We start from the raw sequence: 57,671 nt of genomic DNA, 5'->3' as shown, positions 1-57,671 counted from the left end.
CGGGAGGCTCAAGTGAGTCACATTCTGCGGAAGGTGGCGTACAAGCCGGTCGGCCTGCTGCTCGGCGTCGCCGCCGGCGCGGTGGCGGGCTTCGTCTTCAAGGAGGTCTGGCGACTGGCCTCCGGCGACGACGACGCACCGAACGCCACGGACGAGGATCGGGGCTGGGGCGAGGTCGTCGCCGCGGCGGCCCTGCAGGGTGCGATCTTCGCGACGGTAAAGGCGCTCGTCGATCGCGGCGGCGCGGCCGGCATCCGTCGCATCACCGGCGAGTGGCCGGACTGACGTACCGACTCGCATAGACCGTGGCCGGGCTGACGTCCGCACACCGCATAGACCTCGGTCAAGGCTTCCGGCGCCCGTCTGAGCGCTGCCGGAGGCCTTTTCCGGCTTTGCCGGGACCGACTCGATTCGTCCAAGGGGCAGCCTTCGGACTGCTTCTTCGGGTACAGTGTGGCCAGTTTTTGTGTAAGTGGTTCAGGGGCTCGTCCTTCTGAAAAGCCGCCCCCTCGCGGTGCCGCTGCTCGAAAACGACCATCGGCCCCGCATCACCGGGCCGGCATTTTCAGAAGGAGAGTTCAGCATGGCGCAAGGAACCGTGAAGTGGTTCAACGCAGACAAGGGCTTCGGCTTCATCACCGTCGACGGCGGGGGTGCTGACGTGTTCGTCCACTTCTCGGCCATCCAGACGAGCGGCTACCGCACTCTGGAAGAGAACCAGCGGGTCGAGTTCGAGATCGCCCAGGGCCAGAAGGGCCCGCAGGCGGAGCAGGTTCGCCCGCTCTGAGACCAACCTGCCGGCGGCGACGCCGGCTGTCGATCGCCTGGCGGAGATCGGCTTGAGTGACCCCGCATCCCTGTCCTGGGGATGCGGGGTTTTTCTGTACCCGCCCTAGGGTTGCTGCTTGCTCCGCGCGCGGACCCGGACGCCGATGACGATCATCGCGAACCCGGCGGCGACGACTATCGGCCCGATGACGGCCCAGGCCGTGACGCCGCTCATCACGCTGCCGCCGAGCAGGTCGAGGCCCTGAGCCGTCCAGAGCCCGCCCACCACGACGCAGAGCAGGCCCGCGGTGAGCCAGGACCAACCCTTCATCGGCACTCCCTCACCAGCGGTCATGGACCTGCGGCCTGATCAACTCGTCGTAGACCGCCCGGACCGCCTCGTGCGCCTCGGTGCCCAGCGGCGCAAGCGCGGCGGCGGACGCGTTGCCGCGCGCCTGTTCCGGGTTGCGCGCGCCGGGGATGACCACCGTGACCCCGTCCTGGTCGGCGATCCAGCGGAGGGCGAACTGCGCCATGGTCGCGCCCGCCGGCACGTGCGGCCGCAGCCGGCGTACGGCCTCGAGCCCGGTGCCGAAGTCCACGCCGGAGAAGGTCTCGCCGACGTCGAAGGCCTCGCCGTGCCGGTTGTAGTTGCGGTGGTCGTCGGCGCCGAAGGTGGTCCGCTCGTCGTAGCGGCCGGAGAGCAGGCCACTGGCCAGCGGCACCCGGGCGATGATGCCGACGCCGGCCGCCGCGGCGGCCGGCAGCACCCGCTCGAGGGGCTTGAGCCGCAGCGCGTTCAGGATGATCTGGACGCTCGCGGTGCCGGGGCGGGCGATCGCCGCGAGGGCCTCGTCGACCCTCTCCACGCTCACGCCGTAGGCCGCGATGCGCTTCTCCTGCACCAGCGTGTCCAGGGCGTCGTAGACCGCGCCGGTGGAGAAGACCGGGGTCGGCGGGCAGTGCAGCTGCACCAGGTCGAGGGTGTCGACGCCGAGGTTTCCGCGGGACCGGTCGGTCCAGGCCCGGAAGTTGTCGAGCGAGTAGTTCTCCGGCTCCTGCGGCACCCGGCGGCCCATCTTGGTCGCCACGGTCAGCTGTGGCCGGCCCTTGATGAACTCGCCGATGACCTGCTCGCTGCGGCCGTCGCCGTAGACGTCGGCGGTGTCGATGAAGGTGACGCCGGCGTCCACCGCCGCGGCGAGCGTCGCATGTGCGTCGTCCTCGCTGACGGTGCCCCAGTCGGCGCCGAGTTGCCAGGCGCCGAGCCCGATCACGCCGACGGTGCGGCCCATCCGGCCGAAGGTGCGTTTCTCCACCTCGTGACCCTATCCGTCCGGTGGTACCGTGCAAAAAAGACGTACGTACGGTTTGGAGACGCTCATGTGGGATCCCGCCGTCTATCACCGCTTCGGCAACGAGCGCTCGCGCCCGTTCTTCGACCTCCTGGCCCGGGTCGGCGCCGAGAGGCCACGGGCCGTCACCGACCTCGGCTGCGGATCCGGCGAGCTCACCGCCACCCTCGCGGCACGGTGGCCGGGCGCCCGGATCACCGGCCTGGACTCGTCGCCCGAGATGATAGAGAAGGCCCGGGGCCTGGATGCCCCGGTGGAGTTCGCCGTCTCCGATCTGCGCGACTGGCGGCCCGGCGCGGACACCGACGTGGTCGTCAGTAACGCCGCGCTCCAGTGGGTGCCCGAGCATCGCGACCTGATCGGCCGGTGGGCCGCGGCGCTGCCGCCCGGCGCCCGGTTCGCCATGCAGGTGCCCGGCAACTTCGGCGCCCCGTCGCACCGCGCCCTGCAGGAGATCGCCCGCAGCCAGGAGTACCGGGCGGCGATCGGCGAGATCGTGCGGGAGGCGCCGGTGGACGATCCGAGCGGCTACGCCGCGCTGCTGACCGGCGTGGGCGCGGCCGTCGACGCCTGGGAGACCACCTACGTGCACCTGCTGCCGGAGACGGGCGCGGACCACCCGGTCCTGCGCTGGATGGAGGGCACCGCGCTGCGGCCGGTGAAGGCCGCGCTGGACGACACGCGGTGGCGTGATCTCCGTGCCGCGCTCGGCGCCCGGCTGGCGGCCGAATACCCTGCGCAGAACGGGCTTGTGGCGTTCCCGTTCCGCCGGATCTTCGTGGTGGCGACCATCGCCTAGGACAGTGAGACTTTTGGGGGAGAAGTTGACCGATCTGACCTCGTTCATCGCCGGGCTGCCCAAGGCCGAGCTGCACGTGCACCACGTCGGATCCGCCTCGCCGCGCATCGTCGCCGAGCTGGCGGCCCGGCACGAGGGTGCCAGCCCGGTCCCGGCCGACCCGGCGGCGCTCGCCGACTACTTCGCGTTCCGCGACTTCGGCCACTTCATCGAGGTCTACCTCAGCGTGGTCGATCTGATCCGCGACGACGAGGACGTCCGGACGCTGACCTACGAGGTGGCCCGGGAGCTGGCCCGTCAGCAGGTCAGGTACGCCGAACTGACCATCACGCCGTACTCGCACGTGCGGCGGGGGATCCCGGCGGCGGAGTTCTGCGCGGCCATCGAGGACGCCCGCACGAGCGCCGCCGCCGACTTCGGTATCGACCTGCGCTGGTGCTTCGACATCCCGGGCGAGGCGGGGCTGCCGGCCGCCGAGGAGACGCTGCGGATCGCGCTCGAGGAACGGCCCGACGGGCTGATCAGCTTCGGGCTCGGCGGGCCGGAGGTCGGCGTGCCGCGGCCGCAGTTCAAGCCGTACTTCGACAAGGCCCGCGCGGCCGGGCTGCACAGCGTCCCGCACGCGGGGGAGACCACCGGGCCGGAGACGATCTGGTCCGCGCTGCGCGACCTCGGCGCCGAGCGCATCGGGCACGGCATCTCCGCCGCGGCCGACCCGGAGCTGATGGCCTACCTGGCCGACAACCAGGTGCCGCTGGAGGTCTGCCCGACCTCCAACGTGCGGACCCGGGCCGTGCCGAGCCTCGACGAGCATCCCTTGCCGGCCCTGGTCGCCGCGGGGGTCCCGGTGACGATCAACTCCGACGACCCGCCGATGTTCGGCACCACCCTCGAGGAGGAGTACGCGGTCGCCGCCCGGCTGCTGGGCCTCGACACGGCCGGGGTCGCCGGGCTGGCCCGGGCGGCCGTGCAGGCGTCCTTCCTCCCGGCCGGCGGCAAGTCCGCCCTGCTGGCCGAGATCGACGGCTACGCCGGCTCGGTCTAGAAGTCGGCGTAGAGCGGGTCCTGCCAGATCGCCAGCACCGCGAGGATGCCCAGCGTCAGGATGGTGACCACCCGCACGACCCGGCGCCGGTTGAACCGGCCCGGGTCGTCCTCCGGCTCGAGTTCCGGGTCGCTCCGTACGTCCGTGTCCAGCATCGTCACTCCCCTCGCCCGGACCTCAGCCGGGAACCGCCGTCCAACTCTGGTGCCGGGCCTTGTCCGGCTGCTGCAGGACGAGCAGCCGGGCGGCGCCGAAGCGCTGGCTGCCCACGCCGGCGACCAGGTCACCGACGGTGGTACGCAGGCTGAATCCGTGGTCCGTGGCGAACAGCGACCACCGGCCGCTGTCGGCGCTCGCGCAGTCGCCCTGCACGAGCGGCGCACCCACCACCGGGTTGCCGTCCAGCGGCACCACGCACTTGCCAGTGGCCCGCGACTGCAGGGAGTAGCCGCCCCCGCCGGCCGGTACGAGCCGCCACTGCTGCTGTGAGTCGCCGTCCACCCCGCCGAGCGCCACCGGGGTGCCGTTCGCGGTCCGGGCGGCGTAAAGGTCGGCGGCGCCGCCGGTCAGCGAGTTCGTCAGCACGAACCACGCGTTCGCCGCCGGCCGGGCCGCGGGCGCCGACTGCGCCGTGCCCTTGGCGGTGTAGCCGTTCGCCGTGCTGCGGATGGTCACCTGGTACTTGGAGTCCGGCCGCAGCCCGATCAGCCGGGCCCGGGTGGCGACCGTGGTCGCGATCTTCACACCGTCGACCTCCACCTCGTACGTCGCCTTCGGTGCGGCGGCGCCCCAGATGAGCCGGACGGAGGTGCTGGTCGGCTCGCGTACCTCCAGGAACGCCTGCGCCGGTGCGGCGGCCGGGTCCGTGGCGACGACCACCGGGGGCGGGCCGGTCGTTGCGTCGGCGGGCGCGCCCGTCGTCGGCGCCGGCAGGCCGGGGCCCGGGGCCGCCGGGCCGCCGGGCGGGGCGTCGCCGCCGCCGTCGGACGCGTCGCCGCCGCTCGCGCCCGGCACGGGCACTCCCGGGGCCGGCGCGTGCGTCGCACCGGTGTGCGGCGTGGCACGCGGGGTCGCGGCCGGCTTCGCGGGCGGTGCCTTCGCCTCGGCGGGGGCGTCGTCGCCGCCGTCGCCGGCCAGCAGGAACTCGCTCTGCGCGACGTTCCAGTTCTTCGCCAGGTAGCTGCCCGGCGCCGGGTCGGTGCTGAAGTAGTCGTCGTGACCGCAGTCGAGGCGGTTCTCGTGCTTCTTCGGGCAGACCGTGCGCACCGCGGTGCCCGAGCGGTCGCCGGCGCAGAGCAGGTCGTGGTCGTCGGTGCAGCTGCCGGCGCCGGTGGAGTTCGGCGAGTCCTGCAGCAGGGCGCCCAGCATCTGGGTCGTCTGCTGTGCGGCCACCACAGAGCTCCAGCAGCCCGAGTCGACCCGGCCGTACGACGGCCCGCCGTTGTTGCGGTTGCCCAGCCCCGGGCGCTTGTCGGCGACGAACGTGCCGATGCCGCAGTACACGTTGGTGTCCGCGAAGATCAGGTACTTGCGGTCGGTCCGGTTGTAGCCGAGCGTCTGCAGCGCGGAGATGTTGCCGGTGAACGACTCGAGCGCCGCCTCCGGCAGCTGCACCTCGGCGACGTCGACCCGGCACTGCGGTGTCGTCACGAAGCGGACGTGCCGGGAGCCGCCGGTCTCGGCCGCGCTCGCGTCGAAGATCTGGTCGACGCCCGCGGACCAGGTGCGCATCGAGCCGAGGAAGTCGGTGTAGCGGCTCGGCGTCCCGAACTCGTGCAGGTAGAGCACCTGCACCCGCTTGCCGGTCCGGCCGTCGCCCTCGCAGGCGACGTCGTGCGTGCCCATGATGAAGTCCGCCTCGCCGGGCGCGGCGTCCGGGATCAGCGCCGGCGCGCCGGGCGACAGGGAGCTGCCGCCCTGGTCGCGGACGATCTCGGCGTCCGGCGGCACCGCCGCGGCCTCGCGCTTCGGCTCCTCCGGCTCCGGCGCCTTCACGGTCACCGGCGGCACGTCCCGGCTCACCGCGAGCCCGGCCGGTGCCGCGTCGGGGCCGTGCGTGCAGGTCTCCTCGTCGAGTTCGTACATGCCCGCGCAGAGCGAGTCGGCGCCGGCGGGCACCAGGCCGTCGTAGACCAGGCCCTGTCCGGGGTCGTCGTCCGGCAGGGACGCGTAGGTGATCCGCTCGCGGTCGCCGCCGCCGTCCGGGCTCCAGCCGCCGCCGACGACGCTCGGCCCGACCACCCCGCCGATGCCCAGCACCGCGACGCCGAGCAGCACCGGCAGCAGCCGGTGCGGGCGGGGTGTCGCGCGCCGCCGTCCGTGCTCGGGGACCGGACGCCGGCGGCCCGGCGGCGTCTCCCCATGCAGCGCGGACTGTCGGTGGCTGGACAAACCATCTCCTCGTGCTGCGGGGGCGCGGTGGGAGGGGGTTATGGGGTGACCACCTCCCACCGCTGGGTGGCCCTTCCGGCCCAGGGTGTGGGGTCGTGCCGTGGGATGCGGACCGGAAAGCCGGATGGGACCGGGACCGAGCGTGCCAGCCCTGGGGCGCCAGGGGAACGCCTTTAATACAGATCTAAGCATTTGTTGTACCGTCCGGGGTGTTTCGCGTGGGCGGTGCGTCGCGGCCGTTTCTCACGTCTCGTCCGTGCGTTGATGCGGCCACTTACGCTTCACCGGATCGCGTTCCCGGGCCAGCCGCCCGACCAGCCCGAAGCGGCTCGCCTGCTTCGGCGAGGCCTCTGCGTCGGCCAGCAGCATCACGACGCTGGCCCCGCCCATCGCGGCCCGGTCGAGGCTCACCGAGCCGCCGGTCGCCTGCGCCGCCCGCCGCGCGATGTCCAGGCCGAGGCCGGTCGAGCCCTGGTCGCTCTCGCCGCGACGCAGGGCCTTCTCCGGGTCGTCGATGCCCGGCCCCGCGTCGTCCACCCGGACCGCCACCCATCCGTCACGACGGGAGATGCCCACCTCGAAGGCCGTGCCCTGCGGGGTGTAACGGAACACGTTGCCGAGGACGGCGTCGAGCGCCGCGGCCAGTTCCGCCCGCGCCACCGGCACCGGGATGCGCAGGTGGGCGCCGACCACCCGGTACTGGCGGTCCTGATCGCCGGCGAGCGCCGACCAGAAGACCATCCGGTCGCGGACCACCTCGCTCGCGTCGCAGACGCCCTCCTCGGGCGCGGCGAGCTGGGCGGCGACGGCCTGCCGGGTGGTGTTGATCAGCTGGTCGACCTCGGCCTCGAGGGTGACGATGGCCTGCCGGATCCGCCGTATCCCGCGCCGGCGGTCCAGCTCGGCCGCGGAGTACTCGCCGATGTGGGTGTCGTCGGGGTCCAGCGCCTCGGCGTCCAGGCGCAGCACCGTCAGCGGCGTCCGCAGCCGGTGCGAGAGGTCGGCGACCAGCTCCCGCTCGCTGGTGCGCGACGTGACCAGCCGGTCGGCCATTCGGTTGAACGCGTACCCGGCCTCGGCCAGCTCGCGCGGGCCGGACGGGTGGATGCGCACGCCCAGGTCACCGCCGCCGACGGCCATCGCCGCCTGGACCAGGTTGCGCACCGACGCGACCGCGCCCCGGGCGAGCCGGTCGACCACTATCACCGAGCCGATGACCAGGCCGAACATGATGCCGAGCAGGATCCACAGGTCGCGGGCGGTGCCCGCGCTCAGCTCGTCGTCGCTGACGAAGACCTCGACGACCGACGTCTTCTCGCCGACCCGGGCGGGCTCGAGCACCACCAGGCCGCCGTCCACGTCGATCACGAGGGGTTCGGTGCCCTTGGCCGCGTCGAGGACGTCGTCGGCGCCGGCGCGGGTGTTACCGGTGGCGCCCGGCGCGTGCACGATGAGCCCGCCGCCCGCGCCCGCTACGGCGGCGTCGAGCGCCTTCTTGTTCGCGCCGGAGACGACCGCGCCCGCGACCTTGGCGCTGCGCTGCTCGGCGGCGGAGATGGCCTGGTCACGGTGGTCCTGACGCAGCTCCCAGCCCAGCGGGACGAGGAACGCGAGTGCGGCGATGGTGGTGGTGGCGGCGCTGACGTAGGCCAGCCGCGCCCTCAGTCCGGCGCCACCAACCGGAATCCGACCCCCCGCACGGTGCGCAGGTAGCGAGGCTTCGCCGCGGACTCGCCCAGTTTCCGACGTAGCCAGTACAGATGCACGTCGATCGTCTGGTCCTCGCCGACTGACGGCTGTCGCCATACCTCCTCCAACAGCTCACGACGCGAGACGACCCGGCCCGGTCGGGCGGCCAGGTAAGCCAGCAGGTCGAACTCCTTGCGGGTCAGTGCCAGCGGCTGCTCCGCCAGGCTGGCGCTGCGTTCGCCGATGTCCACCCGCAGCTCGCCGACCTCGTGCACGGCGGGCTGGGTGGTCCGGCTGGCCCGGCCGACGCGGCGCAGCACCGTGGTGATGCGCGCGTCCAGGTGTGCGCCGGTGAACGGCTTGACCATGTAGTCGTCGGCGCCGGCCCGGAGCAGGCGTACGACCGTCTGCTCGTCGTCACGCGCCGTAGCGATGATGATCGGGATGTCGGTGATGCCGCGCAGCATCCGCAGCGCGTCCGAGCCGTCCAGGTCGGGCAGGCCCAGGTCGAGCACCACCAGGTCCGGGGTCTCCGCGGCGACCCGGCGCAGGGCGTCGAGAGCCGTGCCGACGGCGTGCACGGCGTGCCCCCGATCGGCGAGCGATCGGAGCATTGCACCGCGCACGACGTGGTCGTCCTCGACGAGCAACACCGTGGCCATGCGAAGAAGGTACTGCCCTTGGCAAGCCACGCCGAATTCGTCATTGAGGGGCAGCGATCAAGCACGGAGAGTAGTCATTTCCGGGGGCATGCCCGCGCCGCCGTGGCCCCGGACCGACGACACCGAGGAAGCCTGCTGCCTCGTCGCCGTCCTGACCGACAGTGACGATCTCGACCTCGACCGGGACCGCTTCGCCGGCCTGCTCGGTACCCGTTTCGACGCATACCGCGGCTACGGCCCGGGCGCCGTGGTCATGCTCCGGCGGATCCGCGGGGGCACACCGTGGCGGGTCGCCGCCGCGGCCGCCTTCGACGGGCAGGGATCGGCCGGCAACGGCGCCGCCATGCGGGCCTGCGCAACCGGCGGCGGGGACGTCGACACGACCGCCGCCATGGCCGGTGGCGTCGTGGCCGCGTACGCGGGTGTCGATGGGATTCCGGTGGACTGGCCGGCCGCACGCGAGCCGCTGCCGAAATGGGTGGCCGCGTCGCGCGAAGGGTGAGCAAATGGACCTACTAGCATCGTTGTCGACCCCGCATTTCCAATGAATGGAGAATCACCGTGTCTGCACCCCGTACCCATGCCGTGGCCGACGCCCTAGTCGTCCCGGCCGGGACCACGGCGGCCGACGCGGTGGCCGCCGCCGGCCTGCCCGCCGCGGGCCCGAAGGCGATCGTCGTCGTGCGCGATCCCGCCGGCCGGCTCCGCGACCTGAACTGGGTGCCGGAGCTGGACACCGAGGTCACCCCGGTGCCGCTCGACTCGCCCGACGGGCTCAACGTGCTGCGCCACTCGACCGCGCACGTGCTCGCGCAGGCCGTGCAGGACGTCTTCCCGGAGGCGAAGCTCGGCATCGGACCGCCGATCGAGAACGGCTTCTACTACGACTTCGACGTGGCCAAGCCGTTCGTGCCCGAGGACCTGGCGAAGCTTGAGAAGCGGATGCAGGAGATCGTCAAGTCCGGCCAGACCTTCCGCCGCCGCGAGTACGGCTCGCTGGACGAGGCCAAGATGGAACTGGCGAACGAGCCGTTCAAGCTGGAGCTCGTCGACATCAAGGGCGAGGTGGACGACGCCGAGGTGATGGAGGTCGGCGGCGGCGAGCTGACCCACTACGACAACATCGACAAGGACGGCAAGCGCGTCTGGGGCGACCTGTGCCGCGGCCCGCACCTGCCCAGCACCCGGCTGATCGGCGCGTTCAAGCTGATGCGCAGCGCGGCCGCGTACTGGCGGGGCAGTGAGAAGAACCCGCAGCTGCAGCGGATCTACGGCACCGCGTGGCCGACCCGCGACGAGCTGAAGGCGTACCAGAAGCTGCTCGAGGAGGCCGCCCGCCGCGACCACCGCAAGCTCGGCGCCGACCTCGACCTGTTCTCCTTCCCCGAGGAGCTGGGTTCCGGCCTGCCGGTGTTCCACCCGAAGGGCGGCATCATCCGCCGCGAGATGGAGAACTACTCGCGGCGCAAGCACGAGGAGGCCGGCTACTCCTTCGTGAACACCCCGCACATCACCAAGGGGCACCTCTTCGAGACCTCCGGGCACCTCGACTGGTACGCGGACGGCATGTTCCCGCCCATGGAGATGGAGGGCGCGAACTACTACCTCAAGCCGATGAACTGCCCGTTCCACGACCTGATCTTCCGGTCCCGGGGCCGGTCCTACCGCGAGCTGCCGCTGCGCATGTTCGAGTTCGGCACCGTCTACCGCTACGAGAAGTCCGGCGTCGTGCACGGTCTCACCCGGGTGCGCGGCATGACCCAGGACGACGCGCACATCTTCTGCGGTGAGGATCAGCTGGAGGCCGAGCTGACCTCCCTGCTCACCTTCGTGCTGCAGCTGCTCAAGGACTACGGCCTGGACGACTTCTACCTGGAGCTGTCCACCCGCAACCCGGAGAAGTCGGTCGGCACCGAGGAGAACTGGGAGATCGCCACCGAGACCCTGCGCCGGGTCGCCACCGAGTCCGGCCTGGACCTGGTGCCGGACCCGGGCGGCGCGGCGTTCTACGGCCCGAAGATCAGCGTGCAGGCCAAGGACGCGATCGGCCGGACCTGGCAGATGTCGACAATCCAGCTCGACTTCAACCTGCCGGAGCGCTTCGAGCTCGAGTACTCGGCGGCGGACGGCACCCGCAAGCGGCCCATCATGATCCACCGGGCGCTGTTCGGCTCGATCGAGCGCTTCTTCGGCGTGCTCACCGAGCACTACGCGGGTGCGTTCCCGGCCTGGCTGGCGCCGGTCCAGGTGGTCGGCATCCCGATCCGCGACGACCACGCCGACTACCTGGGCGAGTTCGTGGCCCGGCTCCGCAAGGAGGGCATCCGCGCGGAGGTCGACTACTCCGACGACCGGATGCAGAAGAAGATCCGCACCGCGCAGCAGCAGAAGATCCCGTTCATGGCGATCGCCGGCGACGACGACGTGAACGGCGGGACCGTCTCGTTCCGCTACCGCGACGGTTCGCAGCGCAACGGGGTGCCGCTGGACGAGGCCGTGGCGCACGTCGTCGAGGTCGTGAGCTCGCGGGTCAACACCGGGCCGTCCGCGGCCTGACAGACCGCAGCGACCGGGGGTACGGGCGCAGCGCCCGTGCCCCCGTCAGCTCAGCGGTGGGATCCAGGAGTCCGGGTCGGCGCAGTCCCCGATGGTCATCTGCTCGACGAGCCGGTCCAGTTCCGCGCGCGGCAGGGTCGCCTCGATCGTGACGACGCAGCGTTCCGCCTGGACGGTGAGCCGCCTGCCCTCGTCGTACCAGGCTTCGAGGCCGCCGCTGCGGGTCGCACCCGTCAGCGTGGCGCGGCGCCGGTCCCATTCGGCGTCGCGGGGTGCGATGAGGACGGTGAGGTCCAGCCCCTGCGGCACCTGGGCGTATACGCCCGCGCCGGTCGGCCTGCGGGTGGGCGCGCTCAGGCCGATCGCGGACGGCCGCCGGTCGATCTGGTGGTCGGGGGAGCGCACATAGGTCAGCTGCAGTCCCGCCGGTAGCCCGGCGCCGAGGCGCACCGGCATCCGCAGGTCGCGGGGCGGCCCGATGCGGGCGGCCGAGGCCAGCCGGAGCAGGCCGGCGCGGTCGACGGCCGCGCCGGCGGTGGCGAGGGCCGGGTCGGCGTAGACGACCACCCAGAGGCCGGACGGGTCCGGCCGGCCCACCGCCGGTGTGCGCCACGGCTTCGCGTCGCCGGCGGTGTGCTCGGGGAAGACGAAGCCCGGCAGATAGAACGCGCCGTTTACCCGTTCGCCGGCGCTGAACTGGCCCTCGTCGAGGGTGCCCGGCGGGAACGCGGTCACCTCACCGCCGTAGACGCCGTCCTGCCTGCCGCTGAAGGCCAGGTCCTGCACGGTCAGGCTCTGCCGCCGGCCGTCGCTGACCCCGGAGGTCACCAGGTATCCGGCCGTCGGGTCGAGGTCGAGCGTCAGCTGCCAGGGCCGCCGCCCGGCGTCGGCGACGGCCGGGCGTGCCGGTGCCTCGTCGTCGTCGCGCATCCGGATCACGCCGATCGCCACCGCCGCGGCGCAGGCGACGAGCGCCACCACCGCGAGCGTCGTCGGCGAGACGTCCCGCCGTCCCTGAGTATGCGTTCCACGCATGGTCGTCCACCTCGCATAGATCGCCGCCACTCTATGACGCATGTCGATGTCTCGCGCACGCGGGCGGCGCCGGCGGGACAGGCCTTAGGGTGGGAGGGTGAGCGACGGTGGGGAACGTGCTGGGGAGCCGGACGGCCTCGACCGTCTCTGGACGCCGCACCGGATGGCCTACATCACGGGTGAGGGCCGCCCCGAGGGCGGCTACGAGAAGCCGGCGGGCTGCCCGTTCTGCGTCGCGCCGGGCCTGCCCGAGGGCGAGAGCCTGGTGGTGGCCCGCGGCGAGTTGGTCTACGCGGTGCTCAACCTCTACCCGTACAACCCCGGGCACCTGCTGATCTGCCCGTACCGGCACGTCGCCGACTACACCGAGCTGACCGGGGCGGAGTCCGCCGAGGTGGCCGCGTTCACCCGGCGGGCGATGCTGGTGATCCGGCACGCGAGCAGCCCGCACGGCTTCAACCTCGGCATGAACCAGGGCTCGGTGGCCGGCGCCGGCATCGCCGCGCACCTGCACCAGCACGTGGTGCCGCGCTGGGGCGGCGACGGCAACTTCATGCCGGTCATCGGGCGGACCAAGGTGCTGCCGCAGCTGCTCGGCGACACCCGGGCGCTGCTCGTCAAGTCCTGGGCCGAGGCCGCCGACTAGCCCGGGCCCGGGGTTCCGGCCGGTGCGCCGGACAGCGCGCGGACCCCGGCGGCGATCTGCACGAGGCGGCCAACGCCATCGAGCTGCCTTCCCACCCGATGGCGCCGGCCGTCCGAGCTACCTTGCGGCGTGCTCCTTGCGTACCGCGTCGGCCAGGTGTGCGGGCATCGGCTCGTGCCGGGCGTACGCCCGGGTGAAGGTGCCCGAGCCGGAGGTCAGGGCCCGCAGCTCGACGGCGTAGCGGACCAACTCGGTGGCGGGCACCTCGGCCCGGACCAGGCTGTGCTCGCCGTTCTCCTCGGCCTCGGTGCCCAGCGGGCGCCCGCGGCGGCCGGACAGGTCGCTCATCACGGCGCCGACGTAGGTGTCCGGCACCCGCACCACGATCTCGTCCACCGGCTCGAGCAGCGTGACCTGGCCCTGCTCGGCCGCGGTGCGCAGGGCCAGCGCGCCGGCGGTCTGGAACGCCGCGTCGGAGGAGTCGACGCTGTGCGCCTTGCCGTCCACCAGCGTCACCCGCAGGTCGACAACGGGGTAGCCGGCCACGATGCCCCGCTCGAGCTGCGCCCGTACCCCCTTCTCCACCGACGGGATGTAGTTGTGCGGCACCGCGCCGCCAACCACCCGGTCCACGAACTCGAAGCCGGCGCCGCGGGGCAGCGGCTCGACCTCGATGGAGCAGACCGCGTACTGGCCGTGGCCGCCGGACTGCTTGACGTGCCGGCCGTGGCCCTTCGCCGCCGCGCCGAAGGTCTCGCGCAGCGAGACCTTCACCGGCTCGGTATCCAGCTCGACGCCGCCCGAGCGGAGCCGGTCCAGGACGACGTCGGCGTGCGACTCGCCCATGCACCAGAGCACCAGCTGATGGGTGTCCTGGTTGCGTTCCAGGCGCAGCGTCGGGTCGCCGGCGACGAGCCGGGCGAGGTTTCTGGCCAGGGCGTCCTCGTCCGAGCGGGACTTCGCCACGACCGCGATCGGCAGCAGCGGCTCGGGCATCGTCCAGGGCTCCATCAGCAGCGGCTTGTCCTTGCCGGAGATGGTGTCGCCGGTCTCGGCGCTGCCGGACTTGGTGATCGCGCAGATGTCGCCGGCCACGCAGGACGCCACCTCGCGCAGCTGGGAGCCGAGCGGGGAGTAGACGTGCGCGATGCGTTCGTCGGCGTCGTGGTCGGCGTGGCCGCGCTCGGCCAGCCCGTGCCCGGAGACGTGCACGGTCAGCTCGGGGTGCAGCGTGCCGGAGAAGACCCGGACGAGCGAGACCCGGCCGACGTGCCGGTCGATTGTCGTCTTGACCACCTCGGCCACCAGCGGGCCGTCCGGGTCGCAGGTGAGCGGCGGTCGCGGGGTGCCGTCGACGCCGGTGACCACGGGCAACTCGTGCTCGAGCGGCGTGGGCGCGCTGCTGACCAGGCCGTCCAACAGGGCGTCGAGCCCGACCCCGGTCGCGGCGCAGACCGGGATGACCGGGTAGAAGTTGCCCCGGGCCACGGCCTTCTCGAGGTCGGGGACGAGCGTGTCGGTGCTGATCAGCTCGCCCGCCACGTACCGGTCCATCAGGGTCTCGTCCTCGCTCTCGGCGATGATCCCCTCGATGAGCAGGTCGCGGTCGTCCTTGATCGGGTTGAGGTGCTCGGGCTCGGCCTCGCGGGCCTGCGGCGGATAGCCGGCCGAGTAGTCGAGCACCCGCAGGGTGACCAGCCCGAGCAGGCCCACGACGGACTGGCCGTCGTCGCCGAGCATGGGCTGGTAGATGGGCATGACGTTCTCGCCGAACGCCTCCTGGCAGTCCTGCAGGGTGCCCTCGTAGTCGGCGCGCGGGTGGTCCAGCCGGGTGATCGTCACCGCCCGGGGCATGCCGATCGCCGCGCACTCCTCCCAGAGCACGACCGTGGCCTCGTCCACGCCGTCGACCGCCGACACCACGAAGACGGCGGCGTCCGCCGCGCGCAGGCCGGCCCGCAGCTCCCCGACGAAGTCGGCGTAGCCGGGCGTGTCGAGCAGATTGATCTTCACTCCGTCGTGCACCAGCGGCGCGCACGAGAGCGAGACCGACCGCTGCTGGCGTACGGCGGCCGGATCGTGGTCGGTCACCGTGGTGCCGTCCACCACCGTGCCCGCGCGCGAGATGGTGCCGGTCGCGGCGAGCAGTGCCTCGATCAGCGTCGTCTTGCCCGCGCCGGAGTGGCCTACCAGCACCACGTTGCGTACCCTGCCGGGCTCTGTCACCACCGCCGCGGTGAGCCCTTTCTCCTGGATCTTCTGCGTCATCTGCGACGCCCTCCTGTCGGCAGCCGGTCGGCGCCCATTCTCCCGGAACCCGGCACTCGGCCGGACCCGGGCGGGCAGCCCTCAGTGTTCCCTGGCTGTTGCGTCCCCGTCCTTGGATCTGACACCCAGCGCAGTCACCGCCGCAACCCTTTGTAGTCCTGAACCGGCCTTTGTGACGATCCGGCGACGCGTGACGCAGGCCGTACCCCTTGCGGTCGGGCGCCGTTATGGTGGGACGGCCATGGCAAAGATCGTCAGCGTGCCCGCGCGCGCCCTCGTGTCGTACGTCCTCAACCCCGCCGCCCGCTTCCTGCTCCGCATCGGCGTCACCCCCAACGTGGTCACCGTCGCCGGCACCGTCGGCGTACTGATCGGCGCGCTGGGCTTCGGCGCGCGCGGCGAGCTCTTCTGGGGCACGGTGATCGTCACCGCGTTCGCACTCACCGACGCCCTCGACGGGACGATGGCCCGCATGCGCGGCCCGTCCGGCAAGTTCGGTGCCCTGCTCGACTCGTCGATGGACCGGCTCGCCGACGCCGCCGTGTTCGGCGCCGTCGCCTACTACCTGGCCGGCCTGGGCAATCCGTACGGTGGCCTGGTCGCCGCGCTGATCTGTCTCGCCGCCGGCCAGGTGGTCTCCTATGTCAAGGCCCGGGCGCAGAGCCTCGGGCTGGACGCGGACGTCGGCATCGCCGAGCGCCTCGAGCGGCTGCTCATCGTCGGCGTCGGCGGCCTCCTGGGCGCCGCCGGCCTGGAGTGGGGCCTGCCGGCCACGCTATGGTTCCTGGCCGTGCTCTCACTCATCACGGTCCTCCAGCGCCTGGTACACGCCGCGAAATCGGACAAGGCCCCCGTCACGGGTGAGCCGGCGTGACCTCCCGGCGCGATCGGCTGACCGAGCTGGGCTACGCCGCCGGCTGGCGCCTCGTCCGGATGCTGCCGTTGCCCGCGGCCCGGGCCCTGTTCAACGCCGGAGCCGACCGGGCGGCCCGGGGCAACGGCCCGGGCACCCAGCGGCTGCGCCGCAACCTGCGCACCGTCTGCGGCCCCGACCTGCCGGAGGCCGAGCTGGACGAGCTGGTGCGGGCGGGCCTGCGCTCGTACGCGCGGTACTGGATGGAGGCCTTCCGGCTGCCCTCGCAGCGCAGGGAGGACTTCCTCACCGACTTCCACCTGCAGGACGCCGACGAGTTCAACGCCGTGCTGAAGGAGGGCAACGGGGTCGTACTCGCCCTGCCGCACGTCGGCAACTGGGACGCCGCGGCCGCGTGGGTCGTCTCGAACGGCTGGAACCTGATCACCGTCGCCGAGCGGCTCAAGCCCGAGGGCGTGTTCGAGCGCTTCGTCGCGTACCGCGAGAAGCTCGGCATGGAGGTGGTCCCGCTCACCGGCGGCGAGCGCCCGCCGCTCGACGTGCTCGCGGAGAAGGCCACCCAGGGGTACGCGGTCGCGCTGCTCGCCGATCGCGACCTGTCCGCGCGCGGCGTCGAGGTGCGGTTCTTCGGCGGGCGCACCCGGATGCCGGTCGGGCCGGCCCTGGTGGCGCTGCGGACCGGCGCGCCGCTCTACGCGGTCGACCTGTGGTTCACCCCGACCCAGACGGTCGGGAAGATACGCCGCATCGAGCTGCCGGACCCGGCCGAGGGCGCGCTCGACCACCGGGTACGGGTGACCACCCAGCGGCTGGCCGACGCGTTCGAGCTCGGCATCGCGGCGCATCCGCAGGACTGGCACATGCTGCAGAAGATGTGGCTCGACCAGAACACCCGGGGCTGAGGGGCGGGGCCGGCGTGCGGATCGGGATCGTCTCGCCGTACTCGTTCGACGTGCCGGGCGGCGTGCAGAACCACATCGTCGACCTGGCCGAGGCCCTGATCGGTCTCGGGCACGAGGTGAGCGTGCTGGCGCCCGCCGACGAGGACGCCGACCTGCCGCCGTACGTGGTGGCCGCCGGACGGGCGCTGCCGCTGCCCTACAACGGCTCGGTGGCCCGGGTCTCGTTCGGGCCCCTCTCCACCGCCCGGGTCCGCCGCTGGCTGGCCCGCGGCAGGTTCGACGTGCTGCACGTGCACGAGCCGCTGACGCCGAGCATCGCCCTGCTCGCGGTGCTCTCCGCCCGCGGCCCGGTCGTGGCGACCTTCCACACGGCGATGATCCGCTCCCGCGCGCTGTCGGCGGCGCAGGGCATGCTCCAGCTGGTGGTCGAGAAGATCACCGCCCGCATCGCGGTCAGCGAGCTGGCCCGCAAGGTGCAGGTCGAGCACCTCGGCGGCGGAGCGGTGGAGATACCGAACGGCGTCGCGGTGGCGAAGTTCGTCGCGGCGCAGCCGCTGCCGGGATGGCCCGGAGCGGGCGGGACGCTGGGCTTCCTGGGCCGCTTCACCGAGCCGCGCAAGGGCTTCGACCTGCTGCGTACGGCGTTCGTCTCGCTCGCACGCGAACGGGCCGGCCTGCGGCTGCTCGTGGCCGGGCCGGGCGAGCGCGCCGAGCTCTTCGACGGCATCCCACCGGACCTGCACGACCGGGTCGAGTTCCTGGGCCTGGTCAGCGAGGCGGACAAGGCCAGGATGCTGCGCAGCGTCGACATCTACGTGGCGCCGAACACGGGCGGCGAGAGCTTCGGCATGATCCTCACGGAGGCGATGGCGGCCGGCGCGGCGATCGTGGCGAGCGACCTGGACGCCTTCCGCCGGGTACTCGACGGCGGCCGCGCCGGCGCACTCTTCCCGACCGGCGACGCGGCGGCGCTGACGGCCCTGCTCGCCGGGCTGCTGGACGATCCGGACCGCCGGGCGGCCCTGGCGGCGGCCGCCGGCGTCGCGGTCGAGGCGTTCGACTGGCCGAGCGTGGCCGACCGCATTCTCGAGGTCTATGCCGCGGCGATCGAGGCCACCGACGGACGGGTCTTCGACGAGGAGTGGGCCGGGCCACGGGCCGGGGCGTAAGCCCGGCGAAACGGATCGTCGCTACGATGCCCGCATGTGGTGGGTCTTGGGTGTGCTCGCGGTGGCGGCCGCTCTGTCGGCGTACCTGGCCTGGACCGCACACCGGGTGGAGCGGGTACACGTCCGCGCGGCCTCGGCCGGCCGGGCCCTGGACGCACACCTGCTGCGCCGCGCCGCGGCGGCCGCGGTGGTGGCGGAGCACACGGGTTTCGTCGAGCTCTACGCGGCGGCCCGGCTCGCGCTGGACGCCGAGCAGGACGAACGCGAGGTCGCGGAGAACGACCTGACCCGGCAGCTGCAGTCGGTCCGGTCGACGGCGACGGACGCGGCGACGCACACGCTGGTTGCGACGAGCAGGCGGGTGGCGCTGGCCCGGCAGGTGCACACCGACCTGGTCCGCGACGCGCTGACCGCCCGGCGGCGCCCGCTGGTCCGGCTGCTGCGGATGGCGCGCGGCTACGAGCGGCCCCGCTACTTCGAGATCGCGGACCCGACCCTGGCGGAGCCCGCGGCGGCGATGCGCGGCCCGATCCCGGAACCGCCGGTCCCGGTCGAGGCGGCCTGAGGACGACACCCCGGCGGTCGTCCGGGAATGTCGCGTTACCGCATGATCGTCGGATTTCCGCGGCCGGGTAAGCAGGCCACCGTGGGGTTGATTGGCCATCGGCGGCCCGCGTGGACGCGCCTAAAATCGGGGCAGTCCACCCACCTTGAGGAGTTTCGCTGTGTCCAGCTCGGAGAGCGCGCCCACGTCCGTCACCGGTACCGCCCGCGTCAAGCGGGGGATGGCCGAGATGCTCAAGGGCGGTGTGATCATGGATGTGGTCAACGCGGAGCAGGCCAAGATCGCCGAAGATGCCGGCGCCGTGGCCGTCATGGCGCTCGAGCGGGTGCCCGCCGACATCCGGGCGCAGGGCGGCGTCTCGCGGATGAGCGACCCCGACATGATCGACGGCATCATCAACGCCGTCTCGATCCCGGTGATGGCCAAGGCCCGGATCGGGCACTTCGTCGAGGCGCAGGTGCTGCAGTCGCTCGGCGTCGACTACATCGACGAGTCCGAGGTGCTGACCCCGGCCGACTACGCCAACCACATCGACAAGTGGGCCTTCACGGTCCCGTTCGTCTGCGGTGCGACCAACCTCGGCGAGGCGCTGCGCCGGATCACCGAGGGCGCCGCCATGATCCGGTCGAAGGGCGAGGCGGGCACCGGCGACGTCTCCAACGCCACCACGCACATGCGGACCATCCGGGGCGAGCTCCGCCGGCTGACCTCGCTGCCCGAGGACGAGCTGTTCGTCGCGGCCAAGGAGCTGCAGGCGCCGTACGAGCTGGTCAAGGAGGTGGCCGCCGCCGGGAAGCTGCCGGTGGTCATGTTCACCGCGGGCGGCATCGCCACCCCGGCCGACGCCGCCATGATGATGCAGCTCGGCGCCGAGGGCGTGTTCGTCGGCTCCGGCATCTTCAAGTCCGGCAACCCCGCGCAGCGCGCCGCCGCGATCGTCAAGGCCGTCACGTTCCACGACGACCCCGACGTGATCGCCAAGGTGTCGCGCGGCCTGGGCGAGGCAATGGTCGGCATCAACGTCGACGAGATCCCGCAGCCGCACCGGCTCGCCGAGCGTGGTTGGTAAGTCACCAAAAGATCAAATTCGGCTGTCGTGCCTGGTTGCATGGTGCTGACCGTCGCTCCCGCCGAGGCCGGGCGCAGGGCCCCATGGAGCTGTCGCTCCAGAACGGGACCCTGCGCCCTTCCTGCTGCGTGAGTGGCGAAAACCTTTTGAGGGGTTCATGAACATCGGAGTGCTCGCCCTCCAGGGCGACGTGCGGGAACACCTGTCCGCCCTCGCGGAGAGCGACGCCCTGGCCCGGCCGGTGCGCCGGCCCGAGGAGCTCGAGGAGGTCGACGCCCTCGTCATCCCCGGCGGGGAGTCCACCACGATGAGCAATCTGGCCATCACGTTCGGGCTGCTGGAGCCGATCCGCAAGCGGATCGCCGGCGGTATGCCCGTCTACGGCTCCTGCGCGGGCATGATCATGCTCGCCACGACGGTGCTGGACGGCCGGCCCGATCAGGAGTCGTTCGCCGGCATCGACATGACCGTGCGGCGCAACGCGTTCGGGCGCCAGGTCGACTCGTTCGAGGCAGCGGTCCGGATCGAGGACGTGCCCGGCGACGATTTCCACGCCGTCTTCATCCGCGCGCCGTGGGTCGAGGAGGTGGGCGAGGACGTACGCGTAATGGGCCGCGTCACGTCCGGACCAGCCGCCGGTAGGATTGTCGCCGTTCGGCAGGGGAACCTGCTCGCCACGGCTTTCCACCCGGAGTTGACCGGCGACCTCCGCGTCCACCGGTACTTCGTCGAGCTGGTCCGCCGGGCCGCAGACGACGCTCGTTGACGCGGTAGACCACGGAGGTTTCGCATGTCCGGCCACTCCAAGTGGGCGACGACCAAGCACAAGAAGGCCGTCATCGACGCCAAGCGCGGCAAGATGTTCGCCAAGCTGATCAAGAACGTCGAGGTCGCGGCGCGCATCGGCGGTGGAGACCCGACCGGCAACCCCACCCTCTACGACGCCATCCAGAAGGCGAAGAAGAGCTCCGTACCGAACGACAACATCGACCGGGCGGTCAAGCGCGGCTCCGGCCTCGAGGCGGGCGGCGCCGACTGGCAGACGATCATGTATGAGGCATACGGCCCGAACGGCGTCGCCATGCTGATCGAGTGCCTCACCGACAACCGCAACCGCGCGGCGACCGAGGTACGCACGGCGCTGACCCGCAACGGCGGCGCGTTCGCCGGCGCCGGCTCGGTGAACTACATGTTCTCCCGCAAGGGCGTCGTGATCGTGCAGAAGACCGACGGCGTCAGCGAGGACGACCTCATGCTGGCCGTCCTGGACGCGGGCGCCGAGGAGATCAACGACCTCGGCGAGTCGTTCGAGATCGTCAGCGAGCCGACCGACCTGGTCGCGGTCCGCACGGCCCTGCAGGACGCCGGCCTCGACTACGAGTCGGCCGAGTCCCCGCTGGTGCCGAGCATGACGGTGCCGGTCGACGAGGAGGCGGCGCGCAAGGTGTTCAAGCTGATCGACGTCCTCGAGGACTGCGACGACGTGCAGAACATCTACGCCAACTTCGACGTCTCGGACGAGACGCTCGCGCTGCTCGAGCTGTAGCCCGTGCCGTGCCGCCGCGTCCGGGACGCGGCGGCACGGTGCCGGTCAGGCGCCGGCGCTCCGGCGCCGACGGTTGGGCGCCGCCGGTCCGGCGCCGACGTAGTCCGCCAGGTGCTGGCCGGTGAGGGTCGAGCGGTCGGCGACCAGGTCGGCGGGGGTGCCTTCGAAGACGATCCGGCCGCCGTCGTGGCCGGCGCCCGGCCCGAGGTCGATGATCCAGTCGGCGTGCGCCATGACCGCCTGGTGGTGCTCGATGACGATCACCGACTTGCCGGAGTCGACCAGCCGGTCGAGCAGGCCGAGCAGGTTCTCGACGTCGGCGAGGTGCAGGCCGGTGGTCGGCTCGTCGAGGATGTAGACGCCGCCCTTCTCGCCCATGCGGCTGGCCAGCTTGACCCGCTGCCGCTCGCCGCCGGACAGCGTGGTGAGCGGCTGGCCGAGGGTGAGGTAGCCGAGCCCGACGTCGGCGAGCCGGGCGAGGATGGCGTGCGCGGCCGGCGTCCGGGCGTCACCGGCGCCGAAGAACTCCTCGGCCTCGGTCACCGGCATCGACAGCACCTCGCTGATGTCCTTGCCGCCGAGGGTGTACTCGAGGACCTCGGCCATGAACCGCTTGCCCTCGCACACCTCGCAGACGGTGGCGACCGTCGCCATCACCCCCAGGTCGGTGTAGACCACGCCGGCGCCGTTGCAGTTGGGGCAGGCGCCCTCGGAGTTGGCGCTGAACAGCGCCGGCTTCACGCCGTTGGCCTTCGCGAAGGCCTTGCGGATCGGCTCGAGCAGCCCGGTGTAGGTCGCCGGGTTGCTGCGCCGCGAGCCCTTGATCCCGCTCTGGTCGACCGTCACGACGCCGTCCCGGGCGGCGACCGAGCCCTGGATCAGGGAGCTCTTGCCCGACCCGGCCACGCCGGTCAGGACCATCAGCACGCCGAGCGGGATGTCGACGTCGACGTCCTGCAGGTTGTTGGTGTCGGCGCCGCGCACCTGGAGCACCCCCGACGGCTTGCGCACCGACGGCTTCAGGCGGGCGCGGTCGTCCAGGTGCCGCCCGGTCAGCGTGCCGCTGGCCCGCAGCCCGTCGACGGTGCCCTCGAACACCACCTCGCCGCCCTCGGTCCCGGCGTGCGGGCCGAGGTCGACCACGTGGTCGGCGATCGCGATCGCCTCCGGCTTGTGCTCCACGACCAGCACGGTGTTGCCCTTGTCGCGCAGCTGCAGCAGCAGGTTGTTCATCCGCTGGATGTCGTGGGGGTGCAGCCCGATGGTCGGCTCGTCGAAGACGTAGGTGACGTCGGTGAGCGACGAGCCGAGGTGGCGGATCATCTTGATGCGCTGCGCCTCCCCGCCCGAGAGCGTGCCCGAGGGGCGCTCGAGCGAGAGGTAGCCCAGGCCGATCTCGACGAACGAGTCGAGGGTGTGCCGCAGCGAGGCGAGCAGCGGCGCGACGGACGGTTCCTTCAGGCCCCGCAGCCAGTCGGCGAGGTCGCTGATCTGCATCGCGCAGGCGTCGGCGATGCTGATCCCCTTGATCTTCGACGACCGGGCCGCCTCGGACAGCCGGGTCCCCTCGCAGTCGGGGCAGGTCGTGAACGTCACCGCGCGCTCCACGAAGGCGCGGATGTGCGGCTGCAGCGAGTCGACGTCCTTGGAGAGCATCGACTTCTGGATCTTCGGGATCAGCCCCTCGTAGGTCAGGTTGATGCCCTCGACCTTGATCTTGGTCGGCTCCTTGTACAGCAGGTCGTTGAGCTCCCGCTTGGTGTACCTGCGGATCGGCTTGTCCGGGTCGAAGAAGCCGCAGCCGGTGAAGATGCGGCCGTACCAGCCGTCCATGGTGTAGCCGGGGATGGTGAACGGGCCCTCGTTGAGGGACTTGCTGTCGTCGTAGAGCGCGGTCAGGTCGATGTCGGTGACGGAGCCCCGGCCCTCGCAGCGCGGGCACATTCCGCCGGTGATGCTGAAGCTGCGGCGCTCCTTGACGGTCTGCCCGCCGCGCTCGATGGAGACCGCGCCGGCCCCGCTGATCGAGGCGACGTTGAACGAATAGGCCTGCGGCGAGCCGATGTGCGGCTTGCCGAGCCGGCTGAAGAGGATGCGCAGCATCGCGTTGGCGTCGGTGGCGGTGCCGACCGTCGAGCGGACGTTGGCGCCCATCCGCTCCTGGTCGATGATGATCGCGGTGGTCAGCCCGTCGAGTACGTCGACCTCCGGCCGCGCCAGCGTCGGCATGAAGCCCTGCAGGAAGGAGCTGTAGGTCTCGTTGATCATCCGCTGGGACTCCGCGGCGATCGTGTCGAAGACCAGCGAGCTCTTGCCCGAGCCGGAGACGCCGGTGAACACCGTCAGCCGGCGCTTCGGCAGCTCGACGCTGACGTCCTTCAGGTTGTTCACGCGCGCGCCCTGCACGCGGATCAGATCGTGGCTGTCGGCGACGTGCGGTGCAGCCGACTGCGGGTCCGCCCTCGTGGCCTTGCTCATCGTCTCTCCATCTGTTGGCCCTGACTTGATCTAACCAGCTTCAAGCGGCGCTCCCGGTTCTCGTCCGCGAGCGCTCGAGCCGGAGGTCGGTGAGCGGTGATGCCCATGGCGGCTACGCTACGTGCGGCCTCGGACCGGTGCTTCTCGATTCCTGATCAGTCCGCGGCGCGGCGCCGTCAGCCCGGCGCCGACACCTGGGACATGAACTGGACCAGGTAGCCGATCAGCAGGACGATCCCGCCGCACAGCCGGGCGTACCGCCGCCAGACGTAGCGCCGGTAGGCGTGCACCCACGCGATACCCGCCTCAGCCACCACCTGCGCCTCGGCCCGGGCGGTCGTCGGCAGCAGCGGCGCAAGGCGGCGTGCGACCGTCTCCGCCGGCGGTGCGGCCCGGCGGACCGGCGCGGCGGTGCCGGCCGGGGGCGCCGGCCCGGGGTCCTGCCGGACGACGCTCACCTCGACCGGGTAGATCTGGTCCTCGCGCCACTGCCGGGTGCGGGTGACGAGGCGGCGGTCCAGGTAGTCGGTCCGGGCGTCCCGGTGGCTGATGCGGTTGCGCCAGCACAGGCGGCGCCAGTGGCCGGCGAGGTCGGTCAGTACCTCCGAGTAGACCTCGGGCGCGAAGCGTTCGCCGCCGACCAGGCGGGCCGTCTCGCTGCGCAGGGAGGCCAGCCGCCCCGCCACGAACGCGATGAACTCAGCGGGCGGTTCGTCGTCCATCGGCGGGATGAGGTGTGCCATGGAGACCTCCCGCACCCATGGTCGGCGCCGCCGGCGCCCCCGCGCAAGGAACCGGCCGGTACTCGGAGAGTTTGATCTTCGTCTTGGTCGTGTGTCGGTTGAGGCGGCTCGGACTCCAGGTAATAGGGTGTCGAACACACGTCCGAGTAGAGGGGGCTTGCTTTGCGGGTGCTTGGCATCGACCCCGGCCTGACCCGGTGCGGGGTGGGCGTGGTCGAGGGTGTCCCCGGCCGGCCCGGCAAGCTGATCGGCTACTACGTCGTCTACTCGGAGCCCGACGAGGACATCGCCCTGCGCCTGCTGCATCTCGACTCCTCGCTCGGCGAACTGGTCGCGGAGCACAAGCCGGACAGCGTCGCCGTCGAGCGGGTCTTCAGCCAGCACAACACCCGCACCGTCATGGGCACCGCCCAGGCCAGCGCCATCGCCATCCTGGCCGGGTCGCGGGCCGGGCTGCCCGTGCAGACCTACACGCCCAGCGAGGTCAAGGCCGCCGTCACCGGGTCGGGCACCGCCGGAAAGGCGCAGGTCACCAGCATGGTCACCCGGTTGCTCGGTCTCGATGCGCCGCCGCGGCCTGCCGACGCCGCGGACGCGCTCGCCCTGGCCATCTGTCACATCTGGCGCGGTGGAACCCGCGCCCGCATCCAGGCTGCCGCCGCTTCGGCTCGCAGGGGAGGAGTCCGACGATGATCGCCAGCGTGCGCGGCCTGGTGGCCGCGATCGCCCCGGACAGCGCCGTCATCGAGGTCGGCGGTGTCGGCCTGCAGGTGCAGTGCGCGCCCGCGACGCTCGCCGGGCTCAAGGCCGGCGCCGAGGCCCGGCTGTCGACCAGCATGGTCGTGCGCGAGGACTCGCTCACCCTGTACGGCTTCGCCGACGACGACGAGAAGCACCTGTTCGAGCTGCTGCAGACCGCCAGCGGGGTCGGCCCGCGGCTGGCGCAGGCGGTGCTCGCCGTGCACCAGCCCGAGGTCGTGCGCCGCGCGATCTCCAGCGGCGACATCGCCGCGCTGACCCGGGTGCCCGGAATCGGCAAGAAGGGCGCCGAGCGCCTGGTCCTGGAGCTGCGCGACCGCATCGGCGCCGTCTCGACCGGCGCCGACGGCGTGGCCGGCGCGCTCAGCGGCGGCTGGCAGGACCAGGTACGCCAGGGCGTCGTCGCGCTCGGCTGGTCCGCGCAGCAGGCCGACCAGGCGGTGGCCGCCGTCGCCGAGTCGATCGACGGCGAGGTCCCGGCCGTGCCGGTGCTGCTGCGCCAGGCCATCCGGCTGCTGGGCCGCACCCGATGACCGACGATCCCGGCGACCTGGTCTCCCCGTTCGCGGGCGACGAGGAGCTGGACGCCGAGGCGAGCGTCCGGCCCCGCCGGCTGGCCGACTTCATCGCGCAGCACCGGGTCCGCGACCAGCTGGAACTGCTGCTCAGGGGTGCCATGGGCCGGGGGACGCCGCCCGATCACATCCTGCTCTCCGGCCCGCCCGGGCTGGGGAAGACGACGCTGGCCAACATCGTGGCGGCGGAGCTCGGCACCGGGATCCGGACCACCAGCGGGCCGGTCATCGAGCGTTCCGGCGATCTCGCCGCGATCCTCACCGGGCTCGCCGAGGGCGACGTGCTGTTCATCGACGAGATCCACCGCATCGCCAAGCCGGCCGAGGAGCTGCTGTACAGCGCGATGGAGGACTTCCGGGTCGACGTGATCGTCGGCAAGGGGCCCGGTGCCACCGCCATCCCGCTCGATGTCGAGCCGTTCACGCTTGTCGGCGCCACCACCCGGGCCGGCCTGCTCTCCGGACCCATGCGCGACCGCTTCGGGTTCGTCGCGCACCTGGACTTCTACTCGCCCGCCGACCTCGACGCGCTGCTGCACCGCTCCGCCCGCATCCTCGGGGTGCCGATCACGCCCGAGGGCGCCGCGGAGATCGCCGGCCGGTCGCGCGGCACGCCGCGCATCGCCAACCGGCTGCTGCGCCGGGTCCGCGACTACGCCGAGGTCCGCGGCGACGGCGTCGTCGACGAGGCCACCGCCAAGGCGGCGCTCACCGTCTACGACGTCGATCAGCTGGGGCTCGACCGGCTGGACCGGGCGGTGCTCCGGGCGCTCATCGAGTCGTTCCGGGGCGGTCCGGTGGGCCTCTCCACGCTCGCGGTCGCCGTGGGGGAGCAGTCCGACACCGTCGAGGAGATGTGCGAGCCGTTCCTGGTCCGGGCCGGCCTGCTCGCGCGGACGCCGCGGGGCCGGGTCGCCACCGAGGCCGGCTGGCGGCACCTGGGCCGCAAGCCCCCCGAGGGCAGGGGTGTGCTGCCGAATCAGCCTGACCTGTTCGCCCGGGATGCGGAAACCACGACGTAATGTGAACGTGACGCGTGCCGCCTACGGAGTTCCCAGGTAAAGGGATTAGACTCCCCGCCGTTCGAGCGGGATTGTGTATATCGCCCCGTCGTGTGCCCTGAGCCGCGTCGGAGGCCCCATGGAAGGTCTTCTTCGTGTTTATCGCAGAACCACCAGCGGGGGGCGGCGGCAGCTTCACGCCTCTGCTTCTGATCGCCCTGCTCTTCGGCGTCATGTACTTCATGATGATCCGTCCGCAGCAGAAGCGCCGCCGTGAGGCCCAGCAGATGCAGTCCGCGCTCGGCCCCGGCGACGAGATCGTGACCATCGGCGGCCTGCACGCGACCGTCGTCTCCGTCGACGACGACGTCGTCACGGTGGAGATCTCCCCGGGTGTCGACGTGCGCTTCGCCCGCCCGGCCATCGCCCGGGTCGTGAAGTCGGCGTCCGACGTCGTCCCGGAGCCGGTCGAGGAGGCCTCCGACGAGGAGGCCCCGGTCGAGCAGGCCCCGGTCGAGCAGGCCCCGATCGAGAGCCCGGTCGTCGAGACCCGTAAGTCCAAGGACTGACCATCCGACGTGCGCGGCCCGCCGCTACGGGCGGGCCGTGAACACGGAAACCACAACAGGCCGCGGGGCGGGGCAGCCGTGCGGCCTGTAGTTGTGAATAATCGTCGCCGGGCAAATCGGCCGGAAACTCATTTCCGGTTCAAGACCGCCCGACCCGCACAATCCCCAGCGCCGCGCGCTCCCGCCGGCCGAAAAGCACGAGGAGATCGACAGTCGTGGCACGACCACCACAGGGACAGATGCATCCCGGGCGGCAGCTTGCCGTGCTGGGTCTCCTCTTCGTGATCCTCTATTCGCTGGTCTTCTTCGGGCCGGGCGCCTCAGGCAGCTTTACTGACCGGCTGCAGCCGAAGCTCGGGCTGGACCTGATCGGTGGCACCCAGGCCACCTATGTCGCCGCACTCGACGCCGACGGGAAGCCACCGACGAAGACCGCGATGGAGGAGGCCCGCAAGATCATTGACCAGCGGGTCAACGCGCTCGGCGTGTCCGAGGCCGAGGTCGTCATCGAGGGCGATCGCAACATCATCGTCTCCGTCGCCGGCGAGAACAACGATCAGCTGAAGAACGTCGGCCAGGCCGCCGAGATGCGCTTCCGTAAGGTGCTCAAGGCGACCGGCGACAACGCCGCGGTGGCGGTCAGCCCGCCGACGGCCGACCCCAGCGCCAGCGCCGTGCCGAAGCCGAGCGGCAGCGCCGCGCCGAAGCCGGGCGCCGGCGCCGGTCCGAAGGTCAGCGCCAAGCCGTCGGGTGCCGCCGGTGGCCAGGGCGGCGGCGAGCGGGCACCGAGCCCGAGCGCCAGCGCGTCCGCCCCCGCGGCGGCCCCGAAGCCGTCCGCCTCCGCGCCGGCACCGGCACCGACCCCGGGCTTCCAGACGAAGGAACAGCAGCGCGTCGCGGTCGAGAAGAAGGTCGGCCCGCAGGCCTGGGCGGCGGCCGAGAAGCTGACCGCGCCGGTGGACCTGCAGACCGACCCGACCGCCGGCCTGCCGTTCAAGGCGTTCAGCACGCTCAACGGCGACGAGGTCAACGCGCTCACGCCGGAGATGCAGTTCAACGTGCCGACGATCAGCTGCGCGCAGCTCGCCGAGAGGCCCAACGGCGCCATCAGCGCGGTCGGCGAGCAGGTCGTCGCGTGCCAGAGCGGCGCCAAGATGTTCCTCGACGTCGCGAAGGTCGTCGGCACCGACATCGACAGCGCGACCCCGCAGCTGGACCAGCAGCAGGGCCAGTGGGTCGTCTCGCTCGACTTCACGGCCGAGGGCCAGGAGAAGTGGACCGCGCTCACCCGCGAGGCGTTCCAGCCGGCGGCGGACGACCCGTGCCTGTCCGCCGCGCAGGCGCTGTCGACCGGTGCGACGCACTGCCTCGTCGCGGTCGTGCTCGACAAGGAGGTCATCTCGGCCCCCGAGATCCAGGGCGTGCTGACCGGCCAGTCGCAGATCACCGGCCAGTTCGACGCGGCGAGCGCGAAGGAGCTCGCCGACCAGATCACCTACGGCGCGCTGCCGGTCACCTTCAAGGTCGACGCGGCACAGTCAATCTCGGCGACGCTCGGCAAGAAGCAGCTCGAGGCCGGTCTGCTCGCCGCCGCGATCGGCATGGGCCTGGTCGCGATCTACGCGTTCTTCTACTACCGCCTGCTGGGCTCGGTCATCTTCCTGAGCCTGCTCCTGTCCGGCCTGCTGACCTTCGGTGCCCTGGTGGTGCTGGGCCGCACCACGGGCTTCACCCTGACCCTGGCGGGCATCGCCGGCTTCATCGTCTCGCTGGGCGTCGCGGCGGACTCGTTCGTGATCTACTTCGAGCGGCTCAAGGACGAGATCCACGAGGGCCGCAGCCCGCGTGCCGCCGTACCCCGGGCCTGGATCCGCGCGCGGCGTACCATCATCTCGGCCAACACGATCACGATCATGGCCGCGGTGGTGCTCTACATCGTGTCGATCGGCGCGGTGAAGGGCTTCGCCTTCGCGCTCGGCCTGTCGACGGTCCTCGACCTCGTCGTGGTGTTCCTGTTCCGGCACCCGATCATGACGATGTTCGCCAACACGAAGGCGTTCATGTCGCCGCGGGTCAGCGGCCTCGGCCGCGCGATGAAGCAGCAGCGTGTCTCGACCGACGTCAAGGAGGCCTGACATGGCCAGCAAGGGTCTCGGCGCCCGCCTTTATCTCGGCGAGGCGAACCTCAACATCGTCGGCCGCCGCAAGATGTGGTTCGGGATCTTCGCGGCGCTGATCCTCGTCGCCCTCGGCAGCTTCGTCCTTCGCGGGTTCCACCTCGGCATCGAGTTCGCCGGCGGCACGCAGTTCGTGATCCCGGCGACCACGGGCACCCAGGCCGAGGCGCAGAACGCGGTGGCACAGGCGGTCGAGACCACCGGTGTCGCCGAGGCGGCGGAGATCGAGCCCGCGCAGAAGGTCGGCAACGGGCCTGACGCCGTCTACACCGTCCGCACGGCCGCGATGAGCCAGGAGGAGTCGACGGCGGTGAAGAACGCCGTTGCCGCCGACCTGAACGTGCCGCCGGGCGACATCAGCGACGACCGGGTCTCCGCGGCCTGGGGCGATCAGGTGACCAAGCAGGCGCTTCTCGGTCTCGGCATCTTCCTGGTGCTGGTGCTCGGCTATCTGGTGGTGCGCTTCGAGTGGCGGATGGCGGTCGCGGCGGTGATGTCGCTGCTGATCGACCTGGTGCTGACGGCCGGCGTGTATTCGCTTGTCGGCTTCGAGGTGACTCCGTCGACCGTGATCGGCTTCCTGACCATTCTCGGCTTCTCGCTCTACGACGTGGTCGTGGTGTTCGACAAGGTCCAGGAGAACACCCGCGGCATCACCGGCGGCACCACACAGACCTACGCCGAGGCGACCAACCTCGCGGTCAACCAGACGCTGATGCGCTCGATCAACACCGGTCTGGTGGCGCTGCTGCCGGTCGGCGGTCTGCTCTTCATCGGCGCCGGTCTGCTCGGCGCCGGCTCGCTGAAGGACCTCGGCCTGGTGCTCTTCGTCGGCATGGGCCTCGGCGTCGCCTCCTCGATCCTGTTCGCGGCGCCGATGCTGGTGGCGCTCAAGAACCAGGACCCGCGGATCAAGTCGCACAACGCCCGGGTCCTGGCCCGGCGCACCGCGGCCCGCTCCGGCGACGTGGCCCGCGGCGAGCGCGCCCGCTCCGGCCAGGCCGACGCCGCCGACGAGGCGCCGGCGCTGGCCGGTACCACGCCGAGGCCCGGCGCGCGGCCGGCCGCCAAGCGCACCGGCACCCGCGGCGGCGGCGCGGGCAACCGCCCCAGCGGCGGCCAGAAGCGCCGCTGATCCATCGAGGTCGAGGACGGCCCGCCACCGCGTCGGTGGCGGGCCGTCGGCCTGTCTAGGCTGTGGCGCGTGACTGAGACTCGAGAGGTACGCGGAGACAGCGGCCCCCGGGCCGCCGCTCTCGTGGCGAGCCGGGTGGTGGACGTGCCCGACTTCCCCAAGCCCGGCATCGTCTTCAAGGACCTGATGCCGCTGTTCGCCGACGGAGCGGTCTTCCGGCAGGTCATCGACGAGATCGTCGCCTACCACGGCCCGGACTCGTTCGACGTGGTCGCGGGCGTGGAGGCGCGCGGCTTCGTGGTCGCCGCCGCGGTCGCGTACGCGACCGGCAAGGGCGTCGTGCCCGTGCGCAAGGCCGGCAAGCTGCCCCGCAGGACCCACTCGATCTCCTACGCACTGGAGTACGGCGAGGCGACCCTCGAGGTGCACGAGGACGCGTTCGTGGCCGGCCAGCGGGTGCTGGTGGTGGACGACGTCCTGGCCACCGGTGGCACGGCCGTGGCGGCCCTGGAGCTGGTCGAGCTGGCCGGCGGCGCCGTCGCGGGTTTCACGGTCCTGATGGAGCTGAGCTTCCTGGACGGGCGGGCACGGCTGGCCCCGCGTGCGGTCCATACGCTGTTGACCGTTTGATCCGTATACGCCCCTTACGGCGGCACTCTTTCGGAGGTTCGGGCCAGGCCATGGGGGTAGTGGGGGCGGGTAGGATGGCGTTTTCAACCAGGTGAGCAACGGTTACGGACCGGAGCGGTCCCAGGCGATGGTGTGAGGAGGCCGGTGTCCAGCGACGTCGCCCCGCAGGCGGAGGGCACGGTGCAACCGACCGGCGAAAGCGCCTCGGCGCAGGCCACCAGGCCCGAGGCGCCGGCCGGGGAGACGCACGACATCGAGACCACCCAGCCGCTCTCTCCCGGGGACGAGCCCAGCGGCGGCTTCGGCCTGGCCAGCGCGCCCACCGGCCGCCGGGTCCGGGCCCGGCTGGCGCGCTTCAACGCGCCCTGGCAGAGCACCCAGGTCAGCGAGGTCCTCGAGCCCCTGATCGCGACCCACCGGGCGAGCCACCCCAAGGCCGACGGCCGGGCGCTGCAGCGCGCCTTCGACGTGGCGGCGCGCTGGCACTCGGGGCAGTACCGCAAGTCCGGCGACCCCTACATCACCCACCCGCTCGCGGTCGCCACGATCCTGGCGAACCTGGGCATGGACACCACCACGCTGGTGGCCGCCCTGCTGCACGACACGATCGAGGACACCGACTACGGGCTCGAGCAGATGCGGGCCGACTTCGGCGGCGAGGTCGCGCTGCTGGTCGACGGCGTGACGAAGCTCGACCGGGTCAAGCTCGGCGACGCCGCCAAGGCCGAGACGATCCGCAAGATGGTCGTCGCGATGGCCAAGGACCCCCGGGTGCTGGTCATCAAGCTGGCCGACCGGCTGCACAACATGCGCACCCTGACCTTCCTGCCCCGGCCCAAGCAGGAGCAGAAGGCCAAGGAGACGCTGGAGATCCTCGCGCCGCTGGCACACCGCCTCGGTATGAACACGATCAAGTGGGAGCTCGAGGACCTGGCCTTCGGCACGCTGTTCCCGAAGCGGTTCGAGGAGATCAACCGGCTGATCGGCGAGCACCAGCCGCAGCGCGAGGCGCTGCTGCGCCAGGTGACCCAGCGGGTCCAGCTCGACCTCAAGTCGGCGAAGATCAAGGCGGAGACCACCGGCCGCCCGAAGCACCTTTACTCGATCTACCAGAAGATGATCGTCCGGGGCCGCGACTTCAACGACATCTACGACCTGGTCGGCGTGCGCATCCTGGTCGACACGGTCCGCGACTGCTACGCCGCGCTGGGCGTCATCCACGCGAACTGGCAGCCGGTGCCGGGCCGGTTCAAGGACTACATCGCGATGCCGAAGTTCAACATGTACCAGTCGTTGCACACGACGGTCATCGGCCCGACCGGCAAGCCGGTCGAGATGCAGATCCGGACTTTCGCGATGCACCGGACGGCGGAGTTCGGCATCGCCGCGCACTGGAAGTACAAGGAGCAGAAGGGCGCCACGATCGTGGGCCCGCCCGCGCACATCGACGAGATGACGTGGCTGCGGCAGCTGCTGGACTGGCAGCGCGAGGCGAGCGACCCGAGCGAGTTCCTGGACGCGCTGCGCTTCGACCTGTCCAGCCAGGAGGTGTACGTCTTCACCCCCAAGGGCGACGTCATCCCGCTGCCGACCGGTTCGACGCCGGTGGACTTCGCGTACGCGGTGCACACCGAGGTCGGTCACAAGACCATCGGCGCCCGGGTCAACGGCAAGCTGGTGCCGCTCGAGTCGACGCTGTCCAACGGCGACGTCATCGAGATCTTCACGTCGAAATCGGCGACGGCCGGCCCGACCCAGGACTGGCTGGGCTTCGTCAAGAGCCCGCGCGCCCGTACCAAGATCCGGCAGTACTTCAACAAGGAACGCCGCGAGGAAGCGATCGAGGACGGCAAGGAGGCGATCGTCAAGGCGATGCGCAAGCAGGGTCTGCCCCTGCAGCGCATGCTGACGAGCGACAACCTGACGACCATCGCCCGCGACCTGCACCTGGCCGACGTCGCCTCGCTGTACGCGGCGGTCGGCGAGAGCGCGGTTTCCGCCCAGTCGGTCGTGCAGAAGCTCGTCGCCGGGTTCGGCGGCGAGGAGGGCGCGGTCGAGGACATCGCCGAGACCGCGGTCGCGACCCGGCCGCCGCGCAACCGCAGCACCGCTCAGGACCCCGGCGTGGTGGTCAAGGACGTCAGCGACGTCTGGGTGAAGCTCGCCCGCTGCTGCACCCCGGTGCCGGGCGATGCAGTCTTCGGCTTCGTGACCCGCTCCGGCGGCGTCAGCGTGCACCGTGAGGACTGCGCGAACGCGGAGGACCTACGGGAGCAGAGCGAGCGGGTCGTCGAGGTCAGCTGGAAGCCGACGTCCGCGTCGACGTTCCTGGTCGCCATCCAGGTGGAGGCACTGGACCGGCACAAGCTGCTCGCCGACGTGACCCGGGTGCTCTCCGAGGAGCGGGTCAACATCCTCTCCGCGACGGTCACCACCACCCGGGACCGGGTGGCGGTCAGCCGCTTCACCTTCGAGATGGCCGACCCGAAACACCTGGGCCACCTGGTCGCCGCGGTGCGCAAGGTGGATGGTGTCTTCGACGCGTACCGGGTCACCTCAGGGGCATGAGAAAGGGCGGGCCGTCACCGGCCCGCCCTCTCGTTCCGCTCTGATCAGGCCGCGGCCATCGTCAGCGAGTCGATGGTGATCTCCTTCTTGGGATGACCGTCGCCCTGGCCGTTGGAGTTGTCACTGCCCGCCTTGGCCACGCCCTCGACGATGTCGAGGCCCTTGGTGATGGTGCCCAGGACGGTGTAGTCGGGCGGCAGGTCGGTGTCCTCGTAGACGATGAAGAACTGGCTGCCCGTGCTGCTGGGCGCCGAGGTCTTGGCCATCGCGATGGTGCCCTTGGGGTACGCCGGCTTGGCGTTGACCGGGAGGTTCTCCTCCGCGTAGCGGAAGCTCGGACCGCCGGAGCCGTCGCTCTTGCGCCAGCCCTTGCCGGTCGCGGTCGGGTCGCCGCACTGCAGCACCTTGATGCCCTCGGTGGTGAGCCGGTGGCACTTGGTGTTGTCCCAGAACTGCTTGCTCGCCAGGTGGGTGAAGGCGCCGGCGGTGCAGGGCGCCTTGGACTGGTCGACCTCGGCGGTGATCACGCCCAGGTTGGTGTTCATGGTCATCGTGGCCTTGCCGACGTTCGGGACGTTCGGCGGGGGAGTGCCGGCGTCCTTGACCTTGGCCCCGCTGCTGCCGTCCTCCGGGATCCAGGTGCACGCGACGGTGCCGGCGGGGGGTGCCGCCGCGGTGTCGGTCGACTTGTCATCGTCGTTGCCGAGCGCGGCGACGATCCACCAGGCGGCGCCCGCGATCACGACAACCGCGAGAGCCGAGCCGATAATGGCCTGACGCTGCCGGCGCTTGCGCGCGGCACTGGCGCGCTCGGCCATCTCCTTCTCCAGCCGGGCCCGCGCCGCCGCGCGCTGCCGGTCCTTGATCGACGACACGGTGTTCCTCCTGTATGCCTCGGTGCGGTGAGGGGATATGTCGGGACGGGTCTGATCCGGAACTCAGGACTGGGGGGACGCCGAGGGGGCGGCCGACGGGACAGCGGCGGGCTCGGCACTGGGCTCGCCGACGGTGATGCTCTGAACTGTGATCTTGTCCTTCGGTGTGACCTTGTCGCCCGCGCTGTTCGCCACGGTGGGGATCTTGCTCAACTTGGTGACGGTCGCCATGCCCCCGGTGACCGTTCCGACGATCGGGTACTGCGGTTCCGCCTTCGGGGTGAAATCCTTGTAGAAGATCAGGAACTGGCTGCCGTTGGCGCCCGGCGGATTGCCGATCAGCGCCACGGTGCCCTTGGGGTAGAGCGGCGCGGCCGGCTTCGCCGCGGTGCCCGGGGAGGCGCTCGGCGCGGGCGCCGGAGCCACCGGCATGTTCTCGTCGTAGACCGTGTACGACGGCCCGCCCTGGCCGGTGCCGCTGGGGTCGCCGCAGCGGATCGCGCCCTCGGCCGTGATCTCGTGGCAGGTGGTGTTGTCGTAGAACTGCTTGGACGCCAGGTAGCTCAGGCTCGCCGCGCTGCAGGTCGCGTTCGCCAGGTCCAGGCCGACCACGATCGGCTCGCCCTTGTCGGTGGTGATCGTCATCGGCCGGGTGCCGGTGGTCGGAAGGCCCGACTTCGGCGGCTGGCCCACGTCCTTGAGCTCCGGGTTCGACCCGGTGTTCTGCGGGGTCCAGGCGCACTGATCGGTGGCGGTGGTGTCGACGGGCTCGTCGCTGTCGAACGCGCCACCCAGCCACGCCACGCCACCCACGATCAGGACGAGCGCCAGGGCGGCGCCGAGCCCGGCCTGGATCTGCCGGCGCCGGCGCTGCTTGCCCGCCCGGCGTGCCAGCTGCCGGTCGAGCTTCTCCCGCGCCAGTTTCCGCGCCCTGTCCCTGCTGGAAGCCACCGAGTGCTCCCCTTCCTTAAACTCTTGTCCAGTGCGCCACGCCACACGCCCGCAAGAGTGTACGGGTAGCCGCTGGGAATGTGGTGTGCGAGGTTCCGTGGCGGTGTGTACGGTGCGTCCCACTAGGCTTGCGGGTGAAGATGGACCGCTAGAGAGGGGTGCGGAGTGCTCGTCACCGGCTTTCCGGCCGAGGCCTTCGGCACCAACTGCTACGTGGTGGCCGCGGGCCCCGGCGAGCAGTGCCTGGTGGTCGACCCGGGCATCGGGGTGCTCGACCGCCTCGACGAGGTGCTGGCCAAGCACCGCCTGCACCCGGCCGCGGTCCTGCTGACGCACGGCCACCTCGACCACACGTTCTCGGTCGCGCCCGTCTGCGGCGCCCGCGGGATCACCGCGTACGTGCACCCCGCCGACCGGGAGATGCTCGCCGACCCCGCCAAGGGGCTGAGCATGGACCTGAGCGCGCTGTTCGGCGGGCGGCTGCCGTACACCGAGCCCGACGACGTCGCCGAGCTGACCGACGGCGCCACGCTGACCCTCGCCGGCCTGGAGATCACCGTCGACCACGCGCCCGGCCATACCGGCGGGTCGGTGCTCTTCCGGCTGCCCGGCGCGGGCTCGTCGTGGGAGGCGGAGCAGATCTGCCTCTCCGGCGACGTGCTCTTCGCCGGCTCCATCGGGCGCACCGACCTGCCGGGCGGCAGCACCGAGACGATGCTGGCCAGCCTGCGGGACAAGATCCTGCCGCTGGCCGACGACACGGTCGTCCTGCCCGGCCACGGACCCGAAACCACCATCGGCCGTGAGCGCGTGGCGAACCCGTACCTGCGGGAACTGACCGCCGCGCCCGGCCGGGGCCTCTGAGACCTTCCCGGCGAGGAGAACGAGCACCATGAGCAAGCCCACGCCCATCTCCGGCTTCCCGGAGTGGCTGCCCGCGCAGCGGATGATCGAGCAGAACGTCATCGAGCGGATCCGCGCGACCTTCGAGCTCTACGGCTTCGCGCCGCTGGAGACCCGCGCCGTCGAGCCGTTGGACCAGTTGCTGCGCAAGGGTGAGACCTCCAAGGAGGTCTACGTCCTGCGCCGCCTGCAGGAGGACCCGGGAGCGCAGCGCGACGACTCCCTCGGCCTGCACTTCGACCTGACCGTGCCGTTCGCCCGCTTCGTGCTGGAGAACTCCGGCCGGCTGCAGTTCCCGTTCCGGCGCTACCAGATCCAGAAGGTCTGGCGCGGCGAGCGACCGCAGGAGGGCCGCTACCGCGAGTTCGTGCAGGCGGACATCGACGTAGTCGACCGCGACAACCTGCCGTTCCACTACGACACCGAGATGCCGCTGGTGATCGGCGACGCCTTCGCGTCCCTGCCCATCCCGCCGGTGACGATTCAGGTCAACAACCGCAAGGTCTGCGAGGGCTTCTACCGCGGCCTGGGCCTGGAGGACCCCGACCAGGTGCTGCGGACGATCGACAAGCTCGACAAGATCGGCCCGGAGAAGGTGGCGGCGCTGCTGGTGGAGACCGCGGGGGCGAGCGACGCTCAGGCGGCCGCGTGCCTGCGGCTGGCGGCGATCTCCACGGACGATACGTCCTTCGTGGACGCGGTACGCGCTCTCGGCGTCGACAACCCGTTGCTGGACGAGGGCCTGGCCGAGCTGGCGGGGGTGGTCGAGGCGGCGAGCGAGCACGCGCCCGGGCTGGTCCGGGCGGAGCTGAAGATCGCCCGGGGGCTGGACTACTACACCGGCACGGTCTACGAGACCCAGCTGCGGGGGTACGAGCGGTTCGGCTCGATCTGCTCGGGCGGGCGCTACGAGAACCTGGCTACGTCGGGCAACGAGCGCTTCCCGGGCGTCGGCATCTCGATCGGGGTGACCCGGCTGCTCGGCCTGCTCTTCGGCAGGAACGCCCTCGGCGCCTCGCGCAGCGTGCCGACCTGCGTGGTGGTGGCGTTGCCGGCCGAGGAGCTGCGCCCGGTCTGCGACCGGATCGCACAGGCGCTGCGCCGCCGCGGCGTCAGCACCGAGGTGGCGCCGTCGGCGGCGAAGTTCGGCAAGCAGATCCGCTTCGCCGAGCGTCGCGGCATCCCGTACGTCTGGTTCCCGGGTACGGACGGCGAGGCGGACACGATCAAGGACATCCGCTCGGGCGAGCAGGTGGAGGCGGACGCCGCCACCTGGCAGCCACCGGCCGAGGACCTGCGCCCGCGGATCTCCCGGTCCTGACCGTCTGACCGTCGTCAGTGGACGGCCCGCGCCCGCGGGTCGTCCACTGATTCGTGTTTGCGCGCGGCCAAATTTCTGCCACGTGGTAGAAATTGGTCCCAAGGAACGCTTTCTGTCCCGTTATCGACCCATAGTCCATCCTGTGTGCTTAATGTCAGATACGTGCTTATGACATTGAGAGCCCGGGCCGCTCCATGCGCTCCGGGCTGAAGGGCGGCCGGCGGGTACCACGCCACCGGTCTCCTCGATGCGGTTGATTTCTCGGAATTTCACCCGGCAGCCACGGTTCTCGGTCGCTTACCGCGACCCGTATGGCGCCGGCGGCTAATGGGCTCCCGATCACGTGTCCCGACTCCGGGTGACCGATCGGCAGTTTCCGGTTCAGCATTGCCTGGCGCCTGATCCTCTGGTGCATCACCCGGATACGTCCACTCATTTGGAAGGTTTCACCGGTGGCAGTCGCACAGATACGGGGCGGGATAAGCTCACAAGCCGCCGCTCCCTCGCGGACAGTGGTGGATTACGTGCCCCTACCGCCGACCAATACGGAGAAGTACCTCTACTACGGCAGGCAGGGCCGCTGGATCTTCTGCGTGTTCCTGCTCGCGTTCGCGGGCGTCATGTTCGGGATGTCCCGGCTGGCCGCCAACTCGGCGTGGACCAGCCTGCTGTACGAGCTGATCGCGCTGCAGGTCGCCGCCGTCTTCATCAGCCTGCTCTCCAGCACCCGCAAGCGCCGCAGTTCCCGGGCCGAGCACGACGCCAAGGTGGCCGGCTACCGCCCGGCGGTGCATCCCTCGGTCGACGTCTTCCTGCCGTCGGCGGGCGAGCCGCTCACCATCCTGGAAAACACGTACAAGCACGTGGCGCTGCTGGACTGGCCCGGCCGGCTCACCGTCTACGTCCTCGACGACTCGGCCCGCGAATCGGTCGCCGAGCTGGCCTCCCGCTTCGGCTTCCGCTATCTTTCGCGCCCGAATCGCGGCGAGCTGAAGAAGGCCGGAAATTTACGCTACGGATACGAACACTCCGACGGTAATCTGATTCACGTCTTCGACGCCGATTTCGCGCCGCGCGCCGATATGATCCGTGAACTGGCGCCGTACTTCGAGGATCCGGCCGTGGGCATCGTCCAGTCGCCGCAATTCTTCGACGTGCAGCAGGAACACTTCAATTGGCTGCAGCGCTCGGCGGGCGCGACCCAGGAGATGTTCTACCGCTGGATCCAGCCGGCCCGCGACGCCGTCGACGCGGCCATCTGTGTCGGTACCAATGCGGTCTATCGCCGTAGCGCGCTGCGGCGGGCCGGCGGGTTCGCCCAGATCGGCCACAGCGAGGACGTGCACACCGGCGTGAACCTGTCGAAGGCCGGCTTCCGGACCCGCTATGTGCCGGTGAACCTGGCCAAGGGCGTGTGCCCGGACAACTTCGACGGCTTCGCCAACCAGCAGTACCGGTGGTGCACCGGCAGCATGAGCCTGCTGGCGGATCCGGCCTTCCACCGCTCGGCACTGACCGTCAAGCAGAAGCTCTGTTTCTGGACCGGGTTCCTCTACTACATCACCACGGCGATCGCGGCGTTCGCGAGTCAGCTGCCGGGCGTCCTGATGTTGTGGTTCTTCCCGGAGCAGATCCGTCCGCTCAACTACCTGCCGCTGATCGGCACGATCTTCGTGTGGTCGACGCTGATGCCCCGGGTGACCGACTACCGGTGGTCGCCGGCCGTCGTCCGGGTCCAGATGCTGATCGGCTTCTGCCACGCACTGGCCCTGTTCGACTTCCTGCGCGGCCGCACCGCCGCCTGGGTGCCGACCGGCGCCGCCAAGCGGACGCCGACCGCCCGCCGCGTGCTCCGCCTGCTCCGCGTCTGGCTCATCACCGCCCAGGCCCTGACCTGGGTGGGCATCGTCGTCGGCATCATGAACCACGGCCTGGCCCAGCTCTGGGCGACGGTGCTGTTCGCCGGCCCGATGCTGTACTTCGTCGGCCCGCTGCTGCTGGGCAACCGGGCGACCCCCGAACGCCGGCCGGTACCGGCGGCGTGGCCGATCCCCGAGGCACGCGGCACCGGTATCTACGCGACACACACGGCGTCATGACGCACGCCACGATCGGCAGGCCCGATTCCCTGACCGCGGGGCAGGCGGCCGCGCCGACCACCCCGGCGGCCGCCGTGCCGGCACCGCCGCCGTTTCGCCGCGACGTCGCGGGGCTGCGCGCCGTCGCGATCCTGCTGGTGGTCGGCTACGACGTCGGCCTGGGCGTCATCGACGGCCAGGCCGGAATCGACGTCTTCTTCGTGATCTCCGGCTTCCTCGTGACCGGCGTCGTGCTGCGGGAGCTGAGGCAGGGCGGGCGGCTGTCGCTGCTCCGGTTCTACGCCCGGCGTGCCATGCGGCTGGTGCCGGCCTCGGCCGTGGTCGTGCTCGGCACGCTCGCCGCGGCCTGGCACTGGCTGCCTGCGACGGCCCGCGGTGCGATCTCCTGGGACGCGATCGCCGCCGCGACCTCGACCATGAACGTGCGGCTGGCGACGCACCCCGGCGGTGCCGCCGAGCCGTCGGCGCTGCAACACTTCTGGTCGCTGGGCCTGATCGGGCAGTTCTACCTGGTCTGGCCCGTGCTCCTGTTCGTCGTCTCGCTGGCCTGGGCGCGGCGGGGCCGGCCCAGCACGATCGCGGTGGCCGCGGTGCTGACGCTCCTCTCGGCCGCCTCGCTCCTGCTCTGCCTGCGGCAGACGGCCGCGAACGATCCGTGGGCGTACTACGGCCTGCCGGCCCGGGCCTGGGAGTTCGCCCTCGGCGGGTTCGTCGCCCTCGTCGCGCACCGCCTCGCCCGGTTCGGCTCCTGGCCGGCGGGCACCCTGACCTGGCTGGGGCTGGGCGCGATCGGGATCTCCGCGTTCGCGCCGGTCCAGCCCGGCCCCGCCGCGGCGCTGCCGGTGCTCGGCACGGTACTGGTGATCGCGGGCGGGTGCGCCCGGCCCGCCTGGGGCGCGCGGCGCCTGCTGCGGATCAAGCCGCTCCAGGAGGTCGGCCGGGTCTCGTTCAGCTGGTACCTGTGGCACTGGCCGATCCTGGTCCTGGCGCCGTACGTGCTGGGGCGTCCGCTGTCGCTGCCGGCCAAGCTGGTCCTGGTCGTCGCGGCCCTCGTGCCGGCGGCGATGTCGGTGGCGGCCGTGGAGAACCGGATCCGGCTGCACCACGGCCTGCGGTCGCGCCCGGGCCGGGCGCTCGCGCTCGGCTGCTCGCTGACGGCCGCCACCGCCGGGCTGGCGGTGCTCGCGCTCCAGCTACCGGTACCGGCGATCCGGGAGTCGAGGGCCGCGCCAACCGCGGCCGAGGTGCTGCGGTCCGGCGACTTCACCGTCACGCGGCTACAGCACATCATCCGGGCGGGCGTCGCGCAGACGACGCTTCCCCGCGACCTGACGCCGGCGCTCGCCCGGGCGGCGCGCAGCCTCCCGCACGACCGGGGATGCCTGGCGCCGCGCGCCGTCGACCTCGTGTCGTACAACATGCGCCGGGGCTGCGAGCGGCGCGGCGTCGTGACCAGCCGCAAGGTCGTCGTCCTGTTCGGCGACTCGCACGCCCAGCAGTGGTACGACGCCCTCGACGTGGTCGCCCGCAAGCGGGGATGGCGCATCGCCGTCTTCACCAAGGCCGACTGCGGGGCGGCGCTCGGTACGGTCTCCAGAGGCGACGGCACCGGACCGTACGCCGAGTGCGACCGGTGGCGCCTGCGGGCGCTGGCCCGGATCCAGCAGCTGCGGCCGGCGATGGTGATCATGTCCGGCCGGCACCGCGAGGGAAGCCCGCTCGACATCGTCGAGACCGCGGGTGCGGATCAGGACTGGGCGGCCGCCTGGTCCGAGACGGTCGAGCGGATCCGGCGGGCGGGTGCCGTGCCCGTCGTCGTACAGGACACCCCGGTCGCCCGCTTCGACGTGCCGCGTTGCCTGGCGGCGCATCCGCGGGCGATCACGCGTTGCAACCTCGACGTGTTCAGGTCCCTCTCCCTGTCCCAGCAGCGCATCGTCCGCGCGATGGTGCAGGTGCACGGGGCCAGGATCGTCGACACCACCGCCTGGTTCTGCACGCCCTCGGTGTGCCCGGCGGTCATCGGGAACACCGTCGTCTACCGCGACGACAGCCACCTGACGTCCGCCTACTCGAGGCGCCTCGGCGGCCTGCTGGACCAGGAACTCCCCGAATGAACGAGGAAGAACGATGACCGACGCGCAAGTTCTCTCCCCACCCTCCCCGCACATCGTCGCGCAGCGCCGGGGGACGGTGCACCAGGCCGAACCGGGCGCTCGGCGCTGGTCCATGACGAGCACCGTGCTGCTGGTCCTGCCGCCGGCGCTGCTCGCGCTGACCATGTCGGTCGCCGGCATCGGCTCGCGAAGCATGTGGAACGACGAGTACGCCACCTGGTACGCCTCGACCCTCGGCTTCCGGGACCTGGCCAAGCTGCTGAACAACGTCGACGCCGTGGTCGCGCCCTACTACTTGGTGCTGCACGTCTGGATCGACGTGTTCGGCGACACCGAGGCCAGCCTGCGGATGCCGTCGGCCCTGGCGATGGCCGCCACCGCGGCGCTGACCGCCTCGCTGGGCCGCCGGCTGTTCGACACGGGCACCGGCCTGGCGGCCGGACTGATCATGGCCGCGCTGCCCACGGCCACCCGCTACGGACAGGAGGCCCGCCCGTACGCCTTCGCGATCGGCCTCGCGACGCTGGCGACCCTGCTGCTGTTGCGGGCGATGGAGCGGCCGACGTGGCGGCGCTGGTACTGGTACAGCGGCGGTGTCATCCTCGCCGGACTCGTACACATCGTGACCCTGACCGTCCTGCTGGCACACGCCGTCTTCATGTGGCGGGCGTTCCGGGTCAGCGGCGACCTGCGGCTGCTGCGCTGGATCGCCGGCGCCTTCCTCGCGGTGACGGCGGCGCTCCCGCTGGCGGCCAAGGGCTCCGACCAGTCGAGCGTCATCTCCTGGATCAGGGCCGACGCCACGGCGGTGATGACCCTGCCGGAGCGGATCTTCGGCTCCTGGCAGGTCGCCCTCGTGGTGCTCGGCGCGGCGCTGCTGGCGACGGTCCTGCTCTGGTCGACGCAGCGGGGGCCGATCGTGCTCCTGCTGTCGTGGGCGCTGTTCCCGCCGGTCTTCTGCTACGTCACCTTCCCGCTGCTGCACCTCTTCCTGCACCGGTACCTGCTCTTCACCGTTCCGGCGTGGGCCCTACTCGCCGCCGCGCTCGGATTCACGCTGGTCCGTTTCCTCGGCCGGCGGCGGGCGCGGATTCCCGTGTCGCTGAGCGCGCTGCTGGTCGTGGCCGCGGTGCTCCTCGTCGGCGGGCCGGGGCAGCGCGCCGCCCGGCACAGCCCGGTGTACGGCGAGCCCGACTTCCGGGGCGCCGCCGCCGCCGTCCTGGCCGCGGCGGCGCCCGGCGACGGCATCGTCTACTCCGGTGTCACCCGTAACGGTCGCCGGGCCTTCGACTACGAGGGCCGGAAGACGGCTGTGCCGCGGGACGTCCTCGTCGAGCGGACGTCGCAGCAGAACGGCACCTTCGGTGCGCAGGAGTGCGCCGACCCGGGCCTGTGCGTCGGCGCGACCCGCCGCATTTGGCTGGTGTCACCGACCGAGGCGCACCTGAACCCGATGAGCGGCATGCCGGGCCACATCCAGGGTTTCCTGCTGACGGCCTACACCGTCAGCGAATTCCGGACGTTCGAGCACGTCCGCATCTTCGTACTGAACCGCAAGGACGTGAGGTGACATGACGATTCCCTATTCTCCGGGCGGATCCCTGCCGGGCGTCGCCGCGCCGGTACCGCCCTCGGGCGAGCAGCGCCCGCGGCTGACCTTCCTCGGCACCGGATATCTCGGCGCCACGTACGCGGTCTGCTTCGCGGAACTGGGCTACGAGGTCCTCGGCTTCGACATCGACGCGACGAAGATCGCCGCGCTCGCCGGCGGTGTGACGCCCTTCTTCGAGCCGGGCCTCGACGAGTTGCTGGAGCGCAATCTCGCCGCCGGGCGGCTGCGCTTCACCACCTCGTACCAGGAGACGGCCGACTTCGGCGACATCCACTTCATCTGCGTCGGCACCCCGCAGCGTGCCGGCGGGATGGGCGCCGACCTGTCCCATGTGGAGTCAGCGGTCACCGGGCTTGCCTCCCGGCTCAGCCGCAAGGCGCTGATCGTGGGCAAGTCCACCGTGCCGGTCGGCACGGCGGAATGGGTGGAACGCCTGGTGGACAAGCACGCGGACGCGGCGCTGGGCGTCGAGGTCGCCTGGTCGCCCGAGTTCCTGCAGGAGGGCTTCGCCGTGCAGGACGTCCTGCGCCCCAGCCGGGTCGTCGTCGGCGTCCGCAGCGACTGGGCCGGCGCCATGCTGTACGCCGCGCACGGCGGCATCTTCGACCTGGCCATCACCGAGGACCGCGAGGTGCCCGTCGTGGTGACCGACTTCGCGACCGCCGAGCTGGTCAAGGTCGCGGCGAACGCGTTCCTGGCCACCAAGATCTCGTTCATCAACGCGATGGCGGAGGTCTGCGAGGTCGCCGGGGGCGACGTCACCCAGCTGGCCCGGGCGATCGGCTACGACCCGCGGATCGGGAGCCGCTTCCTGCATGCCGGCGTCGGCTTCGGCGGCGGCTGCCTGCCCAAGGACATCCGGGCCTTCCAGGCCCGGGCGCAGGAGCTGGGCGCGGGGGAGGCGCTCCGCTTCCTGCACGAGGTCGACCTGATCAACCAGCGCCGCCGCAGCCGGGTGGTCCAGCTCGCCGCCGAGCTGCTCGGCTGCGTACCGGGGCCGGTCGGCCCGCACTTCGACGGCGCGCGCATCGGGGTGCTCGGCGCGACGTTCAAACCCCATTCCGACGACGTACGGGACGCGCCCGCGCTCGCCATCGCGGCGGCCCTGGCCCAGGCTGGTGCGCAGGTGCACGTCCACGACCCGCAGGGCATGCCGAACGCCGCACGCGCGCAACCGCAGCTGAACTTCGAGGAATCCCTCGACGACGCCGTACGCGATGCCGATCTGGTCTGTGTCCTGACCGAGTGGAACGAGTTCCGCACCGCCGACCCGGCACACCTCGGCCGGCTCGCCGCCGTGCGGCGGGTGATCGACGGCCGCAACTGCCTCGACGTCGCGGCCTGGAAGGCGGCCGGCTGGCAGTACCGCGGCATGGGCAGGCGGGCTGAGGAGGTCGCCGTGTCCTGGCCCGTCGACGGCCCGGCGAACCGGCTTCCGACGCCCCGGCCGGCAACCCGGGCGGTTGCGGCCGGGTAGCCGCACGGCCCCGCCGCGCGGCAGGGCGCCCTGCCGGCAACCCGGGCGGTTGCGGCTGGGTAGCCGGTCGGCCCCGCCGCGCGGCAAGGGAGAAGTCCGGCCGAACTAGGTTGTGTGACGGAATCCCGGAAGACCTCGATCAGCCGCCGCAGCCTGGTCGCCGGCGCCGCCGCCACCGGCCTTGTCGCGGCCGTGCCGGCGCCGGCCGAGGCCGCCACCGCCGTTCGCCGCGGCGCCGACTACGTCGCGGCGGACGCGCAGCTGCACCTGCTCCGGCGCGCCACCTACGGACCCACCGCCGCGTCGGTCGCCGAGATCCGCCGGCTCGGCGTGACGAAGTGGCTCGACCGGCAGCTGAAACCGGCCGGCATCCCCGACGCGGCCTGCGACGCGCTGATGACCCGCTTCCCGCTCGCCTCCCTGTCCATCGGCGAGATCCGGTCCCGGGTCAAGGCGGGCACGCTGCGGTACGGCTGGGACACGATGCTCCAGCTGGGCTTCGCCGCCACCAGCCGGGCCATCTGGAGCGAACGCCAGCTCTTCGAGATGATGGTCGACTTCTGGTCGAACCACCTCAACGTCACCAACCCGTCCGCGGACGTCTGGGACAACCGGCAGGACTACGACCGCAACGTGATCCGGGCGCACACCTTCGGCCGCTTCTCCGACATGCTCAAGGCCAGCGCCCGGCACCCGGCGATGCTGACCTATCTGGACAACCGCTTCTCCACCCGCGCGGCGCCGAACGAGAACTACGGCCGCGAGCTGCTCGAGCTGCACACCGTCGGGCTGGTATACACGGAGTCCGACGTCAGGAACGCCGCCCGGCTGCTGACCGGCCTGACCGTCGACTGGGACACCGGCAACTACCGGTACAGCCTCAACTCCCACGCCACCGGCCCGGTGAAGGTGCTCGGCTTCCGCAACGCCAACGCGACCGCCGCCGGCGGCGAGAAGGCGGCGCTCGCGATGCTGGACTACCTGGCGCTGCACCCCGCGACCGCGAAGCGCATCGTCACCAAGCTGGTCGTGCGGTTCGTCGCGGACCGCCCGCCCGCCTCGCTCGTGACCAAGCTGACGAAGGTCTATCTGGCGAACAGGTCCGCCATCGTCCCGGTGCTGCGGGCCCTGTTCACCTCGCCGGAGTTCCGCGCCTCCGCCGGCATGAAGGTCCGCACCCCCTACGAGGACATCGTCGCGACGGTACGCGCGGTCGGCTACGGGCCGGACAAGTCGGGGACCGCGGGCATCGAGTCGCTCTACTGGCTGATCAATTCCGCGGGTCAGGCGCCGATGGCCTGGGCGCCGCCGAACGGCTATCCGGACGTCGCCGAGGCCTGGGCGTCGCCCGGTGGGCTGCTGGCGAGGTGGAACGCGCACCTGCACATCGTCGCCGGGTACCGGCCGAAGGAGTTCCAGCGGCCCGAGAACCTGGCGAGGGAGCTGGTCGGCAGGCTGCCCGCCACCTACGGCGGGCTGGTCGACGCCCTCGCCCGGCGGCTGTTCGGCCGCACCCTGCCGGCGGCGCACACGGCGGCGCTGACGGCGTACTTCGGCAAGACCGCCACATCGGCGCTCGGGTCCGCCGACTCCGCCGTCGGCTGGAAGTTTCCCCAGCTCGTGGCCCTGATGTTAGACTCACCCTACTTTGCGGCGAGGTGACCTCGATGCCCGATTTGAGCTGTGACGGGTGCGCGGACGACCAGCGCACCACGATGACGCGCCGCCGTGTCCTGGGCAATGCGGCGGCCGCGGGCGCGGCCGGTGCCTTCGCGGGCCTCGCCGGTGACCTGCTCTCCACCCAGCTCGCCTTCGCCGCGGGCAGATACACCGGGGACGTGCTGGTGGTGCTGTCGCTGCGCGGCGGCTTCGACGGCCTGTCCGCCATCGTGCCCGCCGGCGACCCGGCCTACTACGCCGCCCGGCCCGGCATCGCCGTGCCGAAGGCCCAGCTCATCGGCGGCGACTCCCGCTTCGGCCTGCACCCGGCGCTCGCACCGCTGCTGCCGTTCTGGAAGGCGGGCACCTTCGGCGCGGTACAGGCCGCCGGCCAGACCGCGCCGAACCGCTCGCACTTCTCCGCGATGGAACAACTGGAACGGGCCGCGCCCGGCACGTCGATGCGGACGGGCTGGCTCGACCGCCTGCTGGGCGGCCTCGGCGCGACGAGCCCGATGCAGGCCGTCTCCGTCGGCAGCATGATGCCCGCCCGGGTGATGGCCGGCCCGGCACCCGCCCTCGGCATGAAGTCGATCGACGAGTTCGCGCTGTACGGCGACCAGAAGGACCAGCCGATGGCGGACACCCTGGCCAAGCTGTACGCGGGCGCGCCGACCGTGCTCAGTGGACCGGCCCGCCAGGTCACGACCTCGCTGGCGACGACGAAGGCGCTGGCGGCCAAGCCGTACCAGCCCGCCGGCGGCGCGGTGTACCCGGACGACACCCTCGGCCGGGCGCTGCGCGACGTGGCCCGGCTGATCAAGGGAAACGCCGGGCTGATGTCCGCCTGCGTCGACTCCGGCGACTGGGACATGCACGAGAACTTCGGCATCGCCGAGACCGGCAAGAGGATGCACGACAAGCTGGCCAAGCTGGCCGAGGCCCTCGCCGCGTTCGCCACCGACCTCGGCCCCGCCGGGATGAAGCGGGTCACCCTGGTGACGGTCAGCGAGTTCGGACGGCGGGTGCGGGAGAACGGTTCCGGCGGCCTCGACCACGGTTACGGCAACGCCATGCTGCTGCTGGGCGGCGGCGTGGTCGGCGGCAAGGTGCACGGTCGCTGGCCCGGGCTGGGCGAGCGACACCTCGTCGACGGCGACCTCGCCGTCACCACGGACTACCGGGCGGTCATCGCCGAGATCCTGCGCAAGCGCTGCGGCCTGGCGAACACCCGTTCGGTGTTCCCGGACGTCAGGACGACGACCTCCGGGGTCGTGCGCCCCCGCTGATGTGGCCTGTGAGGTCTCGTTAACGCACTGGACATGTACCGATACGTTCCGTGAAACGCCGTGTTCCTAACGTTCGGGGCACCATCCCGCGGGCGAAGGGACTGTCCCCCCTGGCACCAGGCAAGTGGACCACCACCCTGGCGGTCGCGGCGCTGCTGCTCGCGGCGCCGCTGCTGCTCACCCCGTTCGGCTCGACCTGCTGGCCAAGTACCTGTGCTACGCGATCGTCGCGGTCGGCATCGCGCTCGCCTGGGGCCGCGGTGGCATGCTGACGATGGGGCAGGGGGTGTTCTTCGGCCTCGGCGGCTACGCCATGGGCATGCACCTCAAGCTGGCCGAGGCCGGGCCGGGGAAGCTGCCCGACTTCATGTCGTGGAGCGGCGTCGAGGAGCTGCCGCTGCTCTGGAGGCCGTTCGCCGACCCGGTCTTCGCGCTGGTCATGGTCGTCGTCCTGCCGGTGACCGTCGCGCTGGTGCTGGGCCTGCTGATCTTCCGGCAACGGGTCCGGGGCGCCTACTTCGCGGTGCTCACCCAGGCACTGGCCGCGGCGTTCGTGATCCTTTTGGTCGGCCAGCAGGGGCTGACCGGCGGCACCAACGGCCTGACCGACTTCCAGTACTTCTTCGGCCCGGACCTCTACGAGAACGCGGACCGCCGGATCCTCTACCTGGTCATCGTGATCGTGCTGGGAGTGTCCTTTCTGGGCGTTCGGCAGCTCGTCCGCAGCCGGTACGGGCTGCTGCTCGTGGCGATCCGCGACGGCGAGGACCGGGTCCGGTTCCTCGGCTACGACCCCGCCCTGGTCAAGACGATCGCCTTCGCGGTCTCGGCGGGCCTGGCCGGCATCGCGGGCGCGCTCTTCGTGCCCGTCGTCGGCCTGCTCACCCCGGCCAACCTCGGCGTCATCGCCTCGCTGGAGCTGCTCATCGGCGTGGCGATCGGCGGCCGCTACTCGCTGGCCGGCGCGGTCGGCGGGACGCTGCTGTTCAACTACGCGAAGACGATCTTCAGCGAGTCGTGGCCGGACGGGTGGCTCTACGTGCAGGGCGCGCTCTTCGTCGCGGTGCTGCTCTGGGCGCCGCGCGGCCTGGCCGGCCTGGCCGACCAGCTCCGCGGCGCGGTGGCCGCCCGCCGCCGCCCGCCCCGGCCCCGCTGCCGGTCGTACCCACTCCCGAGGAGGTGCGGGCATGAGGAGCGAGCTTGCGAGCGAATCATCAACTCAGTGTCTAAGTCATGCCAGCGCCGGAGCGTCAGCGGAGGTGATGGCATGACCGCGTTGTTGGAGGTACGGGGGTTGAACGTGGTGTTCTCGGGGTTTCACGCCATCAGCGATCTCGATTTCACGCTCGACTCCGGCGAGCTGCGGTTCTTCATCGGGCCCAACGGGGCGGGCAAGACCACCCTGATCGACGTGATCACCGGCCTGACCAGGCCCGCCTCCGGCTCGGTCACGTTCGCGGGCCAGGCGCTGGTCGGCCGCCGCGAGTTCCAGATCGTGCGCTCGGGCGTCGGGCGCACCTTCCAGACGTCGGTGGTGTTCGAGGAGCTCAGCGTCGTCGACAACCTGGACCTGGCGGCGGGCTTCCGGCGCTGGATGCCGGCGCTGCTGCGCCGCCGGCGCGGGGTCGGCGACGACGTCGCCTCGGCGCTCGACACGATCGGGCTGGGCGCGTACGCGAACCGGCCCGCCGGGGTGCTGTCGCACGGCCAGCGGCAGTGGCTGGAGATCGGGATGCTGGTGGTGCAGCGGCCCCGGCTGCTGCTGCTCGACGAGCCCGTCGCGGGGATGAGCCGCGACGAGCGTGAGCGCACGGGCGAACTGCTGCGGGCGGTGGCCCTGGACCACACGGTGCTGGTGGTCGAGCACGACATGGACTTCCTGCGCCGCTTCGCCAGCACGGTCACCGTGCTGCACGAGGGCCGGCTGCTGTGCGAGGGGACGGTCGCCGAGGTGCGTGCCGATCCCCGCGTACAGGAGGTCTACCTCGGACGGACCCGCGACGAGCTCGACAAGGAGGTGGCCTGACGTGCTCGAGGTGCGCGACCTGCACGTGTCGTACGGCCGGGCGCAGGTGCTCTTCGGCGTCGGCCTCGAGGCGCCGGCGGCCTCGCTGGTCTGCCTGATGGGCCGCAACGGCGTCGGCAAGACCACCCTGCTGAAGGCGGTCATGGGTGTGCTGCCGCCGCGTTCCGGGTCGGTGATCTTCGACGGCCAGGACATCACCCGGCGCAAGGTGCACGAGCGGGTCCGGCTCGGGCTCGGCTACGTGCCGCAGGGCCACGAGACCTTCCCGCAGCTCACCGTCGCGGAGAACCTGCAGGTCGCCCGGGAGAGCGTCGGCAACCGGCGTGCCGGCGCGGTGGACGAGGCGTTCGACCTCTTCCCGGCGCTGCGGGGGCTGCTCAAGCGGCGGGCCGGCTTCCTCTCCGGTGGCCAGCAGCAGCAGCTCGCGATCGCCCGGGCGCTGGTCACCGAGCCGCGCATGCTGCTGCTGGACGAGCCGACCGAGGGGATCCAGCCGTCGATCGTGCTGGAGATCGAGGAGGCGATCCGGCAGCTGCACGCGGCCGGGCTGAGCATCCTGCTGGTCGAGCAGTACCTGGAACTGGCGCTGCGCCTGGCCGACCGCTTCGTGATCCTGGACGCGGGCGAGGTCGTGCGCTCCGGCACGGCCGACGAGCTGCGCGACGAGTCGGTCCGCCGCCTGTTGGCGGTCTGACCGCCCGCCGGCGCGGTCAGGCCCGGGGCGCCTCGAAGATCATGCAGCTCGACGTGGCGTGTGCGACGAGGCGTCCCGCGGCGTCGGTCAGCCGCGCCTCGGTGAGCGCGGTGCGGCGACCGCGCTGCAGCACGCCGCCCTTGCAGGTCAGCCGTCCGGAGTCGACGGTGACGGGGCGCAGGAACCTCACATTGAGGTCGAGCGAGGTGTAGCCGACGCCGGCCGGCAGCGTCGAGTGCAGCGAGCACGCGGCGGCGCTGTCGAGCAAGGTGGAGATCACTCCGCCGTGCATCGTGCCGAGCGGGTTGTAGTGGAACTCCCGCGGCTCCAGATGGAACGTGACGGCGCCCTCCTCGACCTCCATGCCGGTGAGGTCGATGAGGCTCATGATCGGCGGGGGCGGCAGCTCACCGGCGGCCGTGCCCCGCAGCAGCTCCAGCCCGCCGGTGGTGGCCAGCAGGGCGGCGTGCTCGGCGGGGCTGGCCCAGGAGTAGGTGCGGGTGCGGGTCTCATCCTGGGTCTGCGTCATGGACGCAGCCTCGCACCCACTTGCTGTGTCTGTCAAACAGACCTAGCCTCTGTGTCATGAATCCCACGTTCTCGCGTCCACCGGCCATGGACTGGTCCATGGAGACCTGCACGATCGGCCGGGCGATGGAGGTGCTCGGCGAGAAGTGGACCATCGTGGTCCTGCGCGAGATCTTCAACGGGGTGCGGCGCTTCGCCGACCTGCGCGAGCGCACCGGCATCCCGCGCCAGGTGCTGACCAACCGGCTCGCCTCGCTGGTCGCGCACGGGCTGCTGCGCCGCGAGCCGTACCAGGAGCCGGGCGCGCGGATCCGCCACGAGTACCGGCTGACCGCCAAGGGCCTCGACCTCTATCCGGTGCTGACCGCGGTCAAGGAGTGGGGCGACCGCTACCTGGCCGATCCCGGGGGGCCGCCGCTGGAGATGGCGCACCGGGACTGCGGCGCGGAGATCCACGTCGAGCTGCGCTGCGCGGACGGGCACCGGGTCGTCGACCTCCGCCAGGTCGTGCCGCGGCCCGGCCCGGGCGCCCGGCGCCGCTGACCCGCTCCCGCCCGCCGCCCGCCGACTCCCCGGATTAGCCGGATGTTTCGGGTTTATTCCGTTTAGCCTCGTAAGCAATCGGGGTCAACGGAGGAGGTGCGGCGTGGCGCTTGTCGAGCAGTCCCGCCGCTCCCGGCTGCTGGTCATCGGCGGCGCCGAGCGGTACGGCCCCGGCGGCACCGAGATCCTGCGCCGCTTCGTCGACCTGGCGGGCGGCCCCGCCGCGGAGATCGTCGTCATCGCCACCGCCAGCGCCGAGCCCGCCGTCCTCGAGGCCGAGTACGCCGCCCTGTTCTCCCGCCTCGGTGCGGGCCGGGTGCGCGCGCTGCGGCTGGAGACCCGGGCGCAGGCCAACGAGCCGGCGGTGATCGAGGCGCTCGCCACCGCGACCGGCGTCTTCTTCACCGGCGGCGACCAGCTGCGGATCACCACGGTGCTCGGCGGCACCCGTACGGACTCCGCGCTGCAGACCCTCGTGCACGCGGGGGCGGTGGTGCTCGGCGGCACCAGCGCCGGCGCCGCGATGATGTCCGGCACGATGATCATCGGTGGGGACGGGCCGGGCGTCGCCCGCACCAGCGTGCGAACCGGTCCCGGCCTCGAGTTCCTGCCCGGCGTGCTCATCGACATGCACTTCGCCGAGCGCGGCCGGCTCAACCGCCTGCTCAGCGCCGTCGCGCTGTACCCGCACGAGCTCGGCCTCGGCATCGACGAGGACACCGCGATCCTGGCCGACGGCGACTGCTTCGAGGTGCTGGGCACCGGCGCGGTCATCGTGGTCGACGCGGGCGCGGCCGGCGACATCCGGGCGCCGTCCGACGGGCCGATCGCGCTCACCGGGGCGCGCGTACACGTGCTTCCTGCCGGGTGCAGGTTCGAACTGTCCGGTCGCCGTCCCTCGATCGTCGACGGGGCCGCCGGGGAACGGGAACTGGCCGCATGAAGATCCTGAGCATCCGCCGGCTGCGCGGACCCAACGTCCACCTGTCCCGCCCGGCCGTGGTGGCCCGGCTGCGCCTCGACGAGCTGGCCGGCCGCGAGACCAGCGACATCGAGGGCTTCCCCGAACGGTTGCTGCGCGCGCTGCCCGGGCTCGCCGAGCACCACTGCGCGGCGGGCACCCCCGGCGGCTTCGTCAGCCGGATGCGCGGCGGCACCTACTTCGGGCACGTGACCGAGCACGTCAGCATCGAGCTGTCGCAGCGGATCGGGCGCGATGTCAGCTTCGGCCGCACGATCTCGGCCGGTGAGCCCGGCCTCTACGACCTGATCGTGGAATGCCCCGAGGACGAGTCGCCCGAGTCGACGCTGGCGGCGGAGCTGCTGGAGACCGCGGCCGAGCTGGTCACCGCGGTCGCGGGCGGCGACTGCCTGCCGGGCACCGCCCTGGCGGAGCGCCTCGCCGCGCTCACCGGGCTGGCGGAGCGCGAGGCCACCGGCCCGAGCACCCGGTCCATCATCGTCGCGGCCCGCCGCCGCGGCATCCCGGTCGAGCGCTACGCCGACCTGAGCCTGCTGCGGCTCGGCTGGGGCAACCGGCGCCGCCTCGCCTGGGCGGCGATGACCGACCGGACCAGCGGCATCGGCGTCGACATCGCCGCGGACAAGCAGGTGACCCGCCGGCTGCTCGAGGACGCCGGCGTGCCGGTCGCCGCCGGCGGGGTGGCCCGCACCGCGCAGGAGGCGGTGCGCCTGATGACGGTGCTGGGCGCGCCTGTCGTCGTCAAACCCCGCCAGGGCCGCCAGGGCCGGCACGTGGCGCTCAACCTGCGCACGCCCGCCGACGTCGAGAACGCGTACGCGGCGGCCGGCGGCGACGTGGTGGTGGAGCGGCAACTCCCCGGCCGCGACTACCGGGTCCTGGTCGTGGCGGGCGAGGTGGTGGCCGCGGCGGAACGCCTCGCGGCGCACGTCGTCGGCGACGGCGAGAGCACGGTCGCCGGACTGGTGGCCAGCACCAACGCCGACCCGCGCCGGGGCGAGGGCCACACCCGGGTGCTGACCCGGATCGCCCTGGACGACCACGCGCTGGCGTTGCTCGACCGGCAGGACTGCACGCCGGCGACCGTGCCCGCCGCGGGCCGGCAGGTGTGGCTGCGCGACAACGCCAACCTGTCGACCGGCGGCACCGGCAGCGACGTGACCGAGCGGGTCCACCCCGACGTCGCCGCGCTCTGCCTGCGCGTCGCGGCCCTGGTCGGCCTCGACATCGCGGGCATCGACCTGCGGCTGGGCGACATCGCGGCGCCGCTGCCGCCGCCGGACGACCCGGAGCGGATCACCGGGGGCGTCATCGAGGTGAACGCCGCGCCGGGGCTGCGCATGCACCTGGCGCCGGTGCGTGGGCGCTCCCGCGACGTCGGGGACGCGATCGTGCGGGCGATGTTCCCCGGCGGTTCCGACGGGCGGATCCCGACGGCCGCCGTCACCGGCACCAACGGCAAGACGACGGTGGCGCGGCTGACGGCGTACCTGCTGGCGGGCACGGGGTTGCGGGTCGGCCTGACCACGACCGATGGCGTCAGCATCGGCGGCCGCACGGTGCACCTGGGCGACGCCACCGGCCCGCTCTCGGCGCAGATGGTGCTCGGCGACCCCGGGGTGCAGGCCGCGGTCCTGGAGACCGCGCGGGGCGGGGCTCTGCGGCGCGGGCTGGGCTACGACTGGACCGACGTCGGCGTGATCACCAACATCACCGCCGATCACCTCGGGCAGGACGGGCTCGACTCGATCGAGGCGCTGGCACACGTCAAGGCCCTCATCGCGGAGCGGGTCCGCGACGGCGGCACCCTGGTGCTCAACGCGGACGACCCGTGGGTGCGCAGCCTGCCCGAGCGGACCCGGGTGCGCGCGGACCGCAAGCGCATCGTCTGGTTCGGCACGGACGCGGGGCAGCCGGTGCTGGCCGCGCACCTGGGCCGCGGCGGAACGGCCTACGTGCTGGAGGACGGCTGGCTCGTCCAGGCGACGGGTGCCCGGCGGATGCCGCTGCTGAGGGTCGAGGAGGTGCCCGGCTCGTTCGACGGAGCGGCGCCGTACGCCGCCGTCAACGCGCTGGCGGCCGCGGCCGCGGCGCGGGCGCTGGGTGCGCCGCACGAGCTGGTGGCCGAGCGGCTCGCGAGCTTCGAGCCGCGGCTGGACAACCCAGGCCGGGCGACGGTGCTGCGCCTGGGCGAGGTGACGCTGTTCATCGACTACGCGCACAATCCGGCGGCGATCGCGACGGTGCTGCGGACGCTGCACCGGCTCTTCGGCCCGCATCGGTGCATGGCGGCGGTGACGCTGCCGGGCGATCGCCGCGACGACCTGCTGGCGGCCTCGGCGCAGGTGCTGGCCGACGGGGTCACCCGGGTGGTGCTCTACGACGACGAGGATCCGCGGGGGCGCACGCCGGGGGAGGTCTCGGCCCTGGTCGAACGGGAGATGCGCGCGCGACGGCCGCAACTGCACGCGGTCCGGGCGCAGGGGCACCGCGCCGCGGTCGAGGCGGCGCTGCGGCTGGCGGTGCCCGGCGACGTGATCCTCGTGCTGTACGAGAAGCTCGACGCGGTCCTGGACCATCTCGAGGAGCTCGGCGCGGTGCCGGCGGACGCGGCCGTGGTGCATGCGGAGCGGCTGACCGCCCGGCCGACGCTCGACCTTGGCATCCGCCCCACCCGCGCCGGCTCCTCCCGGTAGGGCCCGGCCGTCGTTTCCCGCGGGTTAGGACGGTGGCGGCGCCCGGGTAGCCCCGGCGGGTGAATTGCCGGAAGTAGTGGCGTGTGGCGCCAACAAAGCATGATCGTCGTAGGGATATCACCCGATCGGGCGGGGTTGCCCAGGTCATTGCACCGCGGCAAGCATTACCCAGGGTATAGATGAAAGTAACTCGCACTTCGATCGATGTCTCTTTGCGTGATGCAAGGGCAACTGCACGTGCAGAATCCGTTGTGGATGCGCCACATTCGAGGGATACCCGCAAGTTCCGACGAAGGGGGCATACCCCTCCAGGTCCGATTTGCATGATCATCTACACCGCGCTGACCAGGCATTTTGTCCGGTCCGATCGCCGCACACCCGCGGCACATGGCGCGGAACAGACGGTAACGATCCGCAGGTCATGAGTGTCGGCAATGAGTCGAGACAGTGGCCGGTCGTGGGCTAACATCCTCGCCGTCGATGGGGAATGCTCGGTCCTACGGCGGACCGACCACCGCCCCGGCATCAGGACGCATGGCGGTGCAGTGCTGATGTTTCTTCCGATCGCGCATGTGGGGGCACATGAGCACGACGGACCTGCCCGGTTCGAGTCTGCTGGCCGGTCGATATCGACTGGTCGAGCGGCTCGGCGCCGGCGGGATGTCAGTGGTGTGGCGAGGGTTTGACGAGGTTCTCGGTCGGCAGGTCGCGGTGAAGGTCCTGCCGCCCTCGACGAGCGCCGATCCCTCGTTCCGGCGCCGGCTCCGCGCGGAGGCACAGGCCGCCGCGCGTCTGAGCCACCCACACATCACGAACGTCTACGACTACGGCGAGGCGATCACCGTCGACGGTGAGCCGGTTCCCTACGTCGTCATGGAACTGGTCGACGGCGAGTCCCTCGCGGCGGTTCTCGCCCGCGTGCGCCGGCTGCCGTGGCCGGCCGCGGTCCGCATCTGTTCAGAGGTCTCGGCGGCGCTCGCCGCCGCCCATTCGCGGGGCATCGTGCACCGCGACGTCACCCCGGCCAACGTCATGCTCACGCCCGGCGGCGCCAAGGTCGTCGACTTCGGCATCTCCGCCCTCATCGGCGAGAACGACATCGACCCCGATGGCAGCCTGCTCGGCACCCCGGCCTACCTCGCGCCCGAGCGGCTCGAGGGCGGCCAGGTCAGCCCGGCCACCGACGTCTACGCGGTGGGTCTGCTGATCTACCGCACGCTGATCGGCCAGCTGCCGTGGGACGTCGGCACCACGACGGCCCTGCTGCGCGCACACCAGTACACCGAGCCCGAGCCGCTGCCGCCCGTCGAGGGCCTGCCGAACGCGGTCTCCGCGCTCATCGCCCGGTGCCTCGAGAAGCGGCCCTCGGACCGCCCGTCGAGCGCCGAACTGGCGCACGTGCTCGGCACCGTGTCCGCCGGCGTCCCGGCGGCCCGCGCCTTCGTGCCGGACTGGGCCGACAACGGCGAGGACACCACGATCCTGCCGTCCGCGCACAACCACACCGACGGCATCGGCCGGGTCCGCCCCGGCAAGGCGCGGGTACCGGAGTCCGTTCCCGGCCGCGGTGTCGCCTCGGTCCCCGCGGTCGCCACGGGCCACGACGCGCCGGTGTCGCCGGCCCCGTCGGGTTCCCCGGTGCCGCCGGTCTCGGTCGCCGAGGTCGAGGCCGCGGTCGGTTCCGCCGGCGGCAGCGCCGCGGCCCCGCCGCAGCGTGGTGGCCCGCGGAACAGCCGCTTCGGCGCCGTACCCCCGGCGCCCTCGATGACCGGCCCGCCGGCCGCGCATGCCGCGCCGCCGGCGCCGCCCGGTCCGCCGGGCCTCCCGGGCCCGGCCCTGCGCCCGGCCGACCGCCCCCCCCGGGCCCAACGCGGCCCGGCGCGCGCCGCCGCCCCGCGGGGCGCGCCCCACACCCCCGCGCTGGG

The 57,671-nt window shown here is 71.9% G+C and carries 48 protein-coding genes and 2 pseudogenes (1 of these 50 running past the window's edge); 37 read left to right on the top strand and 13 right to left on the bottom strand.

Going from position 1 to position 57,671, the window contains the following annotated elements:
* The 3 genes from AB0B58_RS35995 to AB0B58_RS35985 all read left to right on the top strand — a co-directional run.
* Positions 1 to 16: the 3' end of a DUF3618 domain-containing protein gene (locus AB0B58_RS35995; protein ID WP_360233480.1), read on the top strand. The gene continues 275 nt to the left of window position 1, outside the view; the window shows 16 of its 291 coding nt (coding positions 276-291); its start codon lies off the left edge, out of view; the stop codon is at positions 14 to 16.
* Positions 13 to 285, top strand: coding sequence for a DUF4235 domain-containing protein (locus tag AB0B58_RS35990; protein WP_360233477.1), 273 nt, complete (start codon positions 13 to 15; stop codon positions 283 to 285). Before AB0B58_RS35995 ends, AB0B58_RS35990 begins: the two co-directional genes overlap by 4 nt.
* 298 nt (positions 286 to 583) lie before the next feature.
* Positions 584 to 787, top strand: a complete 204-nt coding sequence (locus tag AB0B58_RS35985) for a cold-shock protein (protein WP_011905669.1) — start codon at positions 584 to 586, stop codon at positions 785 to 787.
* A 105-nt stretch (positions 788 to 892) separates the two neighbouring features.
* On the opposite strand, the gene AB0B58_RS35980 is transcribed toward AB0B58_RS35985, so the two are convergent.
* Entirely contained in the window at positions 893 to 1,099 is a 207-nt protein-coding gene (locus tag AB0B58_RS35980) for a hypothetical protein (RefSeq protein ID WP_360233474.1), read from the bottom strand.
* Positions 1,100 to 1,109: 10 nt separating this feature from the next.
* Positions 1,110 to 2,087, bottom strand: a complete 978-nt coding sequence (locus AB0B58_RS35975) for an aldo/keto reductase (RefSeq protein WP_360233471.1) — start codon at positions 2,085 to 2,087, stop codon at positions 1,110 to 1,112.
* A gap of 64 nt (positions 2,088 to 2,151) precedes the next feature.
* Between AB0B58_RS35975 and AB0B58_RS35970 the strand changes: the two genes are divergently transcribed.
* Complete coding sequence (locus AB0B58_RS35970) at positions 2,152 to 2,922, top strand: trans-aconitate 2-methyltransferase (RefSeq protein WP_360233468.1); 771 nt, start codon at positions 2,152 to 2,154, stop codon at positions 2,920 to 2,922.
* 25 nt (positions 2,923 to 2,947) lie between these two features.
* Positions 2,948 to 3,967 carry an adenosine deaminase gene (locus AB0B58_RS35965; RefSeq protein ID WP_360233610.1) on the top strand — a complete coding sequence of 340 codons (1,020 nt, stop codon included), beginning with the start codon at positions 2,948 to 2,950 and terminating at the stop codon, positions 3,965 to 3,967.
* On the opposite strand, the gene AB0B58_RS35960 is transcribed toward AB0B58_RS35965, so the two are convergent.
* From AB0B58_RS35960 to AB0B58_RS35945, 4 genes are all read right to left on the bottom strand, one after another.
* The gene (locus AB0B58_RS35960) at positions 3,964 to 4,122 is read right to left on the bottom strand and encodes a hypothetical protein (RefSeq protein ID WP_360233465.1); all 159 of its coding nucleotides are present in this window, start codon (positions 4,120 to 4,122) and stop codon (positions 3,964 to 3,966) included. The two genes, AB0B58_RS35965 and AB0B58_RS35960, sit on opposite strands and share 4 nt — an antisense overlap.
* A 22-nt stretch (positions 4,123 to 4,144) precedes the next feature.
* Positions 4,145 to 6,358 carry an RICIN domain-containing protein gene (locus AB0B58_RS35955; protein WP_360233462.1) on the bottom strand — a complete coding sequence of 738 codons (2,214 nt, stop codon included), beginning with the start codon at positions 6,356 to 6,358 and terminating at the stop codon, positions 4,145 to 4,147.
* Between the two features lie 243 nt (positions 6,359 to 6,601).
* Positions 6,602 to 7,915, bottom strand: a complete 1,314-nt coding sequence (locus tag AB0B58_RS35950) for a HAMP domain-containing sensor histidine kinase (protein ID WP_360233607.1) — start codon at positions 7,913 to 7,915, stop codon at positions 6,602 to 6,604.
* Between the two features lie 104 nt (positions 7,916 to 8,019).
* Positions 8,020 to 8,709, bottom strand: a complete 690-nt coding sequence (locus tag AB0B58_RS35945; RefSeq protein WP_360233459.1) for a response regulator transcription factor — start codon at positions 8,707 to 8,709, stop codon at positions 8,020 to 8,022.
* A gap of 88 nt (positions 8,710 to 8,797) precedes the next feature.
* On the opposite strand from AB0B58_RS35945, the pseudogene AB0B58_RS35940 reads away from it, so the two are divergent.
* Positions 8,798 to 9,211: pseudogene (locus AB0B58_RS35940) on the top strand (ADP-ribosylglycohydrolase family protein); the annotation flags it as partial.
* 59 nt (positions 9,212 to 9,270) lie between these two features.
* On the top strand, positions 9,271 to 11,265 hold the full coding sequence (gene thrS / locus AB0B58_RS35935; protein ID WP_360233456.1) for a threonine--tRNA ligase: 1,995 nt from the start codon (positions 9,271 to 9,273) through the stop codon (positions 11,263 to 11,265).
* A gap of 45 nt (positions 11,266 to 11,310) precedes the next feature.
* Here the strand turns inward: thrS and AB0B58_RS35930 are convergent, their stop codons facing one another.
* Positions 11,311 to 12,300, bottom strand: a complete 990-nt coding sequence (locus AB0B58_RS35930) for a hypothetical protein (protein ID WP_360233453.1) — start codon at positions 12,298 to 12,300, stop codon at positions 11,311 to 11,313.
* Positions 12,301 to 12,463: 163 nt separating this feature from the next.
* Between AB0B58_RS35930 and AB0B58_RS35925 the strand changes: the two genes are divergently transcribed.
* Complete coding sequence (locus AB0B58_RS35925) at positions 12,464 to 12,946, top strand: HIT domain-containing protein (RefSeq protein ID WP_360233604.1); 483 nt, start codon at positions 12,464 to 12,466, stop codon at positions 12,944 to 12,946.
* Positions 12,947 to 13,063: 117 nt separating this feature from the next.
* On the opposite strand, the gene AB0B58_RS35920 is transcribed toward AB0B58_RS35925, so the two are convergent.
* Positions 13,064 to 15,214 (bottom strand): elongation factor G-like protein EF-G2, encoded by a 2,151-nt coding sequence (locus tag AB0B58_RS35920; RefSeq protein WP_360233450.1) that lies wholly within the window; start codon positions 15,212 to 15,214, stop codon positions 13,064 to 13,066.
* A 241-nt stretch (positions 15,215 to 15,455) separates the two neighbouring features.
* Between AB0B58_RS35920 and pgsA the strand changes: the two genes are divergently transcribed.
* From pgsA to AB0B58_RS35885, 7 genes are all read left to right on the top strand, one after another.
* A complete protein-coding gene (gene pgsA / locus AB0B58_RS35915; protein WP_360233447.1) occupies positions 15,456 to 16,088 on the top strand; it encodes a phosphatidylinositol phosphate synthase in 633 nt (210 codons plus the stop codon).
* Positions 16,085 to 16,990, top strand: a complete 906-nt coding sequence (locus tag AB0B58_RS35910; protein ID WP_360233444.1) for a phosphatidylinositol mannoside acyltransferase — start codon at positions 16,085 to 16,087, stop codon at positions 16,988 to 16,990. Before pgsA ends, AB0B58_RS35910 begins: the two co-directional genes overlap by 4 nt.
* Before the next feature lie 14 nt (positions 16,991 to 17,004).
* Entirely contained in the window at positions 17,005 to 18,159 is a 1,155-nt protein-coding gene (locus AB0B58_RS35905) for a glycosyltransferase family 4 protein (RefSeq protein WP_360233441.1), read from the top strand.
* Positions 18,160 to 18,193: 34 nt separating this feature from the next.
* The gene (locus tag AB0B58_RS35900) at positions 18,194 to 18,724 is read left to right on the top strand and encodes a hypothetical protein (protein WP_360233438.1); all 531 of its coding nucleotides are present in this window, start codon (positions 18,194 to 18,196) and stop codon (positions 18,722 to 18,724) included.
* 160 nt (positions 18,725 to 18,884) lie between these two features.
* Positions 18,885 to 19,793 carry a pyridoxal 5'-phosphate synthase lyase subunit PdxS gene (gene pdxS, locus AB0B58_RS35895; protein WP_360233435.1) on the top strand — a complete coding sequence of 303 codons (909 nt, stop codon included), beginning with the start codon at positions 18,885 to 18,887 and terminating at the stop codon, positions 19,791 to 19,793.
* Between the two features lie 157 nt (positions 19,794 to 19,950).
* Complete coding sequence (gene pdxT / locus AB0B58_RS35890) at positions 19,951 to 20,559, top strand: pyridoxal 5'-phosphate synthase glutaminase subunit PdxT (RefSeq protein WP_360233432.1); 609 nt, start codon at positions 19,951 to 19,953, stop codon at positions 20,557 to 20,559.
* A gap of 24 nt (positions 20,560 to 20,583) precedes the next feature.
* A complete protein-coding gene (locus tag AB0B58_RS35885) occupies positions 20,584 to 21,339 on the top strand; it encodes a YebC/PmpR family DNA-binding transcriptional regulator (RefSeq protein WP_360233429.1) in 756 nt (251 codons plus the stop codon).
* Positions 21,340 to 21,384: 45 nt separating this feature from the next.
* Here the strand turns inward: AB0B58_RS35885 and AB0B58_RS35880 are convergent, their stop codons facing one another.
* A complete protein-coding gene (locus AB0B58_RS35880; protein ID WP_360233426.1) occupies positions 21,385 to 23,817 on the bottom strand; it encodes an excinuclease ABC subunit UvrA in 2,433 nt (810 codons plus the stop codon).
* A 176-nt stretch (positions 23,818 to 23,993) separates the two neighbouring features.
* On the bottom strand, positions 23,994 to 24,560 hold the full coding sequence (locus AB0B58_RS35875; protein WP_360233423.1) for a hypothetical protein: 567 nt from the start codon (positions 24,558 to 24,560) through the stop codon (positions 23,994 to 23,996).
* A gap of 162 nt (positions 24,561 to 24,722) precedes the next feature.
* Between AB0B58_RS35875 and ruvC the strand changes: the two genes are divergently transcribed.
* From ruvC to AB0B58_RS35835, 8 genes are all read left to right on the top strand, one after another.
* A complete protein-coding gene (gene ruvC, locus AB0B58_RS35870; protein WP_360233420.1) occupies positions 24,723 to 25,253 on the top strand; it encodes a crossover junction endodeoxyribonuclease RuvC in 531 nt (176 codons plus the stop codon).
* Positions 25,250 to 25,852, top strand: a complete 603-nt coding sequence (gene ruvA, locus AB0B58_RS35865; protein WP_360233417.1) for a Holliday junction branch migration protein RuvA — start codon at positions 25,250 to 25,252, stop codon at positions 25,850 to 25,852. The genes ruvC and ruvA overlap by 4 nt, the downstream gene beginning before the upstream one ends.
* On the top strand, positions 25,849 to 26,916 hold the full coding sequence (gene ruvB, locus AB0B58_RS35860; RefSeq protein WP_360233414.1) for a Holliday junction branch migration DNA helicase RuvB: 1,068 nt from the start codon (positions 25,849 to 25,851) through the stop codon (positions 26,914 to 26,916). Before ruvA ends, ruvB begins: the two co-directional genes overlap by 4 nt.
* A gap of 134 nt (positions 26,917 to 27,050) precedes the next feature.
* Complete coding sequence (gene yajC / locus AB0B58_RS35855) at positions 27,051 to 27,464, top strand: preprotein translocase subunit YajC (protein ID WP_360233411.1); 414 nt, start codon at positions 27,051 to 27,053, stop codon at positions 27,462 to 27,464.
* Between the two features lie 239 nt (positions 27,465 to 27,703).
* A complete protein-coding gene (secD, locus tag AB0B58_RS35850) occupies positions 27,704 to 29,599 on the top strand; it encodes a protein translocase subunit SecD (protein ID WP_360233601.1) in 1,896 nt (631 codons plus the stop codon).
* Position 29,600: 1 nt separating this feature from the next.
* The gene (secF, locus tag AB0B58_RS35845; protein WP_360233408.1) at positions 29,601 to 30,776 is read left to right on the top strand and encodes a protein translocase subunit SecF; all 1,176 of its coding nucleotides are present in this window, start codon (positions 29,601 to 29,603) and stop codon (positions 30,774 to 30,776) included.
* 69 nt (positions 30,777 to 30,845) lie between these two features.
* On the top strand, positions 30,846 to 31,406 hold the full coding sequence (locus tag AB0B58_RS35840) for an adenine phosphoribosyltransferase (RefSeq protein ID WP_360233405.1): 561 nt from the start codon (positions 30,846 to 30,848) through the stop codon (positions 31,404 to 31,406).
* Between the two features lie 144 nt (positions 31,407 to 31,550).
* Entirely contained in the window at positions 31,551 to 33,974 is a 2,424-nt protein-coding gene (locus tag AB0B58_RS35835) for a bifunctional (p)ppGpp synthetase/guanosine-3',5'-bis(diphosphate) 3'-pyrophosphohydrolase (protein ID WP_360233402.1), read from the top strand.
* A 44-nt stretch (positions 33,975 to 34,018) separates the two neighbouring features.
* On the opposite strand, the gene AB0B58_RS35830 is transcribed toward AB0B58_RS35835, so the two are convergent.
* Entirely contained in the window at positions 34,019 to 34,849 is an 831-nt protein-coding gene (locus AB0B58_RS35830) for a peptidylprolyl isomerase (protein WP_360233399.1), read from the bottom strand.
* A 63-nt stretch (positions 34,850 to 34,912) separates the two neighbouring features.
* The gene (locus AB0B58_RS35825; protein ID WP_360233396.1) at positions 34,913 to 35,800 is read right to left on the bottom strand and encodes a peptidylprolyl isomerase; all 888 of its coding nucleotides are present in this window, start codon (positions 35,798 to 35,800) and stop codon (positions 34,913 to 34,915) included.
* Between the two features lie 165 nt (positions 35,801 to 35,965).
* On the opposite strand from AB0B58_RS35825, the gene AB0B58_RS35820 reads away from it, so the two are divergent.
* From AB0B58_RS35820 to urtE, 10 genes and pseudogenes are all read left to right on the top strand, one after another.
* Positions 35,966 to 36,664, top strand: coding sequence for an MBL fold metallo-hydrolase (locus tag AB0B58_RS35820; protein ID WP_360233393.1), 699 nt, complete (start codon positions 35,966 to 35,968; stop codon positions 36,662 to 36,664).
* 28 nt (positions 36,665 to 36,692) lie between these two features.
* Positions 36,693 to 38,024 carry a histidine--tRNA ligase gene (gene hisS, locus AB0B58_RS35815; protein WP_360233390.1) on the top strand — a complete coding sequence of 444 codons (1,332 nt, stop codon included), beginning with the start codon at positions 36,693 to 36,695 and terminating at the stop codon, positions 38,022 to 38,024.
* Positions 38,025 to 38,548: 524 nt separating this feature from the next.
* Complete coding sequence (locus AB0B58_RS35810; RefSeq protein ID WP_360233387.1) at positions 38,549 to 40,123, top strand: cellulose synthase catalytic subunit; 1,575 nt, start codon at positions 38,549 to 38,551, stop codon at positions 40,121 to 40,123.
* The gene (locus AB0B58_RS35805) at positions 40,120 to 42,240 is read left to right on the top strand and encodes an acyltransferase family protein (RefSeq protein WP_360233384.1); all 2,121 of its coding nucleotides are present in this window, start codon (positions 40,120 to 40,122) and stop codon (positions 42,238 to 42,240) included. Before AB0B58_RS35810 ends, AB0B58_RS35805 begins: the two co-directional genes overlap by 4 nt.
* Positions 42,241 to 42,253: 13 nt before the next feature.
* On the top strand, positions 42,254 to 43,810 hold the full coding sequence (locus AB0B58_RS35800) for a glycosyltransferase family 39 protein (RefSeq protein ID WP_360233381.1): 1,557 nt from the start codon (positions 42,254 to 42,256) through the stop codon (positions 43,808 to 43,810).
* A 1-nt stretch (position 43,811) separates the two neighbouring features.
* Positions 43,812 to 45,233 (top strand): annotated as a pseudogene (locus AB0B58_RS35795) (UDP-glucose/GDP-mannose dehydrogenase family protein); the annotation flags it as partial.
* A 210-nt stretch (positions 45,234 to 45,443) separates the two neighbouring features.
* Positions 45,444 to 46,991 carry a DUF1800 domain-containing protein gene (locus AB0B58_RS35790; protein WP_360233378.1) on the top strand — a complete coding sequence of 516 codons (1,548 nt, stop codon included), beginning with the start codon at positions 45,444 to 45,446 and terminating at the stop codon, positions 46,989 to 46,991.
* Positions 46,992 to 46,996: 5 nt separating this feature from the next.
* Positions 46,997 to 48,277 (top strand): DUF1501 domain-containing protein, encoded by a 1,281-nt coding sequence (locus AB0B58_RS35785; protein WP_360233375.1) that lies wholly within the window; start codon positions 46,997 to 46,999, stop codon positions 48,275 to 48,277.
* A gap of 124 nt (positions 48,278 to 48,401) precedes the next feature.
* On the top strand, positions 48,402 to 50,303 hold the full coding sequence (gene urtC, locus AB0B58_RS35780; protein WP_360233372.1) for an urea ABC transporter permease subunit UrtC: 1,902 nt from the start codon (positions 48,402 to 48,404) through the stop codon (positions 50,301 to 50,303).
* A gap of 1 nt (position 50,304) precedes the next feature.
* Positions 50,305 to 50,997, top strand: coding sequence for an urea ABC transporter ATP-binding subunit UrtE (urtE, locus tag AB0B58_RS35775; protein ID WP_360233369.1), 693 nt, complete (start codon positions 50,305 to 50,307; stop codon positions 50,995 to 50,997).
* 16 nt (positions 50,998 to 51,013) lie between these two features.
* Here urtE and AB0B58_RS35770 read toward each other — a convergent pair whose 3' ends face one another.
* Positions 51,014 to 51,526, bottom strand: a complete 513-nt coding sequence (locus AB0B58_RS35770; RefSeq protein ID WP_360233366.1) for a PaaI family thioesterase — start codon at positions 51,524 to 51,526, stop codon at positions 51,014 to 51,016.
* A gap of 56 nt (positions 51,527 to 51,582) precedes the next feature.
* On the opposite strand from AB0B58_RS35770, the gene AB0B58_RS35765 reads away from it, so the two are divergent.
* The 4 genes from AB0B58_RS35765 to AB0B58_RS35750 all read left to right on the top strand — a co-directional run.
* Positions 51,583 to 52,068, top strand: a complete 486-nt coding sequence (locus tag AB0B58_RS35765) for a helix-turn-helix domain-containing protein (protein WP_360233363.1) — start codon at positions 51,583 to 51,585, stop codon at positions 52,066 to 52,068.
* A gap of 103 nt (positions 52,069 to 52,171) precedes the next feature.
* On the top strand, positions 52,172 to 53,011 hold the full coding sequence (locus tag AB0B58_RS35760; protein WP_360233360.1) for a cyanophycinase: 840 nt from the start codon (positions 52,172 to 52,174) through the stop codon (positions 53,009 to 53,011).
* Complete coding sequence (gene cphA / locus AB0B58_RS35755) at positions 53,008 to 55,746, top strand: cyanophycin synthetase (RefSeq protein ID WP_360233357.1); 2,739 nt, start codon at positions 53,008 to 53,010, stop codon at positions 55,744 to 55,746. Before AB0B58_RS35760 ends, cphA begins: the two co-directional genes overlap by 4 nt.
* 582 nt (positions 55,747 to 56,328) lie before the next feature.
* Positions 56,329 to 57,671: serine/threonine-protein kinase (locus AB0B58_RS35750; protein WP_360233354.1), on the top strand; the 1,343-nt coding region annotated here is incomplete at its 3' end.

The sequence above is a fragment of the Actinoplanes sp. NPDC049118 genome, assembly GCF_040648555.1.
In the GTDB taxonomy this organism is placed as follows: Bacteria; Actinomycetota; Actinomycetes; order Mycobacteriales; family Micromonosporaceae; genus Actinoplanes.
This window is presented reverse-complemented; position numbering and strand designations above follow the sequence as displayed.

Excerpts from the sequence above, each read along its gene's own strand:
- AB0B58_RS35985 (WP_011905669.1), top strand. The coding sequence starts at position 584 with ATGGCGCAAGGAACCGTGAAGTGGTTCAACGCAGACAAGGGCTTCGGC.
- AB0B58_RS35980 (WP_360233474.1), bottom strand. The coding sequence starts at position 1,099 with ATGAAGGGTTGGTCCTGGCTCACCGCGGGCCTGCTCTGCGTCGTGGTG.
- AB0B58_RS35970 (WP_360233468.1), top strand. The coding sequence starts at position 2,152 with ATGTGGGATCCCGCCGTCTATCACCGCTTCGGCAACGAGCGCTCGCGC.
- AB0B58_RS35960 (WP_360233465.1), bottom strand. The coding sequence starts at position 4,122 with ATGCTGGACACGGACGTACGGAGCGACCCGGAACTCGAGCCGGAGGAC.
- AB0B58_RS35945 (WP_360233459.1), bottom strand. The coding sequence starts at position 8,709 with ATGGCCACGGTGTTGCTCGTCGAGGACGACCACGTCGTGCGCGGTGCA.
- AB0B58_RS35930 (WP_360233453.1), bottom strand. The coding sequence starts at position 12,300 with ATGCGTGGAACGCATACTCAGGGACGGCGGGACGTCTCGCCGACGACG.
- AB0B58_RS35925 (WP_360233604.1), top strand. The coding sequence starts at position 12,464 with ATGGCCTACATCACGGGTGAGGGCCGCCCCGAGGGCGGCTACGAGAAG.
- AB0B58_RS35920 (WP_360233450.1), bottom strand. The coding sequence starts at position 15,214 with ATGACGCAGAAGATCCAGGAGAAAGGGCTCACCGCGGCGGTGGTGACA.
- pgsA (WP_360233447.1), top strand. The coding sequence starts at position 15,456 with ATGGCAAAGATCGTCAGCGTGCCCGCGCGCGCCCTCGTGTCGTACGTC.
- AB0B58_RS35900 (WP_360233438.1), top strand. The coding sequence starts at position 18,194 with ATGTGGTGGGTCTTGGGTGTGCTCGCGGTGGCGGCCGCTCTGTCGGCG.
- pdxT (WP_360233432.1), top strand. The coding sequence starts at position 19,951 with ATGAACATCGGAGTGCTCGCCCTCCAGGGCGACGTGCGGGAACACCTG.
- AB0B58_RS35885 (WP_360233429.1), top strand. The coding sequence starts at position 20,584 with ATGTCCGGCCACTCCAAGTGGGCGACGACCAAGCACAAGAAGGCCGTC.
- AB0B58_RS35880 (WP_360233426.1), bottom strand. The coding sequence starts at position 23,817 with ATGAGCAAGGCCACGAGGGCGGACCCGCAGTCGGCTGCACCGCACGTC.
- AB0B58_RS35875 (WP_360233423.1), bottom strand. The coding sequence starts at position 24,560 with ATGGCACACCTCATCCCGCCGATGGACGACGAACCGCCCGCTGAGTTC.
- ruvA (WP_360233417.1), top strand. The coding sequence starts at position 25,250 with ATGATCGCCAGCGTGCGCGGCCTGGTGGCCGCGATCGCCCCGGACAGC.
- ruvB (WP_360233414.1), top strand. The coding sequence starts at position 25,849 with ATGACCGACGATCCCGGCGACCTGGTCTCCCCGTTCGCGGGCGACGAG.
- secD (WP_360233601.1), top strand. The coding sequence starts at position 27,704 with ATGCATCCCGGGCGGCAGCTTGCCGTGCTGGGTCTCCTCTTCGTGATC.
- secF (WP_360233408.1), top strand. The coding sequence starts at position 29,601 with ATGGCCAGCAAGGGTCTCGGCGCCCGCCTTTATCTCGGCGAGGCGAAC.
- hisS (WP_360233390.1), top strand. The coding sequence starts at position 36,693 with ATGAGCAAGCCCACGCCCATCTCCGGCTTCCCGGAGTGGCTGCCCGCG.
- AB0B58_RS35805 (WP_360233384.1), top strand. The coding sequence starts at position 40,120 with ATGACGCACGCCACGATCGGCAGGCCCGATTCCCTGACCGCGGGGCAG.
- AB0B58_RS35800 (WP_360233381.1), top strand. The coding sequence starts at position 42,254 with ATGACCGACGCGCAAGTTCTCTCCCCACCCTCCCCGCACATCGTCGCG.
- AB0B58_RS35785 (WP_360233375.1), top strand. The coding sequence starts at position 46,997 with ATGCCCGATTTGAGCTGTGACGGGTGCGCGGACGACCAGCGCACCACG.
- AB0B58_RS35770 (WP_360233366.1), bottom strand. The coding sequence starts at position 51,526 with ATGACGCAGACCCAGGATGAGACCCGCACCCGCACCTACTCCTGGGCC.
- AB0B58_RS35765 (WP_360233363.1), top strand. The coding sequence starts at position 51,583 with ATGAATCCCACGTTCTCGCGTCCACCGGCCATGGACTGGTCCATGGAG.
- cphA (WP_360233357.1), top strand. The coding sequence starts at position 53,008 with ATGAAGATCCTGAGCATCCGCCGGCTGCGCGGACCCAACGTCCACCTG.